Here is a 57671-nt window from a genome sequence, read left to right as displayed (position 1 = left end):
AAGTGTTGAGGCCTTGCACGTGGATGGATGCGCTGTAGACGACGGCGCTGAGATGCGAGTGGTTCTGGAAAATATGGACCCGCAATGCGCGCTAGCCGCTGGCATAGCGCAGGCCCCGTTCGATCCAATTACTCTTGTTTGCAAAAAAAGTGCTCAGGGCGGATGGCATATCGCCACCTTCCGGAGAAACAATGCAACTGGGCTCGGCGAGCAACTCGCTTGGCATCGCCAATAGCGTCAGCGGGGTGCTGGACACTCTCAAATCCTGTTATTCAGCGTCAAGCGCGGCCTGAAGCGTGTCAATGTCCATGCTCTCGTCAAACGCCACCGACCAAACAGCCACATTGCGCATATCGTCTGGCGAGGTGTCCACATAGCGCTCCACCGCGGATATGCCCGCGGACCAGACCGCAGGACAACGATGCTCCTTCAAAATAGAATCTACGCGCGGGCGTTGAGCAGCCGCAAGGATCAAATGGCCATTTTGAATTGTCAGTCGCTCTCCGGTCAAATCATCAATCATGCAATCCCCTTCATAGCCCAGCTCAGAAACGGGGCTACATATGACTTAGAGAGTGCTGGGAGGTCCATCTCAGCACTCATAGCAAAAGCATATACCAACGGTGCGTCAGGTGTATAAAATGGACTTACGAATCGCCCCGGACGCCCGTGGCTCTATGCTTCGCTCACAATGCCTTATCGATGTTGCGGAGCTTAATCTTGGGCTTGCGAATTCCCGAGTAAGCCGTGGCATCGGCTTTATACATTTTGGCCTTAGCTCGCAGCTCGTCCACCGACTCGATATCGATTTCCACCGTGCTCGCACATCCGTTCTCCATAGGTGTGAACGTGATGATGAATGGCTGGCGAGCGGTTTCCACTTTAGGAAGTATCGTCGAAAAAGTGGCTGTCACCACTTTCCTATCCTCGAATAATTCTATGGCTATTTTTTGCAACTTATCAACAGAGAGACCTTGTAAATTGCTGCCAAAACCCTTGAAACAAGCCGAACTCGTCGCAAAATCCAACGCAGCTCGAACTGTTCCTCCTGTAGGCGAATAGGAGCGATTAGTGCGTTTGTATTTGGGGGAGGCCATCTGGCTATTCTATGATAAAACCTCAATATTACAAGAATCGGCACGAGCGCCTCGATATTGAAGGAGCGGATACCGAATTCAATTCGTCCCGCTCCAACTCGCTGATGGCTCTTTCTAGGATCGGCGCGGCTCTGAGTGAGCATCGGTTGGCGTAATCACTCCAAGAGCAGCCAGCCTGCATGATGTCCCGAGGATCGAACTTCCTATGCGCTAGGAGGTGAGCGAGCACACCTTGATCGAGTTTATCTTCGACAGCGCTCAAAATCGCATTCTCGGAGATCAAAGCTCCGGCCTCTTCCAACGCCTTAAAGCATTCCAATTGCCCACGCCGGGCAGCTGTCTCAATCAAAGTCCACGGGCCATGACCTGATCCCCAGTGATAAAACATGGCGTCGGCAGCCAATCCAGAGTTTAAATGGCGACGCAGTGTGTGGGCATGGCCACGTTCTATGGCGTAGCTCGCCAAGCGAGCGAGCCGCTTGGCCTCGGTCTCCGAGCCCCCGCACTTGCCCCTGTAACTGTTGTTGACTTTTTTGCTGTTCTTCATATTTCCAGCATCTCAAAAATCCAATCGCACATCAAGTGCGAGTCAGATTAAAGGCGAAAATGGGATATGAGCCACTTGAAACGTGCGAGGCGTCACGTCACGCATGTGATCTGGACAAACAGAGGGGCTCCCTCAATTCTTATTTGAGAAAGTCATGGCGACGAAACCGACCATTCTCATAGGAGCAGGGTAGACAGCCCCACTAATCTTCCATTTTTATCAGAACTTGGCATTAGTGAGGTTGACGAACCAGAGCCGCGCATCCCCATCAATGGCTCCCTGATATCCCATTTTGACGAATAGGGAGGAAAAAAGGTAATCCCCATTGGAATAAAATGTAGCGTCTTCGCCTGTTGACCGCGGCAAAAGTTGCGCCGGAATTCGTGGCCCTGCTGTTCGGAGTTGCCGGGAAGAATACATTGAAGGAGACATAAGTCCGCGATAAGCGTTCATGGCGCCAATGGACAAATATCGGTCATCTGGCTTGATATCCACGCTGCAAATCACAACACCCTCAATTTTTTGCGATTTCTTCTCAGAGGTCCATATCATCGCAGTGAATTTGATGCACTCCAACGGACGCGCCTCCTTCGCTAATTGCGAATATCTGGTGCTGGAATGCTCGCTTGACGCTAGTGTTTCAGAATAGTCATCAACATGGATACTCACGCGTGGCCAGTAATTCCCATAGCTCTCCAACGGGTAGCGCTCAAACAGCTTGTAAAGCGGAGTGCTCTCGATCGACTTCCCTACCCAGCGAGGATCTTTCGGGCGAGGACCGTCAATGATAATTCTTGACCCACTGATTACCTTGGGAGTGCCTTCACCGGCAGCGATAGTGGGGGCTGCTGGCCGGCTAGTTGGGTTAGTGGCAGTTGCCGAAGTCGGCACAGTCCCATTAAGCATGGCGCCCACCGTGTTGATGGCCTGCTGAAGCTGGACATTCGAGCCGCCCGGCATTCCGGGGTTGGCGCATGCGGACAGCACAAATGGGACGAGCGCAATCAAAGGCGCGGATAAAATTTTACGCATCAGTATTTCCTATAAGTTAATTAAAACAGATGAATGCTGTGGCCGCAGCAGCGGCAACGATCACTGGGCGAGGCGTGTGCCTTGCCCAGCGTCCTAGTCCAGCGCCTGCTATCGAGCAAGGATCTCAATTCGATCGATCCAGGTTGTAATTTGCGCCTTCGGATAGCCAACCATGAGCTGGAAGCGGCGCTTGCGGAGCTGCGAGCGCTCAAACTCGTCATCCTTGACGACTATTCCCAGCGCAAAGGTGGGCGCGGCGCCGTCGGTTTTTGCGGGAATTTCATCCAAGCTCGCCGTCGCGCAAGCGTCTTTGAGTGACCCGATCCACACGTCGCCATTCAACTCAACGACAGCGCGGCCACTCTTGTCGGCAGCAATGGTCCATGCTAGCGAGCCGTTGTCATACAGGGCATTTTCTAGAAATGCCTCTCCAAGACCTGCAAGCTCTTTAAGCTCGCTCACGCGCGCCATGCTGATTTCGCGTTCAGCCTTCCATGCAGCGCGTGCGCTAAGCCTCACCGCAGCCAAGCTATCCTGATGCTCGGTGACATAGGCATCCGCTCTCGCGTGTCCCATTGAAAATATTCTTTTTTCAATCGGCATCCAGTAACGATTGAAGTCGCTCGCCAGCACCGGGCCGATCTCGTAGAAGGATGCGCCAAAGTCAGGCGTGGAATGCCATTTTCGTTCAAGGCGGGCAGAGCCTTCTCTGACAAGCTCGTCGCCTCGCCATTTCACGCTGATAGGTGTTCCAACCACAACCTCTTGAGAGAATGCAAAAAAGTAAATGCTAGTGCTATTTTCTTCGACGGCACAGGCCAAATCTGACAGCCGGAAAGTGCGATCAAAATGCGTCGAAATGTCAGCTTTAATACCCAGGATAGTTACACCGACATTGTCGACATGGGATACCAACCTTGCCTCGTCGCGCTCGAAATTGATCATCAAATCGAACCGAGAACAGGAATAGCCCCACTCCGCCCCGTTCACGTCGCCACTGGCGACGCCGGCCTTGTCTGCGTAAGTAGGCGGCGCGGCGGCGCGAACCGCAGCTTTTTGCCGGTTGAGGAATGCCAAATCCACGATCCAGAAAATAATCACCGCGGGAATCCCAAGCATCGGGTAGACCACCGACGCCATGATTGAGAGCACGAATTTGTGTTTGAATTTACTGAACCACACCGCTCTGGGATTCACACTTTCACCCCGCTTCAATGCCGCTTTGAGGGCGACGAGGCCGCGCCGGTAGTGTGCGACCAATTGCCAAATCCAGAAAACAAACACCGCAGCTAACACCGCAGGTTTGGGCGTGGTCACTACCGCTACCACCGAACACAAAACTTTGATCGCGAAATATATGATGCTAGCGAGCAAGCTTTTCGGGGAATTAGACATTCTTACACCTTTCAATTTGTTGCCTGTTCAAACCTAGGGGTTCCGGGACATTGCATGAGAGAAAAACATGCAGCGAACGAATAATAAACTATTTTAGTTGTGTTTCAACTTTTTAAGTCCTTCAAACAAATAAGCCTAGTAGCCACCATTCGGGTTGACCCATCACAAGGACGCCCCATGGAATCTCAACGACTCAAAAAAATTTCCCAAACAGTGGGCGCCGCCATCGCGAGCCACAGAGTCCGAGTCGGCCTCACGCAAGAGGATGTTGCCGAGCGCTTGGGAATCGGCAACGAGGCCATCTCGCGACTTGAGCGCGGCATCGTCTTGCCATCGATCCCGCGCCTGTCAGAGCTTGCGGAGCTCTTTGATTGCAGAATGGATGAATTGCTGCTGACATCCAGCGATCGCAAAACCGACCAGGCCGCGGCCATTGAAGCCCATCTCAGCGGCCTTTCCCCAGAGGACCGAGCATTCGTCGTCGATCAGGCGCGCGCCACTGCCGTCTACCTGCGGGAAAGGGCTAACAACTACTTTTGCTCAACCATTTCTTCCCCCGACACTCCCTCAACGGGACAGCACAAGAAAAATACAAAAAAATCTTGAAATAGAGAGCGCAAACTCCTGCGCCGGTGATTAAGCATTCCATTGCTCTCCGACAACCAGAAAAATAACGCAACGGCTGTCGAAAAGATTGAATCTATGCGACACCAGCAAACAGATTGGCAATATTGACGATATTGAAATTGACGCTGTTGAACTCAGATCGGCCTCAGAGCGAGATGCCATCCCAAGCGAGGGACTGCGAAATGGGATGTCTGCGGAGCGCGAGGCGTGGCGCAAGAGGAGCAACGAATGCTCGCGAGTTGAGTCCGGCGTAGATCTAGGCGGACGTAGATGGCAAACCAGCGAGCAAACGCGGAACCCGCGCATGCGGAGTCACCGCTGGCGACCGAACGTTGGCGCGCGCCCTACACGCCATCAGATAGAACTATGTCGGCAGTAAGAAAAAGTGGAATTGGAAGTGAAAATGGAAGGGAATAAAGAAGGATGTGGCCTTTAACGCCTGTCAAAGCCCACGTTAAGAGCGATCAAAGCCCAAGGCTGTCGAAACCCTCAGCAATAAAGGGCATATGACAAGATGGGCAGTTAAAGGCTGGGGCTTAGCGCTGGCAAGGTATTTTGGCTAAGGCGCATCAACTTGCGTATGAGACTAGGAGGCATTCCCGATGCGGTTTGAAATGCCCTGGTCATGTGGGCCAAATCAGAAAAACCTTCGTCAAAGGCAATCATCGTAAGGCTATCCAAGGATGAGAGGCGATGCGATGCGCGAACCAAGCGCGACGCTTGTCTAAGCGCTTCGGCCGTTATATTTGACTCCCTCAACCGGCGCTCCAAAGTCCGCTGATGACAACCAAGCTTGCGGGCAACACTTGCGATGGGAATGTGTCCCTCGCTTTCAAACACCAGAGCCACTTCTCCGACAGCGGACGCCTCCACACCCAGGATCTTGGCAGTGGTGGTCAAGCTGCGCCTCTCTGCTCCGCTCGGCAACTGCGCATTGCGTCGTGTGGTCGCCATCATGGTCTCCACAATCGCCAAGGTGCCTTGGCGACAGCTATCAGGATCGTCGCCATGAGCCATGAGCGATCCATCTGCGCCATTGGCATTGGCATTGTGCGAACTGTTGCGCGAGCCGCTATTGAGCCGGCGCACGTAGCCACTTGAGCCGAGGCTGGTTTGCACGCCGAGTTTCGCGGACTGGTTATAGGCGTTAAACGCGACAAGCACATCGGCTTCGCGCTGGAATGACGAGAGAAGCAGATAGCCTGGATTGATGTCGGTGGCGAGGAAGTCGTTGACCATGCGCTCGACGACACCGGCCCCGGCTCCCTCAGCCGTTCTTGCGCGGCCGGCGGCATGGTAGCGCTGATACGGCAGGTGGCCACTGATGGCGTGCGACACCGCGGAGACGAACCTGGACATCGGCGTCCAGCCAGCCTTGTCCTCGAGCGCATTTACGACAACGTGATAGGCAAGCGAGTTCGGCATTCCAGATTCCCAGTTTGATATTTTGACGATGCTTCGGCAAGCGCTGGATCTATGCAAAGCGAACAACGGTTTCCCGTAAACGAAAATGGCCGCGAAGGTCGCAGCCATGGAATCATGCTTACAACGGGGAAATCCCCTGAGTGCCTCAATCGACAAACGCCAGTTACGAATTGCCATACTACAACACGGCTGGCGAAAAATGGCGTTTATATAAACATTATTATGTTCTATATCTTAAAAAATCAATAGCCAATGCCTCCATGCATGCGCATCAATAAGCGGCTACGCAGCAGCCCATGAGCCATTCCTGCTCTTTTACGCCGACGCCAAGCATCTTGAATGTCGTGCTAGCTCTGACATCGCAGAATGCTTGGATAGATGGGCGCACTGGGCATCATCGAGGTGACGCCGTCGGCAAGCGATCCTATTTTTCTACGGAGCCCTTCTTCTCCGGCGCCATGTTCGCGTAACGCGCGGTCGTCTGCCCGTCCTTGTGCCCAACGACTGAACGCAGCTCCTCCTCCGTTTGAATGAAGCCAGCGTCGATCATATTGCCTTGCCGGATGCGCTCGATGGTCCGCTTCTGCAAGTTCGCCACACTGCGGGCGCCAATCATGTCTGCAATGGCCACTGGCGAAGAGGTGATGTCTTTGAGCACTCTGGAAATGAAAGAGCGACGAGTATCGTGCATGTGAATGCCATCAAGCTTCGCCCGCTCCAGCACCCGGCGAAATACCGTCTTGAAGCCCTCGATCTTGTAATGAAAGACTCGATCGTCCACTCGCGGAATAACCTTGAAGGCTGCCACCGCCTCCGGGAGCAAGATGACCAGGCGCTCCTCGTCAGCTTTCGTCTGATGCGCATCGAGATTGATGACGCCGCGCTCGATATCGATCTGCGACCATAGAAGGCCAAGGATCTCGGCCCTTCTCATGCCCGTGGATATGGCGACGGCAAAAATGAGCGGCATTTCCTTGTTCCGGCATTTGCGCAGCTCCGTAAGCAGCGCTTCCTCTTCCTCCGGCGAGATGATCCGCCGTCGGCGCCGCTCGCCGCCCTTCACCTTGGCCTTGTCTGCTTCTGCAAAGGGATTGTGGCCGTTGAGGCGCTTCCACGCTTTATTGTCTGTGAAGCGCAGCTTGTTCACGACGCCTTGCAGCGCGTAGATTTCGCGCTTGACCGTGCTCTTGGCCCGGCCCTGCCGCAATCGGACATTGATGTATTCGGTCGTATCCTGCTCGGTCAGGTCGTCAATGTAAAAATCCCCGATTTTCTGCTTGGCGAAGCCCTTGGCATGCTCTCGCAGGCTTGCAAGCGCCCCTGACGGAACGAAAAAACCGCTCTTGATGTGGGAGATCTCGATGTCGCGGCAGTTCTGCAAGCGCGCTCTGGCGGCCTTTGCTGTTTGCTGGACCTTGTCGACGCCGCAATCCAGCAGCGGATTGACGTAGGCGCGCAAGTAGCTGTCAATGGCGTGGCCAAGTGTGCAGCGCCCTTCCGTGATCAACTCCACGCCAGCGCGGTGGACCTCGCTGGCCATCATGGTCGCGCGGTCCCGTCCTTGGGCGATAAGGAGCCGGCCCTGCGGAGTCTTGGTATCGGCCAAAAATATCTTGGCGCGCTCAAGCTCGTCTTGTCCGAATGAGCGGTCGACAACGAAGTCGCCGCGCTCAACGCGCACTCTGTAACGTATGGATTTTGTTTTGTCTGCGTTTTTCCAGTCTATGACCCGGATGCCGCGAGGAATGGATGATGCCATGATTGGCCTTTGGCGTTGGTGGAATCGTTTGTCGAATTCCCCTATTTTTCACCATCATGCCGGCATTTGCCGTTGCTTTGAAACATGCCGGCGAACGCCAAGACCTTGATTTCAAAGCTAAAATTTGGTGGGAAGTGCAAGTTTCGAACTTGCGACCCCTGCAGTGTGAATGCAGTGCTCTACCCCTGAGCTAACCTCCCGAAGCGAGGCGAATTATCGCATAGGTGTTGCGGCATCTGCAAGGGCTGGCGGGAGGAAATTTGCCATGCCCCGCTTTTTTCTCAGGCTGCCGCTGGCGGGGCCGTGACGGCTGTCCAGATGCACTGGCCTTTGGCGGCCTTGTCGAGGCCGGCGATGGTGGCTGCGTGGGCGGCCAGTTCGTCGGCACTGGCGCTCTGGAAGATGACTTCGGCCAGGGGCACGATTTCCAGCGCGGCACCGTCGGCGGCCACTTCCACTTCCTCTTCCATGCTGAGGCTGTTTTGCCCGCGCGTCATGGCCAGGTAGACGTCGGCCAGCAATTCGGAGTCGAGCAGCGCGCCGTGCAGCTTGCGGTGGGCGTTCGAGACGCCGTAGCGGTCGCACAGGGCGTCGAGCGAGTTGCGCTTGCCCGGATGCATTTCCTTCGCCTGCACCAGGGTATCGATCACGCCGTGCACCTGCTCATGCACGGGCGGCAGGTTCAGGCGCTTGAATTCCGCATTGAGGAAGCCGATATCGAACGGGGCGTTGTGGATGATCAGCTCGGCGCCGGCGATAAATGCGCGGAATTCGTCGGCGATCTCCGCGAATTTCGGCTTATCGCTGAGGAATTCCGTCGTCAAGCCGTGGACGGCCAGCGCGCCCTCTTCCGAGTCGCGCTCGGGATTGATGTAATGGTGAAAATTGTTGCCCGTCAACATGCGGTTGTTCAGTTCGACCGCGCCGATCTCCAGGATGCGGTCGCCCGTGCGCGGGTTCAGGCCGGTGGTTTCAGTATCGAGAACAATTTGACGCATGGCGGATTCATTCGTAAAAGCAAAAAGCGAAGGGCACAGTATAGCAAACCTGTGTGCTGCAATCGTGCCCAGACATGTTCGAACGCCCAACAAAACCGTAGCGAGCGGCAGTGATTTGTGGCCAAGAAGCGCAAGCGTACTCTAGTACGGTGAGCATCACAGGCCGCAAAGCGCGACGCGCACCAGGTTTGGTTGGGCGTTCTTACGCGCGCACGGTTTCCACGCCCAGGTTGGCCAGCTGATCGGCCCGCTCGTTGCCCGGATGGCCATTGTGGCCCCGTACCCAGCGCCATTCCACTTCATGGACGGCCTGGGCCGCGTCGAGTGCCTGCCACAGGTCGACGTTTTTCACGGGCGCCTTGGCCGCCGTTTTCCAGCCGCGCGCCTTCCAGCCGTGTATCCATTCGCTGATGCCCTTCTGCACGTACTGGCTATCGGTATACATCACTACCTGGCACGGACGTTTGAGCGCCGTCAAGGCTTCGATCACGGCCTTCAATTCCATCCGGTTATTCGTCGTATTGAKTTCCCCGCCGTAAATTTCTTTCTTGGCGCCATCGGCCACCATCAGTGCGCCCCAGCCGCCTGTGCCGGGATTGCCCTTGCATGCGCCGTCGGCATAAATCTCAACCTTCGTTTCTACCTTATCCATCTTGCTGTTCCCGCCTTTTATTCGTGACCGGTGCGCCTGCGGGCGCCGTCGCCGGTTTTTTGGTCCACGCCGGACCGATCAAACGCATCCCTTTGACGCGCTTGATCGCCTGCACTATATACACTGCGCCCAGATATGGCCACCAGCGCGCACCGGCCTTGTCCATGAAGGCGTTGCGGCGCAGCCATTTTTCCGTCCGACAAGCGGGCGCGTAGCAGCCAAAATGGCTTTGACTGACGCCCATGTTGAGCAATTTTAACCAGTCTTTCATGCGCGGCATAGAGATCAGTTCGCCAGCCCGCGGCAGGTAATGGCGTCCCGTGACCCGCCCCACGCCCTGGCGCATGCCCCACAGGCTGGCCGGATTGAAGCCGCAGACGATCACGCGCCCTTCCGGGATCAGCACGCGCTCGACTTCGCGCAAGACCTGGTGCGGCTCGGCGGCAAATTCAAGCACATGCGGCAAGACCACGAGATCCAGGCTTTGCGAGTCGAACGGCAGCTCGTCGAAGGCCGACACCAGGGTCAAACGGCTTTCCTGCGGCGGACGCGACGGCAGGCGCGCATCGAGCAGCCATTTGTTCGGCATGCGGCTGGCGGCCAGCGCGTCGAGCTGGGGCAAGCCGATCTGCACGGCATTAAAACCGAAGATGTCGACGGTCAGGCTGTCGAGGCATTGCTGCTCCCAGGCGCGCACGTACAGACCGGCCGGCGTCTGCAGCCAGCCGTCAAGCGCTATAATGGATTTTTCGGATGCCGCACTGTCCATTCAGTTTTCTCTTTTATACATGACACACTCCCCTGAACACGCTTTATCGGTACTTGCCGTGCCCGCCTTTGCCGACAATTACCTGTGGCTGATCCATGACGGCCGCCACGCCGCCGTGGTCGACCCCGGCGACGCGATGGCCATCCTCGACGCGCTCAAAGCCCATCAGCTGACCTTGTCCGCCATTTTACTCACGCACCACCACGCCGACCACACGGGTGGCGTACCTGAATTGTTGCAGCATTTCGCCGTGCCCGTATTCGGCCCACGCAATGAGGCTATCACAGCCATCACGCAAGCGCTTGCCGAAGGCGATGTCGCCTGCGTGCCCGAACTTGGCTTGCAGATGACCGTCATCGACGTGCCCGGCCATACCAAAGGCCATATCGCCTACGTGCGCCAGCGCGACGAGCGCAGCGGCGCGCCGTGGCTGTTTTCCGGCGACACCCTGTTTGCCGGCGGCTGCGGCCGCCTGTTCGAAGGCACGCCGGGCCAGATGGCCGATTCGCTGGGCAAGCTGGCCGCCCTGCCCGACGATACCGAGGTATTTTGCGCGCATGAGTACACCTTGTCCAATCTGCGCTTCGCCAACGCCGTCGAGCCGGGCAATGCGGCCTTGCAGGAACGCATCGCCATCGACACGGAAAAACGCCAGCAAGGTTTAGCGACCGTACCGTCGACCATTGCCATTGAGAAAGCCACGAACCCCTTCCTGCGCTACCGCGAACCGGCCATCCTGAACAGCCTGAAGGTCGAGGGCAAGCTGGCCGCCGACGCCTCTCCCGTGGAAGCATTCGCGGCCTTGCGGATGTGGAAGAACAACTTCTGAGGACACCTGAGCAAGCCTGCTGCGCGTCGACATAGGCGGCCTGCGATGCTCGCCGCACTAGAAGTACGGTTGCGCTTCTCGACCACCTATTCCTTCCGCTCGCTACGGTTTTGTCAGGCGTTGCAGACTTCAATACAAAAATCCCGGCAGTGCCAAAAAGCATTGCCGGGATTTTTTTATGCGGTTATTTGATCAGGATCAGATTTCTTCGTACAGCGGCAAGGTCAAGAATTCGGCGAACGATTCCGACGTCGACATTTCCTCGAAGATCTGGCCGGCGCGCACATAGGTAGGGCCGTTGCCGCCCGGCGCATCGCGCTGCACCTTGGCCAGCTCTTCCGGAATCATGGCGCGCACCATCTCGGCCGTCACCTTGCGGCCGTCTTCCAGCACGCCCTTGCTGGAACGAATCCACTGCCACACTTGCGAGCGGCTGATCTCGGCCGTGGCCGCGTCTTCCATCAGGTTGTGGATGGGCACGCAACCGTTGCCGGCCAGCCAGCTGCCCAGGTAATGGATGCCCACGTTGATGTTGTAACGCAAGCCCGCTTCCGTGATCGGCGCTTCCGGCTGGAAATTCAGCAGATCCGACGCCTTCACATCGATGTCGGGACGCTGCTTGTCGATCTGGTTCGGCTTGTCGCCGAGCACTTTGGTGAACTCGCCCATGGCCAGCTCGACCAGGCCCGGGTGGGCGACCCAGCCGCCGTCGTAGCCGTCGGTGGCGTCGCGCGCCTTGTCGTTGCGCACGCCGCCCATGGCGATGTCGTTCTTTTCCGGATCGTTCTTGATCGGGATCAAAGCCGCCATGCCGCCGATGGCCGGCGCGCCCCGCTTATGGCAGGTTTTCAGCAGCAGCAAGGCGTAGGCGCGCATGAACGGCGCCGTCATCGTGACCTTGGCGCGGTCGGCCAGGCAGAAATCCTTGTCCAGCTTGAATTTCTTGATGCACGAGAAGATGTAATCCCAGCGGCCCGCGTTCAGGCCCGAGCTGTGCTCCTTCAGTTCGTACAGGATTTCATCCATTTCAAACGCGGCCAGGATGGTTTCGATCAGCACGGTCGCCTTGATCGTGCCTTGTGGCAAGCCCAACTCGTTCTGCGTCATGACGAAGATATCGTTCCACAGGCGCGCTTCCAGGTGCGATTCCATCTTCGGCAGGTAGAAATACGGGCCGGCGCCGCGCGCCAGCTGTTCCTTGGCGTTATGAAACATGAACAGGGCGAAATCGAAAATGCCGCCGGAGATGCGTTTGCCGTCGACCAGCACGTGCTTTTCATCAAGGTGCCAGCCGCGCGGACGCACGACGAGGGTGGCGATCTTGTCGTTCAGCTTGTACGACTTGCCATTTTGCTCCAGCGAAATCGTCTTGCGCACGGCGTCGTACATATTGATCTGGCCCGTGATCTGGTTATCCCAGTTCGGCGTGTTCGAATCCTCGAAGTCCGTCATGTAGCTGTCCGCGCCCGAGTTGAAGGCGTTGATGACCATCTTGCGCTCGACGGGACCGGTGATTTCCACGCGGCGGCATTCCAGCGCCTTCGGGATCGGCGCGATCTTCCAGTCGCCGTCGCGGATATGCGCGGTTTCTGGCAGGAAATCAGGACGCTCGCCCGCGTCAAGGCGCTTGGCCCGTTCCACGCGCACGGCCAGCAATTGCTGGCGGCGCGGCTCGAATTCACGCGTCAGCTTGGCCACCAGCGCCAGCGCCGCGGGCGTCAAGATCTGTTCGTAGCCGGGGGCGATTTCACCCGTGATTTGCATGCCTTCGGGAAGTGCGATCGTGTTCTGCGTCATGAAGTTCTCCGGTTTTTAATAAATATAAGCAAAAATAATCTGGTGATCCAAGTATAAGCGGAACGACTGCGCAGGCAAGCTGGGCAGAGGCGCAAAAACACTCTGCCGGGCCGCGCGTTTGTTCTATAGTATTGCACTATAAGGCATGGAAACGAGATTAAAAATCACTTCATCTATGCGTTTTTATCACAAGTGACGACATAGCGGGAGCATCACATGGGCCAGTTCAGACAAATATCAACCTTCGTGGAAGTGGTCGCCAGGGGCAGCCTGTCGGCGGCCGCCCGCGCGGAAGGGATCGCCCCGGCCATGATAGGCCGACGCCTCGACGCGCTGGAACAGCGCCTGGGCGTGAAATTGCTGCAGCGCACGACGCGCAAGCTGGCGCTGACGAATGAAGGCGCCGCCTTCCTCGAAGACTGCCAGCGCATCCTGGGCGAACTGGAAGAGGCGGAAGCGGCCGTGGCCGAGCGCAGCGTGAAGGCCAGCGGCCATTTGCTCATTTCCGCGCCGGCCGGCTTCGGACGCCAGCATGTGGCGCCCTTGATCCCCTCGTTCGTCGCCGAACACCGCGACGTGACCGTGTCGCTGAACCTGAACGACCGCCTCGTCGACCTGATCGGCGAAGGCATCGACGTGGCCATCCGCATCGCCAGCCTGTCCGACTCGTCCCTGGTGAGCACCAAGCTGGCCGACAACCAGCGCGTGCTGGTCGGCTCGCCCGCCTATCTGAAACGGGCGGGAACGCCGCGCACCCCGGCCGACCTGGCGAAACATAATTGCCTGGCCATCAGCAGCGAAGGCAGCCAGCGGGGCTGGACTTTCCGCGAAAATGGCAAGAACGTGATTTTGAAGGTGGCGGGCAACATGGTCTGCAACGACGGCGAAGTGCTGCACGACTGGGCGCTGGCCGGCAAGGGGCTGGCATGGCGTTCGATGTGGGAAGTCGGCGCGGAGATCGAATCGGGGCAGCTGGTGACGGTGCTCGACCAGTTTGCCGCGCCGGGCAACGACATTTATGCCGTGTTCGCCCAGCGCCGCCATTTACCGCTGCGCATACGGGCGTTCGTGGATTTTTTACGGCACAGTTATTCGCAGCCGGACTACTGGCGCGAACGCGCTATTTGAAGACGCGGGACCAAACCTGCCGCGCGGCGCTTGTCACGGGGCGATTGGGCGCCGTGACGCTCGCGGCCTAGACGTGGGTGCGTAGGCCGGCGTTGGTCGGCTTAGCGCAGCGTAAGCCAACAACTGCCAGCACGGTAGCGACAGAGAATGCGAGCATACATGTCGGCTTACGCGCAAGCGCTAAGCCGACCTACCAGACAGCCGCGGAAGCGAAGCCAAGCGACAATGCACGCGCCAAACATCCGCAAAAGCCCACAAAACCCCTGCCTGAAGGAAATTCAGGCGAAAAAAAATCCCCGGAGACCGAGGATTTCTTTATTTCGTTTGATCCAGCGTATTAGATTGGCTGAATGTTCGAAGCTTGCTTGCCTTTAGGGCCAGCGGTCACTTCAAAAGAAACGCGTTGGTTCTCTTGCAGGGACTTGAAGCCGTTCGACTGGATAGCCGAGAAGTGAGCGAACAGATCTTCGCCGCCTTCGTCAGGGGTAATAAAGCCGAAACCCTTCGAATCATTGAACCATTTTACGATGCCAGTTGCCATTACAATTTCCTATTTCAGTTAAGTTGGGCTTGCGCCCGTTATATCGTTTGAAGCAAGAAAGAAATGACAGACAAACTGCACTACTACCTCGAATCCAACGATGCCCAATTATACCAACAAAACTGAGAAAAACCATTCTTTCGCAAAATAAACTTGCGAACACTGCTTTAATAGCCAAATCCCCGTCTTGCGGCGCCCTGTACCAGCGGCATGGACACACTATATCCTAATCTGCGACGTGGATGCTTTGCGTTGCATCAAATGAATCATTGCAACCACAAGATCGAAAAATGGTCACTCAAGTGCTGAAATGGGTGGCGGCCGCATCGCGCTCCGCCCAGCGCAGCAGCGCCCCCACCTGCCCGCTCAGCGCCGGCCACTCGGCCAGCACCTGTCCGGGCGCGTTGAGCTGCAGGCGCACCAGCTGCTCGATGCGCCGGCATTCCTGCCCCAGCGCGGCAAAACCGAAGGTGGCGGCCGAGCCGGCTACCGCATGCAGGGCGCGGTGCAGCTGCGTCAGCGGTTCCAGGCGCGGCCCTTCGCTGTCGCAGCGCGCTTGCGCCTGCGCGATCGCCTGCATCAGGGCCGGCACGCCAGCCGCATATTTATCGTTCAGGGCGCGCAAACGGGCGCGAAAATCCGGGTCGATCAAGGTTGCCATCGCGATACTCGCCGTCTATGCGCTTACTTGGTGCCGAAGATGCGGTCGCCGGCGTCGCCCAGACCCGGCACGATGTAGGCGTGCTCGTCGAGGTGCGAATCGAGCGAGGCGCAGAACATCTTGACGTTTGGGTGCGCGTTCTGGAACACGGTCACGCCTTCCGGAGCGGCCACCAGGGCCAGGAAGATGATCTGCTCGTCCGTCACGCCGCGCTTCTTCAGCACGTCGACGGCGTACACGGCCGAATTGCCGGTCGCCACCATCGGGTCGCACAGAATGAAGGTGCGCTCGTTCAGGTCCGGCAGGCGCACCAGGTATTCCACGGGCATGTGGGTAGCCGGGTCGCGGTACACGCCGATATGGCCGACCCGGGCCGATGGCACCAGGTTCAGCAGGCCGTCGCTCATGCCGATGCCGGCGCGCAAAATCGGCACGATGGCCAGTTTCTTGCCGGCGATAACGGGCGCATCGATGGTCACCAGCGGCGTCCTGATTTCGCGCGTGGTCAGCGGCAGGTCGCGCGTGATTTCATAGCCCATCAGCAAGGTGATTTCCTTGAGCAATTCACGGAAGGTGCGCGTGGACGTGTCGTGCTCGCGCATGTGGCTCAGTTTGTGCTGGATCAAAGGGTGATCGGTAATGAACAAATTCGGGAAGCGCGGATCTTGTTTCATATTGTTTTTCTTTCTCTGCTCTGGCGCGGCGGCAAGCATGGCCGCAAGCGCGCTGTGTATCGATAAAATGATGGATTGCAGCATTATCCCAGCCCGCGGCCCGCCTGTGGCCGGAATTTTGAAATAATTGCGGACGGCGCCCGTCAATACTCGCGCAGGGCGCGCGCCAGGATGGCCGCGCAATCGGTGCCGGCCGGCAAGCGCCCATATGCGCCGCCCGGCGCCTGCACCAGCCGCGACTCCATGAAGGCCTGTGCGACAAACGGCGGCGCATGGCGCAGCAGCAGGCCGGCCTGCACGGCCAGCACGATGCGCTCGGAAAGTTGCCTCGCGCCAAATTCGTCCGTTTGCGGGCCGTCCAGGTCAGCCAGCAGGCGCGTGCGGTAGCCGGCAAAGGCGGCATCCGCGTCGCCGGCCAGCGCCAGTTCGGCCGCCAGGGCGTCGCGCGCGGCCGGCGACTTGCCGAAGGCGCGCAGGACATCGAGGCACATGACGTTGCCCGAGCCTTCCCAGATGGAATTGACGGGCAGTTCCCGGTACAGGCGCGCCAGCGGCGCGTCTTCCACGTAGCCGGTGCCGCCCAGCACTTCCATGGCCTCGGCGCCGAAGCCGGGGCCGCGCTTGCAGATCCAGTATTTGCCGGCCGGCGTGAGCACGCGCGCCAGCATCGCCTGCTGCGCATCGTCCTTTTCGTCGAAACAGCGGGCCAGGCGCAGCGCAAACGCCGTGGCGGCCTCCGATTCGAGCGCCAGGTCGGCCAGCACGTTCTGCATCAGCGGCTGCGCGACGAGCGGCTTGCCGAAGACGGCCCGCTGGCGCGCATGGTGCAGCGCCTGCGTCAGGGCGGCGCGCATGATGCCGGCGCTGCCCAGCACGCAATCGAGGCGCGTGTGGCTGGCCATTTCCAGGATGGTGGGAATGCCCCGCCCCGGCGGGCCCACCAGCCAGCCGTAGGCGTTGGCGAACTCCACTTCCGACGAGGCATTCGAGCGGTTGCCCAGCTTATCCTTCAGGCGCTGCACGCGGATGGCGTTGCGGCTGCCGTCGGGCAGGTAGCGGGGCAGGAAAAAGCACGACAAGCCGCCCTCGTCCGCCTGCGCCAGGATCAGGTGGGCGTCGCACTGCGGCGCCGAAAAGAACCATTTGTGGCCGACGATGCGCCAGGCGCCGCCGGCCTGCTCGCCGAACAGGGCTTGCGCCTCGGCCGGCGGCACGGGCGTGGCCCGCGTGGTATTGCTGCGCACGTCGGAGCCGCCCTGCTTTTCCGTCATGCCCATGCCGACCAGGGCGCCCCGCTTTTGCTCCACGGGCAGCGAACGGGGGTCGTAGTCGCGCGACAGGATCTTCGGCAGCCAGCGCGCGGCGATTTGCGGCAGATCAAGGGCCTGGCGCAGGGCCGGCACCGAGGCATACGTCATCGTCACGGGACATTGCGCGCCGTTTTCCACCTGCCCCACTAATAGATAGGCGGCCGCGCGCGCCACCTGGGCGCCGGGGCCGGGCGCGGCCCACGGCGAAGCGTGCGCGCCGGCGCCCACGAGGATGGCCATCAGTTCATGCCAGGCCGGGTGGAACAGCACCTCGTCGATGCGCCGGCCGGCGCGGTCGAACTGCTGCAATTCCGGACCGTGCCGGTTCGCCTCGCGCGCCAGCGCATACGTCCCGGCGCGGCCCAGCTTCTCGCCCAGCGCATCGAGTTCCTGCAGCGCCGCGCCGCCGCCCTCGCGCAGCAGGGCCTCGATCAGGGCCGGATCGCTGGCGAACAGATTGACGTTTTCGAACGGCGTCGCCTGGTTGAAAACTTCATGCGTGTCAAAGGCATTCATGGGTATCTCCATCGCGATTTGTTATCATGGCGCCTTGCCGCGGCAGGCGCACCGTCCTCATCGTCTGCCAGCCAGACTAGCGCAAACGCGCCAGCGGGGCAAGCGCGCCACCGCCGGGTGTTTGCGGACGGATTAAAAGCATGCTGATTTTTTTCATGAAAGACAGGAATATTTACAAAACCTGAAGCAATGTTGCTCTATTTCATGTATTGCTGTGCTTTTCAATGATACATTTCGTGTGGATCGCGTTCCCGTAGTCACTCTTGCCCGATACCCGGGCGCACTGCAATATGCATTATTTCCGTTGGCGCCATGCAATACGCGGGCGCCGGCACTGATAAAGGTTAAATCCAGCACGATGTTTTCCAGTACCCCATCCGCCGCCCACCGCGAGGCCCGCCACGAGTTGGACAACCTCATGGAAGAGGCTGGCGACGTCGTGTTCCGGCTCGATGCGGACGGCCTGATCCTGTTCGCCAGCAGACGCGCGGCCACCCTGTTCGGCGCGCCACTGGGCCTGTCCGGCCATTTGCTGCTGCCATTGGCGGCCGAAGCGTCGCGCGCGGCGCTGCAGGCGGCGCTGGAAGACGCGCTGGAAGAACCGGGGCGGCTGGAAGTGCGGCTGCAGACGCCGGACCAGGAGATCTGGTTCGAGCTGCGCCTGTCTTCCTATATGAACGCGGCCGGCGTGGCCGAATTGCTGGTGGTCGGGCGCGACACCTCGGCCCAGCACAATACGGAAGAACGCCTGCGCCACATGGCCACGCACGATGCGCTGACCGGCTTGCCGAACCGGCTGCTGCTGTCGGACCGCATCCGCATGGTGATCGCCCAGGCCGCCCGCTCGGGCCAGGGCTTTTCCGTGGCCACCATCGGCCTCGATGGCTTCAAAAAGGTCAACGACGGCCTGGGGCACCCGGTCGGCGACGCCGTGCTGCGCCTGGCCGCGGCGCGCCTGCGCAAGACCCTGCGCGACAGCGACACCCTGGCCCGCGTGGGCGGCGATGAATTTGTCGCCGTGCTGCCCGGCAGCGCCACCGACGCGCAGATCAAGCTGGTGACGGGGCGCCTGCTGGCCACCCTGCAGGCGCCGTTCGAAGTCGAGGGACATACGATCTACGTGGGGGCGTCCGTCGGCGTATCGATTTATCCGCTGCATGCGGAAGACGAAGTGCGCCTGGTGGCGCTGGCCGATGCGGCCATGTCGCGCGCCAAGGAGACGGGCAAGGCCCGCTGCCTCGTCTACAGCCCGCGCCTGAATGGCCCGTCGGAACACGACATTTCTCTGGAAGCGGCCATGTTCCACGCCGTGCGCGAAGGCGAATTCCTGCTCTTCTACCAGCCCATCGTCGACGCGCACACGCGCCAGATCCAGGGCTTTGAAACCCTGATGCGCTGGAAGCACCCTACCCTGGGCCTGGTGCCGCCCGTGCGCTTCATCCCGATCGCCGAGGCGAACGGCCTGATCAACCTGCTGGGCGCCTGGGCCCTGAAGGCGGCCTGCGTGCAGCTCAAGCAGTTCCAGGAAGTGGCCAGGCGGGCGCTGTACATTTCCGTCAACATCAGCCCGCGCCAGTTCCGCAACGATAAATTCCTCGACGTGCTCGACGACGCCATCGCCTTTTCGGGGCTTTCGGGCGAACACCTGGTGCTGGAGATCACGGAAGGCACGCTGATGATCGATCCCGTGCATGCGGAAACCATCCTGTGCAAGATGACGGAGCGCCGCGCGCGCATCGCCATCGACGATTTCGGCACCGGCTATTCCTCGCTGGCCTACCTGAAGCGCTTCCCCATTTCCGTGCTGAAGATCGACCGCACCTTCATCAAGGACTTGCCCGAATCGAGCAAGGACGCGGCCATCTGCAACACCATTCTCGACCTGGCCAAGCACTTGAACCTGTCGGTGGTGGCCGAAGGCGTGGAAACGGAGGAGCAGATGCACTTCATGGAGTCGCGCGGCTGCCAGTACGTGCAAGGCTACCTGACGGGCAAGCCGATGCCGGCCCACGCCGCGCTGTCGGCCTTGAGCGAAAAAACCTATGCGGCGCTGGTGCCCACGCCGCCTGCCAATGAACCGCGCGGAGGTGTGCAATGAATCCCGGTCATTTCACGGCGCCGACCCAGCTCGGCAAAAACACCCTTGACCTGCTGTGGGCGCGCACGCGCCAGCAGGGCGACATGCCCGGCTTCGCCAAAGCCATCAGCGCCATCCTGGGCGCCATGCGCGGCGAGGATGACCACGAATTCGACATCACGCAAACGGTGCTGTCCGACCCTGTCCTCACGCACAAGGTGCTCAGGCTGGCCAACAGCGGCATGTACTCGGCCTTCGGCCAGCGCGTCAACACGGTATCGAAAGCCGTGCTGGTGCTGGGCATCGACGCCATCGGCCACCTGGCGCTGGGACTGAAGCTGATCGAGGAGCTGTCGCAGGCGTCGCCCGACTCCGTCAGCGCCCACGTGGAAATGGAAAAGGCCGTGCTGGCCGGGATGGTGGCGCAGCAGGTGGCCACCAGCGCCGGCAGCCTGCAGGCCGAGCAGGCCGTCGTCTGCTCGATGCTGCACACCCTGGGACGCATGATGGTGACGTTCTACATGACGGACTTCTGGGCCCGCATGCAGGCGCACGCGGGGCCCGGCAACGAGGCGGCCGCCGCGCGCGAAATCCTCGGCCTGTCGCTGCCGGAAGTGGGCTATGCCACGGCCGCCCACTGGGGCTTGCCGCAGCACCTGATCAACGGCATGCGCCCGATGGACCCGTCGCCGGACAACGCGCCCGTCAGCGGCGCCGACTGGATGGCGGGCCTGTCGACCATGGCGGCGCGCTGCGCCGACTCGCTGTGGCACGACGACGCGGCCGGCGCGGCGCAGGTGCACGCGCTGATCGACGATTATGCGGGCACCCTGGGCATCGCGGCGACGGACCTGGTGGTGGCGGTGGACAAGGCCAAGGCCATGGCGGCGGCCGATCTGTCGATCGCGCCCCTGTCGAAACCGGCGGAACGGCGCGCGCGCCAGCTGGCGTCGACGCGCATGCGCGCCGAGGGCAACCGCGTGCTGATCGGCGGCCTGGCCGACCTGCGCGGCGCCATCGGCAGCGCCAGCCCCGGGCAAATGGTGTCGATGGCGCTCGAAACGCTGCACCAGGGCTTCGATTTTTCGCGCTCGGTGGCGTTCGTGCGCAATCACAAGGATCACCTGTATTCGGCCCGCGTCAGCATGGGCGAAGGCATGTCCGACCTGCAGGACCTGATGGTGTTTGGCGACGCGTATGAGCCGAACGTGTTCCACGCGGCCCTCAACAGCGACCGCGTGATCTTCATCGACAATGCGCGCGACCCGAAATTTGCCGCCAAGCTGCCGCAATGGTGGAAAGCGACGCTGTCGGAAGCGCGCAGCTTCGTCGTGCTGCCGCTGTCGGCCAACGGCCACCCCACGGGATTCTTGTACGGCGACTGGGACGACAGCTTCCCGCCGATTCAATTGAACCAGACGGAATTCAACCTGATCAACGATATCCGGGCGTTATTGGTGCAGTCGGTGGAGATGCGCCATCAGCTCGAGCTGGTGGCAAATAAGGTGGCGTGAGAACACCTGACCAAACCTGCTGCGCGTCGGGATAGGCGGCCTGCGATGCTCACCGTACTATCGTACGGTTGCGCTTCTTAGCCACCTCTCCCTTCCGCTCGCTATGGTTTTGTCAGGTGTCGCAAGTGTCGTTGTTAAACGAGAAAACGACCATCCAGGTCGCAGGTCGGATCAGGGCCGCAGGCCCGTGATCCGACAACATTCAGCTTATTTCAACTTAGGCGTCGATACCGACACATCGCCGCATTGCGCGCGGTGCATCAGGGCGTGGTCGATCAGCACCAGCGCCAGCATGGCTTCGGCGATCGGCGTGGCGCGGATGCCCACGCAGGGGTCGTGGCGGCCGAACGTTTCCACCATCACGGGATTGCCCTCCTTGTCAATCGAGCGGCGCGGCGTGCGGATCGACGACGTCGGCTTGATGGCGATCGAGACGCTGACATCCTGCCCCGTCGAGATGCCGCCCAGTACGCCGCCCGCGTTATTGCCGATAAAGCCTTCCGGCGTCAGTTCGTCGCCGTGCTCGGAACCCTTTTGCGCCACCGAATCGAAGCCGGCGCCGATTTCCACGCCCTTGACGGCATTGATGCCCATCATGGCGTAGGCGATGTCGGCGTCGAGCTTGTCGTAGATGGGCTGGCCCAGGCCGACAGGCACGTTTTGCGCGATCACGTCGATGCGCGCGCCGATGGAGTCGCCGTCGCGGCGCAATTGATCCATGGCCGCTTCCATGCGCGCGATCAGATCGGCGTCAGCGCTGGCGGCAAAGAAGGGGTTCGCATGCACGTGGTCCCAGGACTGGAACGGCACGGCAATGTCGCCCAGCTGGCTCATGCAGCCCTTGAACGTGGTGCCGTACTGCTGCAGCAGCCATTTCTTGGCAATCGCCGCCGCGCCCACCACGGGCGCCGTCAGGCGCGCCGAGGAGCGCCCGCCGCCGCGCGGGTCGCGCACGCCGTATTTGTGCCAGTAGGTGTAGTCGGCGTGGCCGGGGCGGAAGCTTTCCGCGATATTGCCGTAATCCTTGCTGCGCTGGTCTTCATTGCGGATCAGTAACGCGATGGGCGTGCCCGTCGTCACGCCCTGGTACACGCCGGAGAGGATTTCCACCGTATCCGATTCCTGGCGCTGCGTCACGTGGCGCGAGGTGCCCGGCTTGCGGCGGTCCAGCTCGGGCTGGATGTCGGCTTCGGACAGGGTCAATCCCGGCGGACAGCCGTCGATCACGCAGCCGATGGCCGGACCGTGCGATTCGCCGAAAGTGGTAACAGTAAACAGCTTGCCAAAAGAATTGCCGGACATAGTAGGAAGTGGTGAGGACTGGAAAACTCAATTCTACCAGCCTGCGGGGCATGCCATGCCGCTAATGCCGCAGCAAGGCCGATATTGCCCCGCTAAAATCGCCATTTTCAAATACCGTGTTTTTTTTCATATAAAAAACACCAAATATGAGTTGCAATCATGCAATTCAAGAAATATTGCCCTACGGAATAGGCTTAAAAAAACATTTTGCTTATTAAATAGCTATATACTTGGACGATGGACCATCAGAAAATGTGCGAGCCTCGGCAGCACCTGAGTGCTACATTTTCGATGCGACCTGAGTGCATCAGAAATGGCCAGGGCTAGGCGCACCGCCGAAGACAGTACGCAAGTACGGCGAGGCGGTGCAACAACGCCATGGACATTTCTGATGTGCTCACATCCCGTACTGAGTCATCCTGGAGAAGCTATACATGCCCGCACCGATCATCCCCCTTGACGCCAACAAGGACGATCACGACGACCTGGTATTCCTCGATGAACAACCAGCGGCGCCGACGACGGCCGCGGCGCGCAGCGTCTGGCGGGTGATGATCATCGACGACGATGAAGACGTCCACTCCACCACCACTTTCGCCCTGGGCAACCTGGAAATGCAGCACCGCCCGCTGGAATTCGTGCATGCGTATTCGGCCGGCCAGGCGCGCGAACTGCTCAAGCATGAAAGCGACATCGCCGTCATCCTGCTCGACGTGGTGATGGAGCAGGACGACGCGGGCCTGCACCTGGTGCGCTACATCCGCGAAACCCTGAAAATGACGGATGTGCGCATCATCCTGCGCACGGGCCAGCCCGGTTATGCGCCGGAAATCGACGCCATCCGCGATTTCGACATCAACGACTACAAGACCAAGTCCGAGTTGACGCGCATAAAGCTGTTTACCACGGTGACGGCGGCCATCCGCTCCTACGAACAGATACGCTCGATCAGCAGCAGCCGGCGCGGCCTGGACCAGATCGTCCACGCCAGCACCCAGCTGATGGCGCTGCACGGCGTGCAGAATTTCTCGGCCGGCGTGCTGGCGCAGATCGCCGACCTGCTGGGCATCCGCGCCGACGGCGTGCTGTGCGTGCAGGACTTGCAGGACAGCGGCGGCAAGGAGCTGCTCGTCGCGGCCTGCACCGGCAGCTTTTCCGGCCTGCCGCACAGCGCCCTGTGCGGCGTGCAGAACCCCCGCGTGATGGCCGCCATCGAGCATACGCTGGCGCAGCGGCGCAATGTGTATGCGCACGACTATGCCACGCTGTATTTCGCCGGCAAGGCCAGCCGCGACGCGGCCGCCTACCTGCTGCTGCCGCGCCCCCTCTCGGCCATCGATGAAAGCCTGCTGGAAGTGTTCTGCAGCAACGTCGCCGTGGGTCTCGACAACGTCGAGCTGGTGTCGCACCTGCATAATGCGGCCTTCTACGATCAATTGTCGAAGCTGCCCAACCGCACGCGCCTGGTGGAAATCCTCGACGCCACCCTGGCCGGTCCGGCGCGCGACGACGCCACCCTGTCGCTGGTCGACCTCGACCACTTTGCCGAAACCAACGACGCGCTGGGCCACCAGTTCGGCGACATGCTGCTCGTCGCCGTGGCGGGCCGCCTGCAAACCCAGCTCGGGCCGCAGCTGACGGTGGCGCGCCTGGGCGGCGACATCTTCTGCGTGCTGGGCGACTCCTCGCAAGTCAATCCGGCCAATATCCTGGCCCTGTTCCAGACCCCGTTCAGCATCGACGGGCAGGACGTGCAATTGTCCGCCACCCTGGGCCTGGTGCGCCTGGGCGAACACACGGGCACGGGCGCCGACGCGCTGAAAGACGCCGACATCGCCCTGAAACGGGCGAAAAGCCAGCAGCGGGCCGGCCACTTCTATTTCTCGCGCAGCATGGGCATCGAGATCCGCGAGCGCGTGCGCATGATGCACGCGCTGCGCACGGCCTTCAGCCAGGACCAGCTGTTTGTCGTCTATCAGCCGCAGATCGACCTGACCACGCGCCGCCCCGTGGGCGCCGAAGCGCTGCTGCGCTGGCAGACGCCGGACGGCAAATTCATCTCGCCCGACCGCTTCATCCCGATTGCCGAGTACTCGGGCATCATCATCGACCTGGGCGAATGGGTGCTGCGCACGGCTTGCCGTGAACTGGTGCTGCTGCGCGAACAGGGCCACCGCAACTTCGTCATGTCCGTCAACGTGTCGCAAGTGCAGTTCCGCCACCCGCTATTTTTGGAAATGCTGCGCGCGGCGCTGGAAGAGACGCAGGCGCCGCCCGAGTTCATCGAGCTGGAAATCACGGAATCGATGGCCATGGAAGAGCCCGATTTATTGATCAAGATGTTGTGGCAGATCAAGCAGACGGGCGTGAGCATCGCCATCGACGACTTCGGCACGGGCTTTTCGTCACTGTCCTACCTGCAGCGCCTGCAGGTTGACCGCCTGAAAATCGACCGCGCCTTCGTCACCGAGATCACCGGCTCCGCGCGCGGCAGCAGCATTGCCGAAATGGTCATCCAGCTGGGCCGCAACCTGGGCCTGGCCGTCATCGCCGAAGGCGTGGAAGACGAGCGCCAGGCGCAGATTTTGCAGGCGCTGGGCTGCCCCATGGCGCAAGGTTTCCTGTTCGCCCGCCCCATGACGGCCACGGCGCTGGGCACCTGGCTGAACAACGAGGCGCTGCAAGGGGCGGCGTAGGCGCCGCCTTGCTCCTTTGCAATACAAAACGCCGGCGGTTGCCGGCGTTGTTTTTACTGCATTATTGCATTTCAGTCTGTTGTTTCGGCCGGCCAGTCGCGGATGTAGGCCTTGAGCATCTGGTTTTCAAAGCTCTGCGCTTCGAGCACGGCGCGCGCCACGTCGTAGAAGGAAATGACGCCCAGCAAGGTCTTGGCATTCATGACAGGCAGGTAGCGCGCATGCTTTTCCAGCATGATGCGGCGCACTTCGTTTACTTCCGTATCGGGCGTGACGGTGATCGGGTGATCGTCCATGTGCTTGCGCACGGTGCCGCCGCCGATCTGGCCCGCGTTTTCATGCAAGGCGTTGAGCACCTCGCGGAAGGTCAGCATGCCGACCAGGTCGCCAAATTCCATGACCACCAGCGAACCGATGTCTTTTTCAGCCATGGTATTGGCCGCGTCAAGCAGGGGCTGGTCAGGCGTGACCGTGTAGAGGATGTTGCCCTTGACTTGGAGAATTTCAGATACTTTCATATTGGCCGTCCTGTCCGCGTGATTGGTATTTTAGTTATTCTAAGCCCTTACTGCGACTGTAGCCTATGCCTGCGGAAAAATCCAGCCTTGCGCGTAATCAAATCGAGGGGGATTGCAAGCAACAAGATGCACTATCAAGACGTCTGGCAAAAACGTAGCGAGCCGATGCGCGGCGTGGCCGGGATGCGCAGTGGTTTTGCTTGGACGTCGTCAGCCTCTGCGGCGGAACCAACCGGCAATGGAAAGACGCTGGCGCGCCGTCGGCAGCACTTCGTGCAGCATCTCGCCCGACAGGAACATGGCCATGCGCCCCGCTTGCGGCAAGATATCCACCTGACCGCCATCGGGGTGCAAGCGCAGCGCGCCGCCGTGCTCGGGCAGCCAGTCCTCGTTCAGGTAGAGCACGACGGACACCGTGCGCTTGTCGTCGTCGCGGAAACGGTCCAGATGAGCCCGGTAAAAGGCGCCCGGTGCGTACAGGGCGAAATGGCTTTCGTACTCGTCCAGCCCCAGGAACAATTCCCGGTTCAGGGTCTGGCGCAGCGCTTCCATGTGCTGCAGATAGCTGTCGCAGGCGCCGGACCTGCCCGTTTCCAGCCATGCGATATGGTCGCCGCGGATATCCGGCTGCAGCAGGGGTGCATGGCCGCTGCCCACGCCGGCGCCCTTCATCTTGCCGCTGAGCATGGATTGCACGCACTCGGCGGCCAGCTGGCGGCTCAGTTCGGGGGGAATGAAATGCTCCTGCATGACCCAGCCTGCGTGGCAGAGGCCGTCGACTATGGAAGGTCCGGGTACGGCAAGGTCGCCGTCGAACGGTAATGCGGGCATACGATTTTCCTGGTGGACATGCAATGAGAGTGCGCCTGAAGTCCAGGATTTCGCTGACGTGCCGCTGCCCGCCTCGCGGCGCACGCGCGAGGGCCGGTGCAGCGCGAAAATCGCTGACCCGATATCCTACCACCGCCGCGCCGCGCCAGTCACTTTTTTTCGACTTCAGGTTACCCTGGGCGCGCGCCGCCACGGCGCCATGCGCCCTGCACGCCCGCCCTTTTGTTCCTTCCTGAAAAAGGTTACGATCTTGCCACTATAAAACTTGGCGGAGACACCATGAGCGGCCCGAAATACCCCGGTTTTGACACCTTGTCCCTGCATGCGGGCGCCGCGCCCGACCCGGCCACGGGCGCGCGCGCCACGCCCATCCATTTCACATCCTCGTTCGCCTTCAAGAGTTCGGAGCACGCGGCCTCGCTATTTAATATGGAGCGGGCCGGCCATGTGTACTCGCGCATCTCGAATCCCACCAACGCCGTGCTCGAAGAGCGCATCGCCGCCCTCGAAGGCGGCGTGGCCGGCATCGCCACGGCCAGCGGCCAGGCCGCCATGCACCTGGGCCTGTCCACCATCGCCGGCGCCGGCTCGCACATCGTTGCCTCGCGCGCCCTGTACGGCGGCTCGCACAATCTGCTGGCATATACATTAAAACGCTTCGGCATCGACACCACCTTCGTCGACCCGCGCGACGTGGACGCCTGGCGCAGCGCCATCCGCCCGAACACGAAAGTGCTGTTCGGCGAAACCCTGGGCAATCCCGGCCTCGACGTGCTGAACATCCCCCAGATTGCCGCCCTGGCGCACGAGCACCAGCTGCCGTTGATGGTCGACTCGACGTTTACCACTCCCTATTTGCTGCGCCCCTTCGAGCATGGCGCCGACCTGGTGTTCCACTCGGCCACCAAGTTCCTGTGCGGGCACGGCACGGCCATCGGCGGCCTGCTGGTCGACGGCGGCATTTTTGATTGGCAGGCGGCCTACGACAAGACGGGCCGCTTTGCCGAACTGTGCGAACCGTATGAGGGCTTCCACGGCATGGTCTTCGCCGAGGAATCGACGGTGGCGCCGTTCGCCCTGCGCGCGCGGCGCGAAGGCTTGCGCGATTTCGGCGCCGTCATGAGCCCGCACAACGCCTTCGCCATCCTGCAAGGCATCGAAACCCTGGGCCTGCGCATGGACCGCCACGTGGCCAACACGCGCAAGGTGGTCGACTTCCTGCTGGCCAATCCGGCCGTGGCATCGGTGTCCTACCCGGAACTGCCGTCGCATCCCGACTATGAACTGGCCAAAACCCTGCTGCCGAAAGGCGCGGGCGCCGTCTTCACCTTCAATCTGCGCGGCGACCGCGCGGCGGGCCAGCGCTTCGTCGACAGCCTGAAAGTATTCTCGCACCTGGCCAACGTGGGCGACGCCAAGTCGCTCGTCATCCACCCCGCCTCCACCACGCATTTCCGCGTGCCCGACGAACAGCTGGAACAGGCCGGCATCACGCAGGGCACCATGCGCCTGTCGGTGGGCCTGGAAGACGCCGACGATTTGATCGAAGACCTGGCCCGTGGCCTGAAACTGTCGCAGAAAGGCGCCTGACATGCTGCTCACCATCGACAACACCGCGGCCTACTGCTACACGGGCGGCAAAGCGTTTGATCCCAATCAACCCACGGCCGTCTTCATCCACGGCGCGCAGAATGACCATAGCGTATGGGCCCTGCAGACGCGCTATTTCGCCCACCACGGCTGGAATGTGCTGGCCGTCGACTTGCCGGGCCACGGCCGCAGCGGCGGCGCGGCAAAGGATACTGTCGCAGAACTGGCGCGCTGGGTCCTGGCCGTGCTGGACACCGCCGGCGCGGCCAGGGCCATGCTCATCGGCCACAGCATGGGCTCACTGATCGCGCTGGAAGCGGCGCACCTGGCGCCGGATCGCGTCAGCCACCTGGCCATGCTGGGCGCCACCTATCCGATGAAAGTCTCGCCGGCCCTGCTGGAAACGTCGCTCAACGATGAACAGGCGGCCATCGACATGGTCAATATCTGGTCGCACTCGTCGATCGCGCAAAAGCCGTCGTTTCCCGGCCCCGGCTTTTACGCCATGGGCGGCGCGCGGCGCCTGAAGCAGCGCATCGCCGCCCTCAACCCCGATCACGTGTTTCATACGGATTTTTTTGCCTGCAATGCCTACGCGAACGGCGAAATCGCCGCCGCTTCGGTACACTGCCCGACTTTATTCATTTTCGGCGCGCGCGACATGATGACGCCGCCCAAGTCGACCCGGCTGCTGACAGCGGCCATCGCGCATGGCACGGTGGTGCAGGTCGACAGCGGACATGAATTGATGGCCGAGCAGCCGGACGCCGTGCTCGACGCGCTGTTTGCGTTTGCGCAAACGGCAGCGGCATGAACGCTTTTTTTAGGATAGATGCACATGTTGTTGAATACCCTGTTCGATGAATTGACCGGCCGCGGCAGCGGCACGGAGGCGGAGCGGCATGAACGCTACAACTGGCTGCAACAGCTGCGTTTCAATAACCCGCAGGCGGACGAAAACGGCCCCATGGCCGGCATCCCCGGCCACCACTGGTTCCGGCTGCCGCAGGCGCTGACAGTGGCGGGCCAGGCGAGCGACCTGCTGGTCGGCACCCTGAACGCCCAGTACCTGGTCTTCGCGGGCCGCCACGCGGCCGCGTTTGCGGCCGAACTGGGCCTGCAATACGATGCCAACAACCGCATCGACCGCCCCGGAGGCCTGGACGAACTGCTCGACGCCTATGAAGAGCAGGCGGACGGCAGCTGGAGCACCCTGCCGAACGAAGCGCCAGCGCCGCCGCTGGCGGGCTGGGACGATGTGTACTTCCGCGTGCGCGACCTGAGCGACGGCAAGGCCATCCAGAGCGTGACCACCATCGCCTACGAAAGCAGCCGCTTTCCAGGCTACACCCTGCTGGGCACGACCCTGGTGGGCGCCGGCGCCATCGCCCACGACGACGAGACGGCGGCATATTTGCAGCAAATCTTCGCCGACTGGGCCATCCAGCGCGAATGCGCCGATGTCTGTCTGCCAGCGCAGGAACCGTGGCCCCACGCGCCGCGCCAGACGCCGCCCGCGCCTTTCGCTACCCCCTTCGATTTTGCCCGCAACCTGGCCTATCTTGACGTCCTGCTGGCCGCCTACGGACGCGCGCAGGCACAGGCGGAAATCGATGGCGGCGATGACGCCTACTGGGCGTGCGCCGCCGCCAGCGTGGCTTACCAGATATTCTCGCTGCGCTACACGGCCGGCCTGCCCTTGCCTGACGTGGAGACGGCGCTGGAAGCGGCCGTCGCCGCCTGCGAAACGGCGCGCGCGGCCCTGGCCGCCGCCTACGATGACGATGCCTTGCCCGCCTTTGATTTCGAACAATTGACGGATTACGCGCGCAACCTGCAGTTGCTGGGCGCGGCCCTGCTGTTCGGCCGCCACGACCTGGCCAAGCGCCTGGCCGCCCTGCAGACGGCCTTCGATGGCGAAGACGGCGTGGTTGAGGCGCTGCTGTCGACCATCGATGCGCAGCGTCCCGCCGTCGACGAATGGTATTTCGCCGAACCCTATTCCGCCCTGTTCGAGTGCCTGGACGCGGACGACCCAGCGCAGCGACTCGAACACCTGCGGCACTACCTGGCCCGCTGGCATGGCGCGCTGGTGCACGAAGACTGGTTCAACGGCCATTTGCGCGCGCAAGGCCTGGGCGGCTATTACGGCCTGTGGGCCTTCGAGGCAGCCGCCGTGGCCAAGCACCTTGGCCTAGAGCGCAGCGCGCTGGCCCACTGGGTGATGCCGCCCACGCCCTGAATGCCCCGTTTACTTTTAGATAAATATCAATGATCAATACCGCAGCCCTGTTCAGTACCGCATTCTTACCCGGCCAGGACGGCTTCGACACCGAGACGATCACGGGCTTGGCTGAATGGCGGCTGGACGTGCCCGTGCTGTTCAAGCTGCTCATCGGCGCCGGCACGCAAGCCGTCGCCTGGCCCATCTACGGCGATGGCGAAGACTGCCCCTGCGTGCTGGCCGCGCCGATGGCGCAGGCGCAGGCGAGCTGGCAAGCATTATCCACGCTCATGGACCGGCCGCGCGACGCGGCCGCCATCGTCGCGCGCGGCGCCATCAGCAGCCTGCTGGCGGGCGGCCAGCCGTGGCTGATCCTCGATTGCGTGCAGCTGATCCCCCACGATATCGGCACGCCGGAATACGCGGCCGGACTCGACGCCCTGCGCGCCGAAGCGCACGCCCTGCATGCCGCCCTGCTGCGCGGCGACAAGGCAGCGCTGGCGCCCCTGCTGGCCGCCGGCGCCGCCTCGCCCGCCACCGGCTACTGGTCGGCCACGGTCGAGGCGCAGCTGGCCGATGTCGAGGAACTCGGCGCGGACGCACTGCCTTTCCTGCAAGGCCTGGAAGTGATGGGATGGGAGGAGGACGCGCTGTGCTATGCAGTCAGCGCCGCCGCTGAACCGGACGTCACCGGCCTGGTCACGCCCTATGGCCGCTGGATCGTGCCGCTGTCGCAGCGCTATGTGGAGCTGGGCGTTTACTACGCGGACGATGGATGGATCACCTTTGCCACGGCGGACGCCCCCGATGCACACGGCGTGCTGGACCTCAACGGCACGGTGGTGCTGCCGCCGTCCCCCGGCGCCCTGTACGTCATCAGCCCCCATCTGGTACAGCAAATCGCCCTGGACGGCGCCAGCCGCTTGCTGCGCCTGCCCGACGGCGCGCCGCTCATCGACAGGGTGGATAACATGTGCCAGCGCGACGACGGCTTGATCGACATCGAGCGCCAGACAGGCGAGACAAACGATGACGACAGGCGCAATGTGCATGGCGTGATCGACAAGATGGGCAAGGTTATCGTGCCGCCCGCTTACTGCTCCGTGCAGGATTTCGGCACGAAGAAAAAAATCGCCATCGTCAGCCAGCGCGTGGCCGGGCGCTTCCTGTTTGGGCTGATCAATAGCCAGGGCGAGCTGCTGGCGCCCTGCCAGTACGAAGCCATCGACTGCGCCACCACCTCGTCGCCGCCCAAATTGCGCAAGAACCTGATCTTCGCCATCGATGCGCAGGGCCTCGCGTGCATGCTGGCCCTGGACGGAAAACCGGCGTTTACGCCCTTGTATCCGCCCGCCCACCATCTGCGCGGCGTGGCCGTGCAAAGCGACTTTTTATACGTGGTCAACGATGGCATGGCCTGGAGCATGGATTTCGCGGGCCAGTTGCTGGAACAGTTCGACACGGTGGAAAACTTCAAGGCGGCCATCGCGGCCCAGTTGAGCGAGGCCATGGGGCTGGGCAAGCAAAAGCCCGAGAAACAGGCCGCCAAGCGCCGCAGCTTTACGCCGGCGCAGATCCTGGCACAGGCCGACCGCGAGCAGCTGCGCGCCCTGGCCGCGATGCTCTTGCTGGGCGATGCGGCACTGGCCGCGCGCTGCGTGGACATCACCCTGGAAGAGCTGGCGGAAGACGACCCGGAAGAGGAATACGAAGGCGATACGCCCGAGGCGGCCTGTTTCTTCCTGCTCTGGTCCACGGCCGCCGATGCGCTGGGCCACGGCACCACCCTGGACTGGAAAGCCGTCGATGAAGTGCCGCGCATCGCCCAGCATATCGGCCTGCCAGCACTGCGCGATTTTGCCTGGACGGAGCGCAAGGATGGCGACGCGATGGCCGACGGCCTGGCCGCCATCGCCGCCCACCTGGCGCCCCATCATCTGCGCCTGGTCAACATGCACGGTGGCGAAGACACGTATTATCTGGGCGTGGTGCGGGCGCAGGACGCAGCCGCGTTCAGCAAGGCGGCCTTGCAGGCGACCCTGCGGCCGGTGCTGCTGTGACGGCTTGCCAGCCCGTCTGCTGATATTGCACCCGGCCGGCAACATGGCGCGCCGTTGCCGGCCAGGGGCGTCCTTACTTGACGGAGCGATCGAACAGCGCCTTGTCAAAACGCAGGGTAATGACTTCGGTATCGTCCGGCTTGCCTGGCTTGCGGCCGTCTTCACCGGGGTAGTTCGTGTCAATTGCCACGACCAGCGTGTGGGCATCGAGGACTTCAACGCTCTCCACCGAGTCGAAAGGCATGCTGAACTTACCCACGGGCATATTGCTCGCCTGCCCGCCGATGCCTTTGGGGTCGGCGATGTTCAGCAAGTCCACCAGCAGCGTTTTCCTGAGGGCGCCATCAGCCTCTTTCTCCTTCAGGTCGACCAGGTACAGGCGCTTGATCACGGCCTTGGTGCCCCAGAAGCCGTCGCGCTCGATCAGCACGAACTTGCTGCCGCCGACATTGCTCATGTCGCCGATCACGACGCCATTATCCTTGGCCGCGCCATCCTTGCGGTACACGAGGTTCTTGCCCGTGTAGCGCATGGCGGCGGGGTCGAACTCGAAGATGTTCAGGTAGCGCTCGTCCGCGGCAACGGGCCGCAGCGATGGGTCGCTTGGCGCCGCTTCCGGCACCGCGTAGAGCAGGCTGCGGTCGGCGTTATAGGCCAGGCTTTCGAAGCCGCGGCTGCCTGACAGGGTGATGCTGGTGCCCTTGGCCAGCACTTCCGGATTGGCCGGGCTGCGCAGGAAGGGATGGGGAACAGGATCGCCCATGAGCGTGCCGTTTTTGTCGAAGTGCAAGATATACGGACCGAACTCCTCGCCCACGAAGTAAGTGCCATCGGCGGCGCGCGCGAGCGATTCAATGTCGAAGTCAAAACCGGTCAGCAGGCGGCCCGCGCGAATGCGCGCATCGACGGCGATACCGCTGTCGGAAAAGACCAGCCCGCCGGAGGTGTTGCTCGGGTAGTTGACATAGTCGGCCGTGATTTTCAGATCGACGCCCTTGCCGTCGTTTAAGAAACCCCTGGCGTCGTTGAAGGCCAGGAAGCTGTTGATCTTGATGCTGCCCGGCGTCTTGCTGGCGTCTGCATCCGTGCGGAAGTTGATGCTGACGTTATACAGGCCGAGCACGAAATCGGCCGAATTGCCCTTGGCGCCGTAGCCATTGTCGGCCATGGCAGTCCAGTTGCCGTCGTCATTCCTCAGCAGAGCGGAAAAGCCAGGAATCGGCACGCCATTGGCAAACGGCGGGCTGACGCCAAGCGCCGCGGCCGTGAACTGTCCGGAAATCGGCCCCGGCCAGCGCGCCGTGTCAGGCAACGCTGCCCAGCCGACAAGCTGGTGCGGCAGTCCCTCCCCCTCCTTGGGCACCGCGTCGGGAGCTGCAGAGGAACTGCCGCCGCAGGCAGCCAGCATGCCGCTGACCATCACGATGGCCAAGCCGCGGCACCAATTCAAACCGCTCAAATGACAACGCATATTTGCTTCCTCTACAAGATGAATGGAGAGGAAAGCTTACCGGCCTTCGGTGACCAGTCTATGACATGCGTCGCTATCGCGCGGGGCAGATGCAGGCAGCGCGCGCACCGCCCGGGCCCGTCAATTGCAGCGCACTTCCCCGAAATGCTGCGCCAGGCTCAGGCCCAGTCCCTGCTCCACGGCGTTTTCCACCTGCGCGGCCAGCGCGGCAGCCTCTTCCGCCGCCTTGATGTCGCGCTCGTTGGTGGAGCCGGCCGGATAGCCGGAGTTCACGCGCATGCCGCCGAAGACGAACAGGCGGTAGACGTCGGCCAGCGTAATGCGGTTGACGTTGCCCAGCAAGACCCAGTGGTCGGAACTGTCGGCCACGCGCTTGCCCCACTGCACGCGCACGGCGCCATCCACGTTGACTCGTCCCACCCAGCCCTGCTGCACCATCTTGTCGAGCAGGGTTTCCATTTCCTCGAAGCCCAGGCGCGTGCTGCGGCGGATCTCGGCCGCGCCCACCAGGGCCGAGTCGGCGCAGTGGCAGGCGCGGTGCAGCACTTTCAGGATGGCGACGGCGTCGACGAATTCGCTGCCGGGCGCCGCCTCGTACCACCAGCGCTCGTATTTCACGACGGGCAGCGCCGCCACCAGCAAGGCGCCCACCAGCGTGATCATCCAGCTCAGGTATATCCACACGAGGAAAAGCGGCAAGGCGGCCAGTGCGCCGTAGATGCGCGAATACGTGGGAAATTCCTGGATGAACTCGCCGAAGCCGCGTTTCGCCACCTCAAAGGCCAGCGCTGCCAGCAAGCCGCCCCAGGCCGCGTCGCGCCAGTCCACGTCGCGGTTCGGCACGGCGATGTACAGCAAGGTGAAGGCCAGCATGGTCAGGCCGACCGACACCAGCGTATAAAACACGGCGCCGAGGAAAGGCACGGCGCCCACCACGCCGCTGGTGGCCATGAAGACGCGCGACGTCACCGTCAGCGACACGCCCACCAGCAGCGGGCCCAGGGTGACGATGGCCCAGTAGACAAGCAAACGCTTGGTCCAGCGGCGTTCCTGGCGCACGCGCCAGATGCGGTTGAAGACGCGCTCGATCAAGCCCATCATGCCTACCGACGTGACGATCAGGGCGCCCGCGCCGATGGCCGACAAGCGCGTGGCCTTCGAGGCAAATGTCGTCAAATAACCGAGGATGGTGTTCGAGATGCCCTTGGGCATCACGCTTTGCACGAAATAGTCTTCCAGCGCGTGGCGGAAGGTATTAAACAGGGGGAAGGTGGTGAAAATGGCCAGCGCCAGCGTGAGCAGGGGCACCAGCGCGAACACGGTGGCGAACGTCAGGCTGCCGGCCACCTGCGGCAGGCTCTCCTCGCGCACGCGGCGGCGCGCGAACTGCAGCAGGTCGCGCGTTTCGGACCAGGTCAGGCCGCGCACGGCGGCCAGTCCCATGCTCAGGGCGCGCCACAGGTATTGAAAGATGGGGAATATATATTTTGAAAACATGTGCAAAATCAGAACGGCGCCATGACAGCAGTCGTATCAGGCTGTAAAGCGCCCTATAATACCAATGATGAAGCCAACCAATCTGATTATTCTCGTATTGTTTTATTCACGCCATGGCGCCACGCGCCAGTTGGCCGAGCTGATTGCCCAGGGAGTGGAAAGCGTGCCCGGTTGCGACGCCCGCCTGCGCACCGTGCCCGCCGTCTCCACGGTGGCCGAGGCCACGGCGCCCGAGGTGCCGCCGGACGGCGCGCCCTACGTGGAACTGGACGACCTGCAGGAATGCGCAGGCCTGGCCCTGGGCTCGCCCACGCGCTTCGGCAACATGGCCGCCGCCATGAAGTACTTCTGGGACGGCACGGCCAGCGACTGGCTGGCCGGCAGCCTGTCCGGCAAGCCCGCCTGCGTGTTCACGTCCACGGGCAGCCTGCACGGCGGCCAGGAATCGACCTTGCTGTCGATGATGATCCCCCTCTTCCACCACGGCATGCTGGTCATGGGCCTGCCCTACACGCACCCGGAACTGATGACCACCTCCACCGGCGGCTCGCCCTACGGCGCCACGCACTGGTCGGGCATCGCCGGCGACAAGGCCGTCAGCGACGATGAAAAGCGCCTGGCCGTGGCCCTGGGCCGGCGCCTGGCGGAAAACGCCGTGAAACTGGCGGGCGCATGATGCACGGCGTTCTGCACAAGTATTTTCACTGGGGCGCCATCGCCAGCCTCGCCACCCTGATCGTCTGGTGCCTGGCGTGGGAAACCGTCGTCGCGCCCCTGCATCCGGGCGGCTCCTGGGTGGCCCTGAAAGCGGCGCCCCTGCTCATCCCCCTGTATGGCGTCATCAAGCGCGACGTGTATACCCTGCAATGGTCGTCGATGGTGATCCTGCTGTATTTTACCGAGGGCGTGGTGCGCGGCTACAGCGACACGAACCCTGCCTCGGCCCTGATGGCCTGGGGCGAGGCGGCCATCGTCTGCCTGTATTTTGTCTGTGCCGTGCTGTATCTGCGCCCGTATAAAAAGGCAGCCAGGCGCATGGCCAGGGAACTGCTGGAAAAAGTGAATAAAGTGAGCATCAAGAAATGAGTCTACAGCCCATGCATGACCAAGCCGACTTCCTCGCCGCCTGCCGCGCCCTGCTGGGCGGCAGCTACGTCCTCACCGAGCATGCCGACATGGCACCCTTCCTCACCGACTGGCGCGACCGGTTTACGGGCAAGGCGCTGGCCGTGCTGCGTCCCGCCAGCGTGGACGAAGTGGCCGGCGTGCTGCGCGCCTGCGCGCAATGGAAGATTCCCGTCGTGCCGCAGGGCGGCAATACGGGCCTGGTGCTGGGCAGCATTCCCGACGCGGCCGGCACGGCCGTCGTGCTGTCGCTGGCGCGCCTGAACGCCATCCGCGCGCTCGACCCCGTCAACCGCACCATCACGGTCGACGCCGGCTGCATCCTGCAAACCATCCAGGAAGCGGCGGCCGCCGCCGGCTGTTTGTTCCCCTTGTCGCTGGCGGCCGAAGGCAGCTGCACCATCGGGGGCAACCTGGCCACCAACGCGGGCGGCACGGCCGTCTTGCGCTACGGCAATACGCGCGAGCTGTGCCTGGGCCTGGAAGTGGTCACGCCGCAGGGCGAGATCTGGAGCGGCTTGCGCGGTTTGCGCAAGGACAATACCGGCTACGACTTGCGCGACCTCTACATCGGCGCTGAAGGCACCCTGGGGGTCATTACCGGCGCGGTCATGAAACTGTATCCGCAGCCGAAGGCCTGCATCACGGCGCTGGCCGCCATGGACTCGCCCGCCCACGCCCTGCGCTTGTTAAGCCTGATGCAAGACCATTGCGGCGCCAGCCTGACGGGATTTGAACTGATGTCGCAGTATTGTTTGCAACTGGTAGCCGAGCAGTTCCCCCAGCTGCCGCGCCCTTTCGCGCAGCAGCACGGCCAGTATGTGCTGCTCGAGCTGTCCAGCAGCCAGTCCGAGGCGCACGCCGTGGAACTGCTGGAAGCGAGCATCGGCGCGGCCCTGGAAGAAGAGTTGATCGCCGACGCCGTCGTCGCCAGCTCCGTGGCGCAGTCCGAAGGCCTGTGGCAGCTGCGCGAACATATTCCGCTGGCGCAGGCGCAGGCGGGCAAGAACATCAAGCACGATATCTCGCTGCCGATTTCCCGCATCGCCGACTTCATCGCCGTCGCGGATGCGGCCCTTGAGTCAGCCTTCCCCGGCTGCCAGCTCGTGTGCTTCGGCCACCTGGGCGACGGCAACCTGCATTACAACGTGGCGCCGCCAGCCGGCATGACGGACACGGTATTCCTGTCCAACCAGGACGCCATCAACCGCATCGTGCATGACCGGGTGGACAGCTTTGGCGGCTCGATTTCGGCAGAACACGGCATCGGCGCCCTGAAAAAGGCCGATCTCGCCCACTACAAGTCGCCGCTGGAACTGCGGCTGATGCGCGCCGTGAAGCAGGCGCTGGACCCGCAAAACATCATGAATCCGGGGAAAATCCTGTGAAAGCGCCGTCCATCCTGCTCTGCGCCATGGCCTTGCTGGCCGGCTCCGCCAGCGCGCAGGGCGTCTACAAATGCGTGAAGGACGGCCAGACCAGCTACAGCGAAACGCCGTGCACGGACGGGCAGCTGCAGATCATCGAAGTGCCGCCGCCACCGGCCGCCGTCGACAAGGGCGCGGCCACGCGCCAGGAGCGGGTGGCCAGCCAGCTGGAATCGGCGCGCAGGCAGCGCGAGCAGCTGGAAGACCAGGCGCGCGAGCGGGCCGCCAGGCAGAAGGAAATATATGACAAGCACTGCGCCCAGCTGCGCCTTGAGCAGAAATGGGCGGCGCAGGACGCCGTCGGCGCCGGTGATAAAACCCGCAATGCGGCGCAGCTGAAGGCGCGGCGCGCCGGCGAGCGCCTGGCCGTCGAATGCCTGAATTGAGCGTGCCAGAGGCAAAGCGGACGTCGCAAGGCCTGCTGTCGCGCTGGCTGCTGCTGGGCGAATGGCGCGCGCATCCCGTGCGCGCCGTCGTCGCCATCCTGGCCATCGCCGTCGGCGTGTCGCTGGGCTTTGCCATCCATTTGATCAACGCGGCCGCCTTCAATGAATTTTCCACGGCCGTGAAAAGCCTGTCCGGCCAGGCCGACGTGCAGGTGGCAGGGCGCGAAGCGCTGTTCGACGAAGCCGTCTATCCGTGGCTGGCGCAGCGCGACGGCGTGGCCGTGGCCTCGCCCGTGCTGGAACTGCAGGCGGGCGTGACCGGCAAAAGCAGCAACGATGGCGCCCCGCTGCACATCCTGGCGCTCGACGTCTTCCGCGCCGGCTTCATCTCGCCCGACCTGATCGGCGCGCCGGCCGAGGGCCAGCCCTTCGACACCCTGTCCGACGACGCCATCTTCCTGTCGCCGGCCGCCTTGCGCTGGCTCAATCTGGCGCAGGGCGACAATCTGTCCCTGCAAGCGGGGGCGGGCAGCGTCTCCCTGCGCGTGGCCGGTTCGCTGCAGCGCGCGCGCGCCGGCCAGCGCATCGCCGTGATGGATATCGGCGCGGCGCAGTGGCGCTTCAACAAGCTGGGCAAGCTGTCGCGCATCGACTTGAAACTGCGCCAGGGCGTCAACCGCGACGCCTTCCAGGCCGCATTGGCGAAGGAACTGGAAGCGCGGTACCCGGGACGCTTCCAGGTGGGCCAGCCCAACGACGACAAGCAGAATAGCCGCAACAATAACCTCAGCCGCGCCTACCGGGTCAACCTGACGGTGCTGGCCCTCGTCGCCCTGTTTACGGGCGCCTTTCTGGTCTTTTCCACGCAGGCGCTGTCCGTCATCCGTCGCCGCAGCCAGTTCGCGCTGCTGCGCGTGCTGGGCATGGAGCGGGGAACCTTGCTAGGCCAGGTGCTGCTCGAGGGCGCCAGCCTGGGCGTCGTCGGCGCTGGCCTGGGCATCGCGGCAGGCTATGCCATGGCCGCCGTGGCCCTGCGCTTTTTCGGCGGCGACCTGGGCGCCGGCTATTTCGCGGGCGTGCAGCCGCAGGTGCAGTTCACGCCCGTCGCCGCCTTCGTCTACTTTGCCCTGGGCCTGGGCGTGGCCTTGCTGGGCTGCGCTGCGCCCGCGCTGGAAGCGGCCCGCGCCGCCCCCGCCATCGCCCTGAAATCAGGCAGCGAGGAAGTGGTGACGACGCGCCTGGCGAAAACCTGGCCCGCACTGGCTTGCCTGCTGCTGGCCGGCGCATTGACCCTGCTGCCGCCCGTGTTCGAGCTGCCCCTGTTCGGCTACCTGTCCATCGCGCTGCTGCTGATCGGGGCCATCGCCCTGATGCCGCAGCTGGCGGCCGTCGTCTTCCGCGCCCTGCAAGCCGCCTGGCTGCGCACGCAAGCGAGCCAGCACGCGCCCGTGCGCAGCCTGACCCTGGCGCGCCTGGCGAACGCCTCGGGCCAGGCCGGCATCGCGCTGGGCGGCGTGCTGTCAAGCTTTAGCCTGATGGTGGCCATGGCCATCATGGTGTCGAGTTTCCGCGTCTCCGTCGACGACTGGCTGCTGCAGATTTTGCCGGCCGACGTGTATGCGCGCACCTCGGCCAGCAGCACGGCGGCCCTGAATCCGCGCGAACAGGATGCCATCCGCGCCCTGCCCGGCCTGGCCAGGGTGGATTTCCAGCGCGTGCGCAGCCTGTCCCTGGCCGCCGAGCGCCCGAACGTGATCCTGCTGGCACGCCCCATCAATCTGCGGGACCCGGGCAAGAGCATGGTGCTGGTGGGCGACACCCTGCCCGTGCCGGCTGGCCAGAGGCCCGTGTGGCTGTCCGAAGCGGCGGCCGACCTGTACCGCCACCGGCCGGGCGAGCGCATCGCATTGCCGCTGGCGGGCGGCCTGCACACGTTCTTCATCGCCGGCGTCTGGCGCGACTATGCGCGCTCCTCCGGCGCCATCCAGATGCCGCTGGACGACTACCGCGCGCTGACGGGCGACATGGACGTGAGCGACGCGGCCCTGTGGCTGGCCAAGGATGCCACGGGCGAGCAGCTGCAGCAGCGCCTGAAAGCGCTGCCCTTCGGCGCCAGCCTGGAAGTGTCGAACCCGTCGGCCATCCGCGCCCTGAGCCTGCAGATCTTCGACCGAAGCTTCGCCGTCACCTATCTGCTTGAAGCCATCGCCATCGTCATCGGTCTGTTCGGCGTGGCCGCCACGTTCTCGGCGCAAACGCTGGCGCGCGCCCGAGAATTCGGCATGCTGCGCCATGTGGGCGTGACGCGCGGGCAGATTTTAGCCATCCTGGCGCTGGAAGGGGGCGCGCTGACGGCGCTGGGCATCGCCACCGGTTTTGTCCTGGGCCTGTTGATCAGCTTTGTGCTGGTGTTCATCGTCAATCCGCAATCGTTCCACTGGACCATGCAGCTGCACCTGCCCTGGCCGTTGATCGCCACCGTGGCCGCGGCCCTGCTGGCGGCCGCCGCCCTCACTGCCCTCATCGCGGGGCGCCAGGCGCTGTCCGCTGGCCCCATCCGCGCCGTCAGGGAGGACTGGTAATGCGCCGTTTGACTTGTTTATTGTTGTTCTGCAGCGCCGCCGCCGTCGCCGCGCCGCCCGCCTTCGCCCCCGTCACGCCGCTGGCGGCCGGCCAGACCCTGCGCATGCCGCACGATTTCGGCGCCCACCCTGCCTACAAGACGGAGTGGTGGTACGCCACGGGCTGGGTCAAGACCGCCGGCGGCGAGCAGCTGGGCTACCAGGTGACCTTCTTTCGCAGCGCCACCGCTGCCGATGCGATGAATCCCAGCGCCTTCGCGCCGAAACAGCTGATCATCGGCCATGCCGCCCTGTCCGACCCGAAAGTGGGCAAGCTGCTGCACGACGAGAAAAGCGCGCGCGAAGGTTTCGGCCTGGCCTACGCCAGGGTGGGCGACACGGACGTGAAACTCGACGGCTGGCGCATGCAGCGGCAAAAGGACGGCAGCTACCGGGTCAGCCTGGCCGCGCGCGATTTTTCACTGCAGCTGACCCTCGCGCCCACGCAGGCCGTGCTGCTGCAAGGCGTTGGCGGCTACTCGCGCAAGGGCGCCCGGCCCGCGCAATCGAGCTACTACTACAGCGAGCCGCAGCTGCGTACCACGGGCACGATCGCCCGCGCGGGCGGCAAGGCAGAAGCCGTGACGGGCGCCACCTGGCTCGATCACGAGTGGTCGAGCCAGGTGCTTGATGCGGATGCCAGCGGCTGGAACTGGATAGGCGCCAACCTCGACGACGGCGGCGCCCTGATGGCCTTCCAGATCCGCAGCAAGACAGGTGCTAAACTATGGGCGCACGCGACATGGCGCGATGCGTCCGGCAAGATGACGCAGTACGCGCCCGGCGATGTCGATTTCACGCCCACGCAGCTGTGGCGCTCGCCGCGCACGCAGGCCGAATACCCGGTCGCCACCGAGATCCGCACCGGCGCCATGCGCTGGCAGATCAAGCCCTTGCAGGCAGACCAGGAACTCGATTCGCGCCGCTCGACGGGCGCCGTCTACTGGGAGGGCGCCGTGACGGTGGCGCGCGACGGCCAGCCCGTGGGGCGCGCCTACCTGGAAATGACGGGCTACGTGCAGCCGATGAAGTTATAAGCAATTGTGAACATGTAAGACCGGATACAGTACCTACCAAGCGAAAACCAATGACAACCAGTACAGATACAGGCAATACCAGCAGCACAGCGACAAGCGCAGCCCCTTCCCCCGACACCGGCGCCAGCCGTGAACTGAAAAAAGGCAGCCTGGCGGCCTTCAAGGGCTTGCTGCCCTTTCTGACGCCGTACCGCAAGCAGTTCTTCCTGGCCGGTATCGCGCTGGTGGTGGCCGCCGCCTCCACCCTGGCCATCCCCGCCGCCTTCAAGCAGATGATCGACCTCGGTTTCGGCGGCGCGGCCGGCTCGAAAAGCATCCAGCATGTCGACCTGGTGTTCCTCGCCCTGTTCGGCGTGGCGTCCATCCTGGCCTTGGCCACGGCGGCGCGCTTTTATACCGTGTCGTGGCTGGGCGAACGGGTCACGGCCGACATCCGCAGCGCCGTGTACCGCCACGTCGTCACGCAAAGCCCCCAATTCTTTGAAACCACGCAGACGGGCGAAGTCCTGTCGCGCATCACCACCGACACGACCCTGATACAGGCCGTCGTCGGCACCAGCATCTCCATGGCGCTGCGCAACGTGCTGCTGTTCCTCGGCGGCCTGGTGATGCTCTTCGTCACCAGCGCCAAGCTGGCCGGCATCATCATCGGCCTGTTGATCCTCGTCGTCGTGCCCATCATCGTCTTTGGCCGCAAGGTGCGCAAGCTGTCGCGCGATTCGCAGGACCGCATCGCCGACGCCTCGGCCATGGCCGGCGAAATCCTCAACGCCATGCCCACCGTGCAGGCGTTTACGCACGAGAAGATCGAATCGAAGCGCTTTGGCGACTCGGTCGAAGGCGCTTTCATGACGGCCATGCGCCGCATCCGCGCGCGCGCCCTGCTCACCGTGATCGCGATTTTGCTGGTCTTCGGCACCATCGTCTTCGTCCTGTGGCTGGGCGCGCGCGCCGTGCTGGAAGGCGCGATGACGGGCGGCGACCTGGGCCAGTTCATCCTGTACGCCTCCATCGTGGCCGGCGCCATCGGTGCGTTGTCCGAAGTCATGGGCGAAGCGCAGCGCGCCGCCGGCGCCACCGAGCGCCTGCTGGAATTGATGGCCGTCAAATCGGAAATCGAGTCGCCGGCCACGCCCCTGCCGCTGCCCGCGCGCGCCGCGAATGGCGCCGCCTTGACATTGACCGACGTCATGTTTTCGTATCCGTCGCGCCCCGACACCCACGCGCTCGACCACGTCAGCCTCGACATCCGCGCCGGCGAAACGGTGGCCGTCGTCGGCCCTTCCGGCGCCGGCAAGACCACCCTCTTCCAGCTGTTTTTGCGTTTTTATGACCCGCAAAGCGGCAGCATCCGCCTCGACGGCGTCGACATCAAGCAGCTCGACCTGCACACCCTGCGCGATGCCATCGGCATCGTGCCGCAGGATACGGTAATCTTCTCGGCCGATGCCATGGAAAACATCCGCTACGGCCGCGCCGGCGCCAGCGACGAGGAAGTCATCGCGGCCGCAAAAATGGCGGCCGCCCACGAATTCATCGAGCGCCTGCCGAACGGCTACAAATCCTTCCTCGGCGAACGGGGCGTGCGCCTGTCCGGCGGCCAGCGCCAGCGCATCGCCATCGCCCGCGCCCTGCTGAAAAACCCGCCGCTGCTGCTGCTCGACGAAGCGACCAGCGCGCTGGACGCGGAATCGGAACGCCTGGTGCAAAAGGCGCTGGAAGCGGCCATGCTGGGCCGCACCACCGTCATCATCGCGCACCGCCTGGCCACCGTGCAGCGGGCCGACCGCATCGTCGTCATGGAAGACGGCAGGATCGTCGAAACGGGCACGCATGCGTCGCTGGTCGCGCTCGGGGGCATCTATGCCAATCTTGCCGCACTGCAATTCCATCACGTACAGCTCAATCCAGCGGAATAATCATGAACGCACTTTTCCACGCCAACCTGGGCATCACCGATTTCTGGACCTTTTTACTGGGGACCATCTTCATCGTCATCCTGCCCGGCCCCAATTCCATGTACGTGCTGTCGGTCGCCGCCCAGCGCGGCGTGCGGCCCGCCTACCAGGGCGCCTTCGGCATCTTCGCCGGCGACCTGATACTGATGGTGCTGTCGGCCTGCGGCGTGGCCTCGCTGCTGAAAGCCAGCCCGGCCCTGTTCTATGTCGTGAAATACATCGGCGCGGCCTACCTGGGCTGGATCGGCCTGCAGATGCTGATAGGCTGCTGGCGCAAGCTGCGCGCGCCCGCTCCCGCCGAAGGCGAGGCGGCGGCCGCGGCTGCCCCCGTCAAGGAAAGCGAGCCGTTCCGCAAGGCCCTGATCATCAGCCTGATGAATCCGAAGGCCATCCTGTTCTTCATCTCGTTTTTCATCCAGTTCGTCGATCCGGCCTTCCCGAACCCCGTGCTGTCCTTCATCGGGCTGGGCCTGATCTGCCAGGTGATCAGTTTTACCTATCTGACGGCCATCATCTTTGTCGGCGCCCGCCTGGCCGAGACCTTCCGCCGCCGTCGCCGCCTGTCGGCAGGCATGGGCGGCGGCGTGGGCGCCATGTTCATCGGCTTTGGCGCGAAACTGGCCACGGCCACACTGTAACTGTACCGGAGATGCGCCGTGACCGCCTTGACCGAGATTGAACTGCGACAGCGTTGCCACACCGTCCTGCCGGGCCACCGCCAGCCCGCCCCAAGCGCCACCTTCGCCGCCATGGCCGCCTGGTGCGAGACGAACGGCATCGCGCACGACACCTACGGCGAAGGCGCGCTGATCGAACAGTTCGAGGACAAGATCGCCGGCCTGCTCGGCTTCGAGGCGGCCGTGTTCTGCATCACGGGCACCATGGCGCAGGTGACGGCCCTGCGCCTGGCCTGCCAGGACCGGGGGTCTTCCCTGGTGGCGCTGCACCCGACGTCGCACATCCTGCGCCACGAGCGGGGCAACCATGAATTGCTCGACCACTTCAAGGGCCTGATGCTGGGCGACCCGCACCGTCCGTGGACGGTAGACGACCTGCGCGCCGTGCCCGATGCGCTGGGCGCCGCGCAGGTCGAGCTGCCGATGCGTGAAATCGGCGGCCAGTGTCCGTCGTGGGAGGAGTTGAGCGACATCAAGCGGCACTGCCGCGAGCGCAATATCCATCTGCATATGGATGGCGCGCGCCTGTGGGAAGCGCAGGCCGGTTTCAAGCAGCCCCTGTCCGCCATCTGCGACGGCTTTGACTCCGTCTACGTGTCGCTGTACAAAGGCATCGGCGGCCTCGGCGGCGCCATGCTGGCCGGCAGCCGCCCGTTTGTCGAGCGGGCGCGCGAATGGTTCCGCCGCCAGGGCGGCAACATCGTCCACCGCACGCCCTACGTGGTGGCCGCCGCCATGCAGTTCGATGCGCGCCTGGCCGCCATGCCCCGCTATTTCGCGCGCACGCAATGGCTGTACGCGCTGCTGCGCGACTTTCCGGCCATCGCCGTCAATCCCGCCCAGCCGCAGGCCAACATGCTGCACCTGCACCTGCCCGTGCCGCGCGAGCGGGCCATCGCCATCCGCAACCAGGCGGCCGAAGACCACGGCATCTGGCTGTTCGGCCGCGCCAGCCACGCGGCACTCCCCGGGCACAGCGTGGTGGAATGGTATGTGGGAGACAACCTGCTGGAACTGCCGGACGACAGCGTGCGGCATGCCTTGCGCCTGCTGGACCAGGCCATGCGCGCCAGCGCATAATCGCGCAGGCCCGCGCAGGTCGGGTTGGCGCACGGCGCGCAAGCCGACACCGCCACCATCGTGACCAAAAAAAAGCGCCCGGAGGCGCTTTTTTCATTCATGGCCGCCGGGTCGGCCGCCACTACCTGCTTAGAACTTGTAGTTATAAGCGAGACCGATCAACTGCATGCGGGTCTTGAACAGGCCCTTGGTGGTTTCACCGTTGCCGGTGCAGCCAGTCTTGACAGGCGAGCAGTCGTTTGTGTAGTTGACGTCAGCATCCTTGAAGTCGATATAGCTGTAGGCCAGGTCGATCGAGGAATTGGCGTTCAGCTTCCAGTTCGCGCCGATCGAATACTGCATGCGGTCGCTGTCCGGCAAGGCCGGGTGGCGCAGTTCCGCGCTGCGCACTGGCGCCTGGTCGTGGGCGATACCGGCGCGCAGCATCAGGCTGTCGCTGTACTTGTAGTTGGTGCCCAGCGAGACGCGATAGGTGTCTTTCCAGTTCTGGCGGATGCGCTCGGCGCCTTCGGCCGTCGGCGGGAACTGGATGTCCAGGTTCTGCAGGCGCGAAGTACGGGTCCAGGTGACGTCGCCCATCAGGGCCCACTTGTCATCCATCTGGTGGAAGGCGTTGACCGACAGGGTTTCCGGCGTGCGCAGTTCCACCAGCGCCTCGGAATTGACCTTGTTCGATGCCTTGGCGATGAAGGCGTTCACGGCCGGGTTGCTCGTCACTTGCGAGAAATCCCAGATGGTGCTGCCCTTGAGCTTGTGCGAGATCGACGAACGGTAGGCGATGCCGAAACGCGTGCCTTCGTTCAGCTGGTACAGGTAGCCCAAATTGAAGCCGAAGCCCCAGTCATGGCCATCCATCGATGCGTGACCATCATTGATCGGGCCCTGCAGCGCGGCACCGGCAGCTTGTGCGGCTGCCAGGCCCTGGGTCTTGGCGATATTGGCCAGGAAGGCCTGCGATGCGGTCGGCGCAAATTTGCCCAGGAAAGCGACCGAACCAGGCACGTCCACGCCCTGGCCCAGTTCCGCCTTCATGTATTCAGCCGTCACGCCGAAACCGAACGAGTGATGCTGGTCCAGCTTGAACGACACGGAAGGATTCAGGGCGATGGCTTCGAGCTTGATATTGGTGATCGCATAGCGGCCATACCAGTCATTGCCGTAGTCGAGCTTGGCGCCATACGGCACGAACAGGCCCGCGCCGACCGTCCATTGATCGTTGATTTTCTTGCTGGCGTACAGGGCAGGCGCGAATACGGCGTCCGGCGCATAGTCCTTGGTGGCGCTGAACGGCTTGTGATTGTCAGGGACGGGGGCGAAGAAGGACTTCGAACCCGAATCCGTATAGGTCGAATGCGGCACCACCAGGGTGCCGCCGCCGACGAACTGCGTGCCTTCCAGGCGCGACAGGCCGGCCGGGTTGTAGAAAATGGTGGAAGCGTCGGCCGCTTCGGCGCCGCTGGCGTCAGCCGTGCCCTGGGCGGACACGCTTTGCGAGCCGAAACGGTAGCCCGATGCCTGGGCGGTGGAAGCGATGCCGGCGCATGCGACGGCGATGAGGAGGGGCAGATATTTATGTTTCAAGTTAGTCTCTCTTTATTATATGGATGGTCTTCGTCACATTGTCCCGGGCGGCTCAACCTCACCCGTCCTGCACTGTTCTTGCCGCCGTGAACTCCAATCCACTGACGGCATGTGCGAAGCATATAATATTTTCGAAAAAAAAGCGAACGATCGCTCTTTTTACGAAACAGTGTTGTTTTCCTCACCTTGCACGACGCTGTACGGCGGCAATACCGGCGCCGGCAGCGGGATCAAAAACCGCTTGCGCATCAGCGCCAGCATCTGCTCGGCCGGCACGGGGCGCGAGATGAAATAGCCCTGCACTTCATTGCACTGCAGGCCGCGCAGGATATCGAGCTGTTCGCGCGTTTCCACCCCTTCGGCCACCACGCTCATGCCCAGCGCATGCGCCATCGACAGGATGGCGCGCACGAAGACCTCGCCCTGCTCCGAGCGGCCCAGTTCCATGGTGAAGGCGCGGTCGATCTTCAGGCCGTCCATGGCAAACTTCTGCAGCTGCGACAGCGAGGAATAGCCGGTGCCGAAATCGTCGACCAGCAGGCGCACGCCCAGCGCGCGGATGGCCGACAGCTGCTCCACGGCGCGGTTCTGCTCATCCATCATGGCCGATTCCGTGATCTCCACCTCGATCATGCGCGCGTCGATGCGGTGGCGCGCCAGCGCGGACGCCAGCACCTGGTGCACGTCGCCGCGGCCGAACTGGCGCGCCGAGACGTTGATGGACACGGGCACCAGCTCCTGTCCTGCCGCCTGCCAGTGCGCCATCTGCAGGCACACTTTTTCGATGACCACCTCGCCCAGCTGCGAAATGAGGCCGCTGCTCTCGGCCACGGGAATGAATTCCAGCGGCGGCACCATGCCGTGCAGCGGATGGCGCCAGCGCACCAGCGCCTCCATGCTGCACAACTGCCCGCTCAGGGCGTCGACCCTCGGCTGGTAGACGACGAGGAACTGGTCCTGCTCCAGCGCCGCCACCAGGCTTTGCTCCAGTTCGCGGCGGTTGCGTATGGTTTCGAACAATTCGGGCTGGAAGAAGCGATGGTGGCCCTTGCCCGCCACTTTCACGGCATACATGGCGATATCGGCGTTCTTCAGCAGCACGTCCGTCTCGGCACCGTCGCGCGGATACAGGCTGATGCCGATGGAGGCGCCCATCTTGTGGCGTTCGCTGCCCAGGTAGAACGGCTCGTCGAAGGCGATGGCGATGCGCTGGGCCACCTGCTCGGCGCGGCTGTCGTCCTCCACCGGGTCGAGCACGACGACGAATTCGTCGCCGCCCAGGCGCACCACGTGGTCGCCCGGCCGCAGCACGGCCTTCAGGCGCAAGGAGGCGGCGCGCAGCACCTTGTCGCCCTCGGCGTGCCCCTGCGTGTCGTTGATATCCTTGAAGCCGTCGAGGTCGATGAACAGCAGCGCCAGCATGTGGCCCGTGATGGCGGCGCGCGCCAGCGCCCCGGGCAGGAATTGCTGCAGCCAGTAGCGGTTGGGCAAGCCCGTCAAGCCGTCTTCGTTGGCCAGGCGGCGCAGGTCGCGCTCGTGCTCCTTGGCCGTGCTGATATCCTGCAGGGTGACGGCCAGGCGGTCGCCGCTGCGCACGAGCCGGCGGCGTATCCAGCGCAGCTTGAATGGGTTGCCATCCGGCAATTCAATCTCTTCCTCGGAAAAGCCCGACTGCATGGCGGCCCGGTAATTGTGCATCAGGTCGCGGAAATACGGTTCGTGCGCGCGCGACTGCAGGCGCATGCCCAGCAGCTGCTCGCGGCGCACGCCGAAATAGCCGGCGCCCGGCTCGTTGCAGTCGACGATCTCGAAGTCGGCAATGGCGCCGTCGCCGTCGCGCAGGGCGGCAATGATGTAAAAGCCGTCGCTCGTGCCCTCGGTAGCCATGCGGTAGGCGTTGCGCACGCCTTCGGACTGGTGGTGGCGCCAGGCCAGGCGCAGCGACAGCACGGTGGCGACGACGGTAAAGGCCAGCAGCAGCAGGGTCACGGCCAGGGCGATGCCCGTGTAGATGGTGCGCGTTTCCTCGTAGGGGTGCAGCATTTCGCTGTCGGCCAGGCCCACGACGGCCGTGAATGGATAGGCTTTCAGCGCCTGCCAGCCCACGTAGCGGTTTTGCTTGTCGGAAAAAGCGAAGCGGCCGCCCGACTCCATGGCGCCGCCGTCCGTTTCCAGGAAGCTCGTATCGAGGAAGGGCGCGCCGCCATGCGCCCCATGCACGGGCAGCACGCGCGAGCCCAGGCGCATGCTGAACAGCTCGCCCTCTTCGCCCACCATGGCGGACATGCCCAGCTTGCCGAAATTGACGCTGTCATAGAACTCGGAGAAATAGCTGGAATGGATGGAAATGAGCAGCACGCCGTCAAAATTGCCATCCTCGTCTTCCAGCCGGCGCGTGAAGTGCACGAGGGTGTCGGCGGGGCCGGCGGCGGACGGGAGCGCGTTCGCCCGTCCCAGGGCGATGCGCAAGGCGCTGGAATTGCTGCGCCAGTGGCGCAAGAGGAAATCGCTGCGCTCGTTCGTGCGCAGCCGCGTCAGAGGCGCCGTAGCCGTCACGGGGTGGCCCTTGCGGTCGAGGATGGCAACGATGGCAAATTGCGGCAAGGCATACATGCCCTGCGTCTTCAGTTGATCCAGGCGCAGGTGGCCGCGCGAGTTTTCCCATTCATACTTGAGCTGCAGGGTCAGCTGGTCCATCTGCTCCAGGGTGCGCAGCAGATACTGGCTGTAGGCTTTCGACTGCGAGGCCACGCTGTCGAGCGCCTGCTGCTGCGCCACCTTTTTTTCCGCCTCCAGCTGCAGCAGGGTGGCCGTCCACAGCACGGCGCACAGGGCCAGGCACAGCATGGGCCAGGCGAGGATCAGGCGCAAGTTAGCCTTGAGAAAGTCGGCCCTGCTCATTTCCACCACGGCGGCGTTATTATTATTTACAAATTGTCGCAAAAACATGGTGCCAGCATCTGCCGTTTCTATATTTCTTTAGGGACACACAAATTACCACAGAGTCATGTTTACAGGGGATATGAGCGTGTAATTATGTGCGTATCCCGCATCCCGCCTGTCGCGCCTGCGTTACAATCACCATCCTTACCGTTGGAGAAATACATGCAGCAATATCAAGATTTGATCAAGACCGTGCTCGAAACGGGCAGCTGGCAGGACAACCGCACGGGCATCCGCACCCTGAGCGTGCCGGGCGCCATGATGCGTTTCGACTTGGCTAACGGCAATTTCCCTGCCGTGACGACCAAGAAACTGGCTTTCAAATCCGTGATCGGCGAATTGTGCGCCTTCCTGCGCGCCTCGCGCAATGCGGCCGAATTCCGCGCGCTGGGCTGCAAGGTGTGGGATCAGAACGCCAATGAAAATGCGCAATGGCTGGCCAACCCCTACCGCGAGGGCGAGGACGACCTCGGTCCCGTGTACGGCGTGCAGTGGCGACTATGGCCCGCATATAAATTGCTGGACGCGGCCAAGCCGGCGCAAATTGCCGACGCACAAGCCAACGGTTACACACTGGTCGCCCCCATCGTCGAAGACGGCGTGCAAAAAGTCTTGCTGTACAAGGCCGTCGACCAGTTGCGAGAATGCCTGGACACCATCATGACGAACCCGGGCAGCCGGCGCATCCTGTTCCACGGCTGGAATCCGGCCGTGCTGGACGCCGTCGCCCTGCCCGCCTGTCACTTGCTGTACCAGTTCATCCCGAACGCCAGCACGCGCGAAATTTCACTGTGCTTATATGTGCGCAGCAACGATATCGGCCTGGGCACGCCGTTCAATATCGCCGAAGGCGCCGCCCTGCTGCATCTGGTGGCGCGCCTGACCGGCTACACGCCGCGCTGGTTCACGTATTTCATCGGCGACGCGCACATCTATGAAAACCACCTCGACATGGTGGAAGAGCAACTCAAGCGCACGCCGTTCCCGGCGCCGCGTTTCGTCATTTCCGAACGCGTGCCCGACTACGCCAAGACGGGCAAGTACGAGCCGGAATGGCTGGAAAAGATCGAACCGTCGGATTTCTCGCTGGAAGGCTATGAACACCACGCGCCCATCAAGGCCGCGATGGCCGTCTGATGGCGGTCTCGCCGCTGGCCGCGCTGCACCGCAAGCTGTTTGACGAAACGGACGGCGTCAAGTTTTCCAAACTGAAAGACCGGCTGCTGAAAAAGCATGCTGCCGACGAGCGGCAAGCCGTGCTCGACATCCTGATCGCCTACGCAAGGGAAGGCCAGCTGCTGCACTGGCGCGCCTTCCTGATGAGCGATATCGTGCATCTGGTGGAAGGCAGCCAGCATGCGGCATTTTTTGCATGGGCACTGGGGCAGCCGGAACTGGCCTACCGGGCCGTCGACGGCTTGCTGAAAAGTATCGGCGTGGAAGCGTATGCGCCGCTGGTGGCGCTGGCGGCGTCCGGCGCCACGCGCCTGGACGTGCGCGCCAGGGCGATCAAGAGCCTGGCCGTGTTCAGCCGCCAGCCGTTTGACCAGGGCTTGCCGTCCGATCCCGGCCACTGGAAGGCGGAACAGCTGCGACTAAGCGCCGTGCTGGCCTGGCAAGCGGACGGCTATCCTGACGGTGCAGGCTACAAGGCGCCCGCCACGCATGAGACGCTGACCCAGCCGCTGTCGCGCCTGGAAATAGCAGCCGCCTTCCTGGAGCGCAACCTGGCGCTGCGGCGCCAGCGCGAACAGGACCTGGCGCAACCGTCGAACTGGCTGACGGTCGCCAGCGCCAAGGACATGGCCGGGATCGACGCGCAATGGGTCTTGCCGGAGATCTACCGCCGCTTCCTGGAATGGTATTCGCCGCTGCGCGTACATGTCGACGGCAAACGCTTCCCCCGGGGCCTGCACCTGTACGGCGCGGCCGAGCTGGTGAAGGCCCAGCACGGCTACTCCGTCCATGCCGTGAGCCTGCGCACAATCGCGGCCTGGCCGCCGAAGCTGGTGGTCATTGCCGATGCGGGCGGCGATCCGTACTGCGTGCACCTGGAAGAAAGAAGCATCGACGGCGACTTGCCCGTGTACCGCGCCGAACATGGCACGGGCGGATGGCGCTTCGAGCTCCATACGGACGATTTCATCGGCTTCCTGCACGAGATCGCGCTGGCGGCCTAGCCCGCGTCGCCTGCCGGTCCTCCCGGGCCGGGACCGCCCGTGCCGCCTGGCCCCCGCCCGCCCGGCGGACCGAAGCGCGGTTCGCGCTCGCCCTCTTTCGCCGCCGACGCGGCGCCGCCCAGGCGGTACGACAGCCCCACATAAATCATGCGTCCATCGAAGCGCCGCGTGCTCGTCTCGCGCAGGGAAGCGCTGTTGATGACGGTTTCCATCTTGTTGCTGCTGAACACATCGGTCACATTCATGACCAGGCTCAATTGCGGCGTCACCGTGTGGCGTAGACTGAGGTTCAGGGTATTGTTCGGCGAACGGTAGCCCTGTCCCGACAGCATCTTGCCTTGCATTTGCAAGGCCAGTTGCAGCTGGTTGGCCGGATCGATCTGGTAATTGAGGCGCGCGCGGCCGCTCAGGGCGTTGGCCGTGCGCGTGCTGCGGTTGCCCAGGTCGTCGGAACTGGTCTGCTGGCTGCGCGCCAGGTTGCCGCTCGTGTTCAGGGTCAGCGAAGGCGTGAGCTTGCCGCTGACGCTGAACTCCAGGCCGCTCGAATGGCTGCCCTCGCCGTTTTCGCGCGTCGTCAGCAGCACGTTATCGCTGATAAAGTAGCGGTAATCGACGATAGCGTCCGTGTCGCGGCGGTGGTAGGCGCGCAAGCTGCTTTCCAGGCCGGCGATCTTCGTTTCATAGCCGACCTCGAACGAATCCGTCTGCGTGGGTTTCAGCTTCGGATTGCCGGCCGACACATTAAATTCGTCGCGGTAAACCACATACGGGTTCAAATCGCCCGCGTTCGGGCGGCGGATGCGGTGCGCATAGCTGAAGCGCAGATTGCTCTCGTCGCTGACCTTGTACGTGGCGAACAGGCTGGGAATGTAGTTGACGTAATTGTTGCCGGCCTCGACGCCGCTGGTGATCTGGCGCACGGTCAAGTCCGTGTATTCGGCGCGCACGCCGGCCAGCGCGCCCCAGCGCTCGCTCAGGCGCATCTGGTAGGAGCCGTACAGGGCCACGGTGCGCTCATCCATCTCGAAACGGTTGCTGCGCATGCGGTTGACGGTTTCAAGCAGGCCGCCCGGCTTGATGTCCGCGTACAGGGTGTCGAAACTGCTCTGGTTGTCGGCCACCTTGTAGCCGAGCTTGGCCGTGCCGCCCGCCAGCGGGCGCTCGTAGTCGCCGCTGAAGTCGACGATGCGGTTGCCCGTCTCGCTGTGCTGGCGCGCGCGGCTGTCGTAGGCGTTCACGGGCGCGACCGCGTAGGTATTGGCGTAATCGCTGTCGCTCTCGTTGGTCGAGGACGACACGCGCAGGTCGATCTTGAGGGTTTCGCCCGGCAATTCTCCCTTGTGGTCGTAGCGCGCGCCCCAGCTGTAGTTGCGGCTGTCGCCATTGCGCACGGTGCTGCGCACATAGTCGGCTATGGTGCTGCCCGTGCTGTCACCGTTGATATAGCGGTCGAGCGAGCGCTGGTCGTTGCTGCGCCCGTTATACGAGACGCTGGCGGCCAGGGTGTCATTGGCGTTCAGGTTGTAATTGACGGTGCCGTGCAAACCCAGCGAGTCGTTCAAGCCGTTGCTGGTGGAATGCTGGCTGCTGGGGGCGAAAGCACCGGTGCCGCGTTCCAGGCGCTCACGGCTGACCTCGCCCACGGAATTGCGCCCGTCGTGGCGCACATTGATGCCGCCCTGGTAGCCCCACGGCCCTTCATTGTACGAGCCGGAGACGGAGCTGTTGTAGCGCCCGGCAATGCCCGCATTCGCATTCACGGTGGCAAAGCCGCCCGGCTTGCGGTTGCGCCGCATCACCAGGTTCAGGATAGGCCCGCCGCCCGCCTCGTTGCCGAACTGGGCGCCGGGATTGTTGATCACTTCCACCGATTCGATATCGTCGGCCGCCATGGCGTTCAGGGTGGCGCCGCGCGCATCGCCCTGCAGCATGGCCGAGGGCTTGCCATCGATCAATATCTGCACATTGCTGCTGCCGCGCAGGGACACGGAACCGTCTGGATCGACGGCAACGGATGGCACATTGTTCAAGGCGTCGGCTGCCGTGCCGTTGCTGCTGCCGACATCGGACTTGACGTCGTAGACTTGCCGGTCGATGCGGCCCGTGGGACGTTCGGCCGTCACGCTGACGGACGGCGGCGCGTCCACGGCGGGCGCCTTGGCAGGCGGCTTGACGACGGTATCACCGGTAATGGTTTGCGCCTGGACAGCGGCGCCGGAGACGAGCAGGCTGCCGCCCGCCAGGCAATGGAAAAAAAGTTTATGCATTTGGCTAAAGATAATCGAGACGCTACGGATGAGGCACTACGCCGCAGCGTGAGAGCACATGCCAAGCATGCCACGATTGCAAGGAGCAAAGCAAATGCGAACCATTGTTATTTACTTCAATTTACAAATCTCCGGCGCTTGTGGCATTCCAGCCTCATGCCATGCAGCTTGCGCTGCCCGGGATATCTCCGCAGCCCGTAAGTGTCGCAAGCACCGTGTTGCCATGGCCGGCACCCGCGTCGCGCACGTATTTGGGGGCCTGGCGCAGATGGGGGCAAGCCGGTCCGCTGCCCGGACATGGCGCGAATCCAATCGCATTGCTGCCGCTTCGCCGGCCGCGCAACGAGCCGTTTCTCGAACATGGCGAAGTAGCGTCAAGTGTTCGCCGGCCTCAAAAACGGTACGCCAGGCTCGCCAGCAAGGTCGGAGTATGGGTCGACGATTCTGTCTGCGACGCCCCTCCGCGGGTACGCCAGGCCAGCGTCACGCCTCCAGTCCATGCGGCGCCTGCGTACCGAACGCCGACGCCAGTGCCGGCCAGCGTGCGCCGGTTGCTCGTGCTCGCCCAGGCGTCCTTGCTGATGTCAATTCGCCCCATATCGTAGAAGACGAACGGCACCGCCGCCCCGCTTGTGTAGCGTACCTCGGCCTGTGCCAGCCAGCCGCTGTCACCGTACGCTTCACCGTTCGGATACGCGCGCACACCGTTCACGCCACCAATGCCCAGCTTCTCAGACGGGTCGAGGTTGTTCCCCGCGCGCTGCACCGAGAGGCGACCATAGAGGTCAATCTTGCTATTGAGGGACTGAAGACGCGCCAGATCGATGTTCAGCTTGGAGAAACCGCCGGCCGTGCGGGCGCTTGCACTGTCCATGGCCTCGCTTGCCTTATCCAGTCCGAGGCGCCCATGCACCCACGAGACGACGCCGTAGGTGATGCCGGCGTAAATGAATTGGTCGCGCACGTCAAACGAGACACTGACCGGCACGACTGTACTTCGCTTGTCACTGGACGACGACGTCGCCCCTTGGCGGTCCTGCAGCGACTTGCGGTCGACGCTTGCCGAGACAATCAGATTGCGCGACTGCGAGCGGATGATGGGATAGCTCATCCCGACGCTCGCCACGTCCGCCGTGCCGCGGGCACCGAGGGCCGCGAAGCTGCCGGCAAGTTCGTAGTACGAATGCGTGTAACTGGCGCGTCCGCGCAAGCCGCTGTAGCCGAGCGGTGCCGCATACGCCACCGATCCGAACCACATTTGGGCATCCGTATATAGCGCCTGCAGGGAAAGCTGATCACCGAGCATGAACGGACTGTCGGCATCCAGGCTCGCGTGGAGACGCATGCGGCCAGTCGCCCGCGTACCAAAATTGTCTAGCCCCGCTTCCCCCTTATAGCGATGGTCCCTTTGCACATCGACGATCAAGTCGCCGGTGCCGACCTCCTTTCCAGGGCGCATCAGCGGCGCCGTGACAATGCCTGGCTGATCGTTCAATAGCAGGGTCGTGCGCTCCAGCATATGCGCCTCGATCAAGGTGCCCTTCGGCAGTGCCGACAGGAAGCCTTGCGCCCCTGACGTCAATGCTCCATCACCTGTCGCCTGCACAAGACCATAGCGACCTTCGAGGATCTCGATGCGCAGTTCGCCAGCGGACAGGTCCTGTTGTGGCAGGTAAGCTCGCGCGAATGGATAGCCGGCCTGCTGGTAACGGGAGGTAATGTGGGTGGCGAGCGCGGACAGGCCGGCGAAGTCATATGTCTTGCCAGTGACAGGGCCAAGGCCGGCGAGCAGCTCCGTACTCGGGATCTGTGTGTTGCCGTTTATCGTCACGCGCTGCAGCGTTATTTGCATGCCACCGGAAACCTGTTGCGCCGGTTGAGGCGCAGGCAGCACGCGCAGCGTGGGTGCCGCGCGGCTGGTCGGCTGCGGCAGCGTACGCGCATTTTCCTGCAGCAGTGTGCCCGCGTCAGGCACTTGCTGGGCAAGCGCGGGCATGCAGGTCGTGACGAACAGCGTCATCGGCAAAAGAGTGGATGAATGCTTCATGGCGTACTCATGATCAGGGTGTGTCAAAGACTGTTCGGCGCCGGGGAGTTGTCGGTATCGCTGCTTGCGCTGGCAGGCATGCGGATGCCGCCAGATACGACCATCACATCGAGATACTTGACATCACGGTTGGCACCTGCACCTTGGCTCGACGATTGGCGACGCTGCGGGGTGCTGGCCGGTGCTGCATTGGCACCGGCCTCCCCGCCCATAGCAGTCTGCGCTGTGCCTGACTGCGGCGCGGTCACGCTTTCAGCCACGGCGACATAAGCCAGCCCGCCTACCGCGGGCGCGACAAACGACGACGCAATACCTACCGCCTGCGGCGTGATCGTCGCCGCTGCGGCAGTAGCAGATGAGTTTTCCCGGGCCGGTGCCGTCAATATGCTGCCTGTGCTTGAGCTTGACGCAGGCATGACGTAGTTGCCGGCATCGGCACCGATCAACGTGAGACCAGTGACGCTGACCGGAATGGCAATACCGGGGGCTGACTGTGCGAATTTCGCCGTGGCCGACGTGGCATCGAGGTTAATGATATCGTTGGCGACGAGCCCTGCAAGCGTTCCTGGCGTTGAAATCGTCGCCGCCGTCGTGCCATCAGCCGTTTTATCGGCAACGGCGAGACCGCTCACGCTAACAGGCTTCGGCGTGATGGCCGCCGTCACGCTGGCGGGCGCATTCACGCTGTAGTTCGCCGCCAGGCCTGTGCCGTCGCCCAGCTGGCCGCCGCTCACGGCCACGGTCTTGCCGTTGCCGGCATTCTTGTCACTGAATGCGCCGCTCAATGCGCCCAGCGTCACGGTTT

Annotated in this window: 47 protein-coding genes and 1 tRNA gene (1 of these 48 running past the window's edge); 22 read left to right on the top strand and 26 right to left on the bottom strand. The window is 62.9% G+C overall.

What is annotated here, in order from left to right; genetic code table 11:
- A protein-coding gene (locus CBW50_RS16145; protein WP_086146504.1) for a hypothetical protein crosses the window boundary here: on the top strand, positions 1 to 235 show its 3' portion. 536 nt of this gene lie to the left of the window's left edge; the window shows 235 of its 771 coding nt (coding positions 537-771); its start codon lies beyond the left edge, outside the window; it ends in the stop codon at positions 233 to 235.
- A gap of 33 nt (positions 236 to 268) precedes the next feature.
- Here CBW50_RS16145 and CBW50_RS16140 read toward each other — a convergent pair whose 3' ends face one another.
- From CBW50_RS16140 to CBW50_RS16120, 5 genes are all read right to left on the bottom strand, one after another.
- Complete coding sequence (locus CBW50_RS16140; RefSeq protein WP_086146503.1) at positions 269 to 523, bottom strand: hypothetical protein; 255 nt, start codon at positions 521 to 523, stop codon at positions 269 to 271.
- 163 nt (positions 524 to 686) lie between these two features.
- Positions 687 to 1097 carry a hypothetical protein gene (locus CBW50_RS16135; RefSeq protein WP_139842535.1) on the bottom strand — a complete coding sequence of 137 codons (411 nt, stop codon included), beginning with the start codon at positions 1095 to 1097 and terminating at the stop codon, positions 687 to 689.
- Between the two features lie 28 nt (positions 1098 to 1125).
- On the bottom strand, positions 1126 to 1644 hold the full coding sequence (locus CBW50_RS16130) for a hypothetical protein (protein ID WP_086146501.1): 519 nt from the start codon (positions 1642 to 1644) through the stop codon (positions 1126 to 1128).
- Between the two features lie 219 nt (positions 1645 to 1863).
- The gene (locus tag CBW50_RS16125) at positions 1864 to 2676 is read right to left on the bottom strand and encodes a hypothetical protein (protein WP_086146500.1); all 813 of its coding nucleotides are present in this window, start codon (positions 2674 to 2676) and stop codon (positions 1864 to 1866) included.
- A gap of 108 nt (positions 2677 to 2784) precedes the next feature.
- Positions 2785 to 3993, bottom strand: coding sequence for a hypothetical protein (locus tag CBW50_RS16120; protein WP_172404785.1), 1209 nt, complete (start codon positions 3991 to 3993; stop codon positions 2785 to 2787).
- 255 nt (positions 3994 to 4248) lie between these two features.
- On the opposite strand from CBW50_RS16120, the gene CBW50_RS16115 reads away from it, so the two are divergent.
- Positions 4249 to 4677 (top strand): helix-turn-helix domain-containing protein, encoded by a 429-nt coding sequence (locus tag CBW50_RS16115; protein WP_086146498.1) that lies wholly within the window; start codon positions 4249 to 4251, stop codon positions 4675 to 4677.
- Between the two features lie 543 nt (positions 4678 to 5220).
- On the opposite strand, the gene CBW50_RS16110 is transcribed toward CBW50_RS16115, so the two are convergent.
- From CBW50_RS16110 to CBW50_RS16085, 6 genes are all read right to left on the bottom strand, one after another.
- Positions 5221 to 6231 carry a helix-turn-helix domain-containing protein gene (locus CBW50_RS16110; protein WP_172404784.1) on the bottom strand — a complete coding sequence of 337 codons (1011 nt, stop codon included), beginning with the start codon at positions 6229 to 6231 and terminating at the stop codon, positions 5221 to 5223.
- Between the two features lie 316 nt (positions 6232 to 6547).
- Positions 6548 to 7882, bottom strand: coding sequence for a site-specific integrase (locus CBW50_RS16105; RefSeq protein ID WP_226935950.1), 1335 nt, complete (start codon positions 7880 to 7882; stop codon positions 6548 to 6550).
- A gap of 125 nt (positions 7883 to 8007) precedes the next feature.
- Positions 8008 to 8082: transfer RNA gene (locus tag CBW50_RS16100), tRNA-Val, on the bottom strand.
- Between the two features lie 81 nt (positions 8083 to 8163).
- A complete protein-coding gene (dnaQ, locus tag CBW50_RS16095) occupies positions 8164 to 8880 on the bottom strand; it encodes a DNA polymerase III subunit epsilon (protein WP_086146495.1) in 717 nt (238 codons plus the stop codon).
- 202 nt (positions 8881 to 9082) lie between these two features.
- Positions 9083 to 9532, bottom strand: a complete 450-nt coding sequence (gene rnhA / locus CBW50_RS16090; protein ID WP_086146494.1) for a ribonuclease HI — start codon at positions 9530 to 9532, stop codon at positions 9083 to 9085.
- On the bottom strand, positions 9525 to 10301 hold the full coding sequence (locus tag CBW50_RS16085; protein ID WP_086146493.1) for a class I SAM-dependent methyltransferase: 777 nt from the start codon (positions 10299 to 10301) through the stop codon (positions 9525 to 9527). The genes rnhA and CBW50_RS16085 overlap by 8 nt, the downstream gene beginning before the upstream one ends.
- A gap of 19 nt (positions 10302 to 10320) precedes the next feature.
- On the opposite strand from CBW50_RS16085, the gene gloB reads away from it, so the two are divergent.
- Complete coding sequence (gene gloB, locus CBW50_RS16080) at positions 10321 to 11130, top strand: hydroxyacylglutathione hydrolase (RefSeq protein WP_086146492.1); 810 nt, start codon at positions 10321 to 10323, stop codon at positions 11128 to 11130.
- Positions 11131 to 11328: 198 nt separating this feature from the next.
- Here the strand turns inward: gloB and aceB are convergent, their stop codons facing one another.
- Positions 11329 to 12927 carry a malate synthase A gene (gene aceB / locus CBW50_RS16075; RefSeq protein WP_086146491.1) on the bottom strand — a complete coding sequence of 533 codons (1599 nt, stop codon included), beginning with the start codon at positions 12925 to 12927 and terminating at the stop codon, positions 11329 to 11331.
- A 216-nt stretch (positions 12928 to 13143) separates the two neighbouring features.
- On the opposite strand from aceB, the gene CBW50_RS16070 reads away from it, so the two are divergent.
- Complete coding sequence (locus CBW50_RS16070; RefSeq protein ID WP_086146490.1) at positions 13144 to 14055, top strand: LysR family transcriptional regulator; 912 nt, start codon at positions 13144 to 13146, stop codon at positions 14053 to 14055.
- A gap of 337 nt (positions 14056 to 14392) precedes the next feature.
- Here the strand turns inward: CBW50_RS16070 and CBW50_RS16065 are convergent, their stop codons facing one another.
- From CBW50_RS16065 to CBW50_RS16050, 4 genes are all read right to left on the bottom strand, one after another.
- Positions 14393 to 14596, bottom strand: coding sequence for a cold-shock protein (locus CBW50_RS16065; RefSeq protein ID WP_010398811.1), 204 nt, complete (start codon positions 14594 to 14596; stop codon positions 14393 to 14395).
- A 298-nt stretch (positions 14597 to 14894) separates the two neighbouring features.
- A complete protein-coding gene (locus CBW50_RS16060; RefSeq protein WP_086146489.1) occupies positions 14895 to 15257 on the bottom strand; it encodes an Hpt domain-containing protein in 363 nt (120 codons plus the stop codon).
- Positions 15258 to 15280: 23 nt separating this feature from the next.
- A complete protein-coding gene (gene upp, locus CBW50_RS16055; protein ID WP_086146546.1) occupies positions 15281 to 15931 on the bottom strand; it encodes a uracil phosphoribosyltransferase in 651 nt (216 codons plus the stop codon).
- A gap of 143 nt (positions 15932 to 16074) precedes the next feature.
- Entirely contained in the window at positions 16075 to 17757 is a 1683-nt protein-coding gene (locus CBW50_RS16050) for an isovaleryl-CoA dehydrogenase (protein ID WP_086146488.1), read from the bottom strand.
- Between the two features lie 358 nt (positions 17758 to 18115).
- Here CBW50_RS16050 and CBW50_RS16045 point away from each other — a divergent pair, with 358 nt between their 5' ends.
- On the top strand, positions 18116 to 19855 hold the full coding sequence (locus CBW50_RS16045) for an EAL domain-containing protein (protein WP_086146487.1): 1740 nt from the start codon (positions 18116 to 18118) through the stop codon (positions 19853 to 19855).
- Entirely contained in the window at positions 19852 to 21348 is a 1497-nt protein-coding gene (locus tag CBW50_RS16040) for an HDOD domain-containing protein (protein ID WP_086146486.1), read from the top strand. Before CBW50_RS16045 ends, CBW50_RS16040 begins: the two co-directional genes overlap by 4 nt.
- Positions 21349 to 21555: 207 nt before the next feature.
- Here the strand turns inward: CBW50_RS16040 and aroC are convergent, their stop codons facing one another.
- Positions 21556 to 22650 (bottom strand): chorismate synthase, encoded by a 1095-nt coding sequence (gene aroC, locus CBW50_RS16035; protein WP_086146485.1) that lies wholly within the window; start codon positions 22648 to 22650, stop codon positions 21556 to 21558.
- A 434-nt stretch (positions 22651 to 23084) separates the two neighbouring features.
- Here aroC and CBW50_RS16030 point away from each other — a divergent pair, with 434 nt between their 5' ends.
- Positions 23085 to 25346 carry an EAL domain-containing protein gene (locus CBW50_RS16030; protein ID WP_086146484.1) on the top strand — a complete coding sequence of 754 codons (2262 nt, stop codon included), beginning with the start codon at positions 23085 to 23087 and terminating at the stop codon, positions 25344 to 25346.
- A 71-nt stretch (positions 25347 to 25417) separates the two neighbouring features.
- Here CBW50_RS16030 and CBW50_RS16025 read toward each other — a convergent pair whose 3' ends face one another.
- Both CBW50_RS16025 and CBW50_RS16020 read right to left on the bottom strand, forming a co-directional pair.
- Positions 25418 to 25864: a CBS domain-containing protein gene (locus CBW50_RS16025; RefSeq protein WP_010398828.1), complete on the bottom strand. Its 447-nt coding sequence runs from the start codon at positions 25862 to 25864 to the stop codon at positions 25418 to 25420.
- Positions 25865 to 26074: 210 nt separating this feature from the next.
- Positions 26075 to 26695 carry a 2OG-Fe(II) oxygenase gene (locus tag CBW50_RS16020; protein WP_086146483.1) on the bottom strand — a complete coding sequence of 207 codons (621 nt, stop codon included), beginning with the start codon at positions 26693 to 26695 and terminating at the stop codon, positions 26075 to 26077.
- Positions 26696 to 26974: 279 nt separating this feature from the next.
- On the opposite strand from CBW50_RS16020, the gene CBW50_RS16015 reads away from it, so the two are divergent.
- Genes CBW50_RS16015 through CBW50_RS16000 form a run of 4 tightly spaced genes read left to right on the top strand, consistent with a single transcriptional unit; the run spans position 26975 to position 32569 of the window.
- The gene (locus CBW50_RS16015; RefSeq protein ID WP_086146482.1) at positions 26975 to 28285 is read left to right on the top strand and encodes an O-acetylhomoserine aminocarboxypropyltransferase; all 1311 of its coding nucleotides are present in this window, start codon (positions 26975 to 26977) and stop codon (positions 28283 to 28285) included.
- A 1-nt stretch (position 28286) separates the two neighbouring features.
- Positions 28287 to 29099: an alpha/beta hydrolase gene (locus tag CBW50_RS16010; protein ID WP_086146481.1), complete on the top strand. Its 813-nt coding sequence runs from the start codon at positions 28287 to 28289 to the stop codon at positions 29097 to 29099.
- Positions 29100 to 29123: 24 nt separating this feature from the next.
- Positions 29124 to 30527: a PoNe immunity protein domain-containing protein gene (locus CBW50_RS16005; protein WP_172404783.1), complete on the top strand. Its 1404-nt coding sequence runs from the start codon at positions 29124 to 29126 to the stop codon at positions 30525 to 30527.
- Between the two features lie 29 nt (positions 30528 to 30556).
- Positions 30557 to 32569, top strand: a complete 2013-nt coding sequence (locus tag CBW50_RS16000; RefSeq protein ID WP_086146479.1) for a WG repeat-containing protein — start codon at positions 30557 to 30559, stop codon at positions 32567 to 32569.
- Positions 32570 to 32642: 73 nt separating this feature from the next.
- Here the strand turns inward: CBW50_RS16000 and CBW50_RS15995 are convergent, their stop codons facing one another.
- Positions 32643 to 34028, bottom strand: coding sequence for an esterase-like activity of phytase family protein (locus CBW50_RS15995; RefSeq protein ID WP_253251949.1), 1386 nt, complete (start codon positions 34026 to 34028; stop codon positions 32643 to 32645).
- Positions 34029 to 34160: 132 nt separating this feature from the next.
- Entirely contained in the window at positions 34161 to 35537 is a 1377-nt protein-coding gene (locus tag CBW50_RS15990; RefSeq protein WP_226935948.1) for a YihY family inner membrane protein, read from the bottom strand.
- Between the two features lie 67 nt (positions 35538 to 35604).
- On the opposite strand from CBW50_RS15990, the gene wrbA reads away from it, so the two are divergent.
- From wrbA to CBW50_RS15945, 9 genes are read left to right on the top strand one after another with little or no spacing between them, the layout of a single operon-like run.
- A complete protein-coding gene (gene wrbA, locus CBW50_RS15985) occupies positions 35605 to 36213 on the top strand; it encodes an NAD(P)H:quinone oxidoreductase (RefSeq protein WP_086146544.1) in 609 nt (202 codons plus the stop codon).
- On the top strand, positions 36210 to 36623 hold the full coding sequence (locus CBW50_RS15980; RefSeq protein ID WP_086146477.1) for a DUF2069 domain-containing protein: 414 nt from the start codon (positions 36210 to 36212) through the stop codon (positions 36621 to 36623). The genes wrbA and CBW50_RS15980 overlap by 4 nt, the downstream gene beginning before the upstream one ends.
- A gap of 11 nt (positions 36624 to 36634) precedes the next feature.
- Positions 36635 to 38050: an FAD-binding oxidoreductase gene (locus tag CBW50_RS15975; protein ID WP_226935946.1), complete on the top strand. Its 1416-nt coding sequence runs from the start codon at positions 36635 to 36637 to the stop codon at positions 38048 to 38050.
- A complete protein-coding gene (locus tag CBW50_RS15970; protein ID WP_086146475.1) occupies positions 38047 to 38475 on the top strand; it encodes a DUF4124 domain-containing protein in 429 nt (142 codons plus the stop codon). Before CBW50_RS15975 ends, CBW50_RS15970 begins: the two co-directional genes overlap by 4 nt.
- The gene (locus tag CBW50_RS15965) at positions 38463 to 41057 is read left to right on the top strand and encodes an FtsX-like permease family protein (RefSeq protein WP_086146474.1); all 2595 of its coding nucleotides are present in this window, start codon (positions 38463 to 38465) and stop codon (positions 41055 to 41057) included. The genes CBW50_RS15970 and CBW50_RS15965 overlap by 13 nt, the downstream gene beginning before the upstream one ends.
- Entirely contained in the window at positions 41057 to 42133 is a 1077-nt protein-coding gene (locus tag CBW50_RS15960) for a lipocalin-like domain-containing protein (protein ID WP_086146473.1), read from the top strand. Before CBW50_RS15965 ends, CBW50_RS15960 begins: the two co-directional genes overlap by 1 nt.
- Before the next feature lie 50 nt (positions 42134 to 42183).
- On the top strand, positions 42184 to 44052 hold the full coding sequence (locus CBW50_RS15955; protein ID WP_086146472.1) for an ABC transporter transmembrane domain-containing protein: 1869 nt from the start codon (positions 42184 to 42186) through the stop codon (positions 44050 to 44052).
- Positions 44053 to 44054: 2 nt separating this feature from the next.
- Complete coding sequence (leuE, locus tag CBW50_RS15950) at positions 44055 to 44729, top strand: leucine efflux protein LeuE (RefSeq protein WP_086146471.1); 675 nt, start codon at positions 44055 to 44057, stop codon at positions 44727 to 44729.
- Between the two features lie 27 nt (positions 44730 to 44756).
- Entirely contained in the window at positions 44757 to 45848 is a 1092-nt protein-coding gene (locus tag CBW50_RS15945) for a low specificity L-threonine aldolase (RefSeq protein WP_086146543.1), read from the top strand.
- A gap of 129 nt (positions 45849 to 45977) precedes the next feature.
- Here the strand turns inward: CBW50_RS15945 and CBW50_RS15940 are convergent, their stop codons facing one another.
- Positions 45978 to 47429: an OmpP1/FadL family transporter gene (locus CBW50_RS15940; protein ID WP_086146470.1), complete on the bottom strand. Its 1452-nt coding sequence runs from the start codon at positions 47427 to 47429 to the stop codon at positions 45978 to 45980.
- 159 nt (positions 47430 to 47588) lie between these two features.
- Positions 47589 to 50378: an EAL domain-containing protein gene (locus tag CBW50_RS15935; protein ID WP_226935944.1), complete on the bottom strand. Its 2790-nt coding sequence runs from the start codon at positions 50376 to 50378 to the stop codon at positions 47589 to 47591.
- 156 nt (positions 50379 to 50534) lie between these two features.
- On the opposite strand from CBW50_RS15935, the gene CBW50_RS15930 reads away from it, so the two are divergent.
- Both CBW50_RS15930 and CBW50_RS15925 read left to right on the top strand, forming a co-directional pair.
- Complete coding sequence (locus CBW50_RS15930) at positions 50535 to 51509, top strand: thymidylate synthase (RefSeq protein WP_086146469.1); 975 nt, start codon at positions 50535 to 50537, stop codon at positions 51507 to 51509.
- Entirely contained in the window at positions 51509 to 52552 is a 1044-nt protein-coding gene (locus CBW50_RS15925; RefSeq protein ID WP_086146468.1) for an SMI1/KNR4 family protein, read from the top strand. The genes CBW50_RS15930 and CBW50_RS15925 overlap by 1 nt, the downstream gene beginning before the upstream one ends.
- Here CBW50_RS15925 and CBW50_RS15920 read toward each other — a convergent pair.
- From CBW50_RS15920 to CBW50_RS29390, 3 genes are all read right to left on the bottom strand, one after another.
- A complete protein-coding gene (locus CBW50_RS15920) occupies positions 52549 to 54819 on the bottom strand; it encodes an outer membrane beta-barrel family protein (protein ID WP_086146467.1) in 2271 nt (756 codons plus the stop codon). The genes CBW50_RS15925 and CBW50_RS15920 overlap by 4 nt on opposite strands.
- Positions 54820 to 55210: 391 nt before the next feature.
- The gene (locus CBW50_RS15915; protein WP_086146466.1) at positions 55211 to 56866 is read right to left on the bottom strand and encodes a ShlB/FhaC/HecB family hemolysin secretion/activation protein; all 1656 of its coding nucleotides are present in this window, start codon (positions 56864 to 56866) and stop codon (positions 55211 to 55213) included.
- A gap of 23 nt (positions 56867 to 56889) precedes the next feature.
- Positions 56890 to 57671, bottom strand: a 782-nt coding sequence (locus tag CBW50_RS29390; RefSeq protein ID WP_253251948.1) for a YDG domain-containing protein, incomplete at its 5' end; no start/stop codon positions are given.

Origin of the sequence: Janthinobacterium sp. GW458P (genome assembly GCF_002127585.1) — a bacterium.
Classification (GTDB): Bacteria; Pseudomonadota; Gammaproteobacteria; order Burkholderiales; family Burkholderiaceae_D; genus Janthinobacterium.
The sequence above is the reverse complement of the archived record's forward strand: the minus strand, read 5'-3'. Positions and strand labels throughout refer to the sequence as shown.

Bases quoted from the DNA above. Each gene is read 5' to 3' on its own strand.
- CBW50_RS16065 (WP_010398811.1), bottom strand. From the start codon at position 14,596: ATGGCAACTGGCATCGTAAAATGGTTCAATGATTCGAAGGGTTTCGGC.
- CBW50_RS15935 (WP_226935944.1), bottom strand. From the start codon at position 50,378: ATGTTTTTGCGACAATTTGTAAATAATAATAACGCCGCCGTGGTGGAA.
- CBW50_RS15925 (WP_086146468.1), top strand. From the start codon at position 51,509: ATGGCGGTCTCGCCGCTGGCCGCGCTGCACCGCAAGCTGTTTGACGAA.
- CBW50_RS16115 (WP_086146498.1), top strand. From the start codon at position 4,249: ATGGAATCTCAACGACTCAAAAAAATTTCCCAAACAGTGGGCGCCGCC.
- CBW50_RS15975 (WP_226935946.1), top strand. From the start codon at position 36,635: ATGCATGACCAAGCCGACTTCCTCGCCGCCTGCCGCGCCCTGCTGGGC.
- dnaQ (WP_086146495.1), bottom strand. From the start codon at position 8,880: ATGCGTCAAATTGTTCTCGATACTGAAACCACCGGCCTGAACCCGCGC.
- CBW50_RS16060 (WP_086146489.1), bottom strand. From the start codon at position 15,257: ATGGCAACCTTGATCGACCCGGATTTTCGCGCCCGTTTGCGCGCCCTG.
- CBW50_RS15920 (WP_086146467.1), bottom strand. From the start codon at position 54,819: ATGCATAAACTTTTTTTCCATTGCCTGGCGGGCGGCAGCCTGCTCGTC.
- aceB (WP_086146491.1), bottom strand. From the start codon at position 12,927: ATGACGCAGAACACGATCGCACTTCCCGAAGGCATGCAAATCACGGGT.
- CBW50_RS16020 (WP_086146483.1), bottom strand. From the start codon at position 26,695: ATGCCCGCATTACCGTTCGACGGCGACCTTGCCGTACCCGGACCTTCC.
- CBW50_RS16040 (WP_086146486.1), top strand. From the start codon at position 19,852: ATGAATCCCGGTCATTTCACGGCGCCGACCCAGCTCGGCAAAAACACC.
- CBW50_RS15930 (WP_086146469.1), top strand. From the start codon at position 50,535: ATGCAGCAATATCAAGATTTGATCAAGACCGTGCTCGAAACGGGCAGC.
- gloB (WP_086146492.1), top strand. From the start codon at position 10,321: ATGACACACTCCCCTGAACACGCTTTATCGGTACTTGCCGTGCCCGCC.
- CBW50_RS16130 (WP_086146501.1), bottom strand. From the start codon at position 1,644: ATGAAGAACAGCAAAAAAGTCAACAACAGTTACAGGGGCAAGTGCGGG.
- CBW50_RS16025 (WP_010398828.1), bottom strand. From the start codon at position 25,864: ATGAAAGTATCTGAAATTCTCCAAGTCAAGGGCAACATCCTCTACACG.
- leuE (WP_086146471.1), top strand. From the start codon at position 44,055: ATGAACGCACTTTTCCACGCCAACCTGGGCATCACCGATTTCTGGACC.
- CBW50_RS15960 (WP_086146473.1), top strand. From the start codon at position 41,057: ATGCGCCGTTTGACTTGTTTATTGTTGTTCTGCAGCGCCGCCGCCGTC.
- upp (WP_086146546.1), bottom strand. From the start codon at position 15,931: ATGAAACAAGATCCGCGCTTCCCGAATTTGTTCATTACCGATCACCCT.
- CBW50_RS15980 (WP_086146477.1), top strand. From the start codon at position 36,210: ATGATGCACGGCGTTCTGCACAAGTATTTTCACTGGGGCGCCATCGCC.
- CBW50_RS16015 (WP_086146482.1), top strand. From the start codon at position 26,975: ATGAGCGGCCCGAAATACCCCGGTTTTGACACCTTGTCCCTGCATGCG.
- aroC (WP_086146485.1), bottom strand. From the start codon at position 22,650: ATGTCCGGCAATTCTTTTGGCAAGCTGTTTACTGTTACCACTTTCGGC.
- CBW50_RS16110 (WP_172404784.1), bottom strand. From the start codon at position 6,231: ATGGCTGCGACCTTCGCGGCCATTTTCGTTTACGGGAAACCGTTGTTC.
- CBW50_RS16135 (WP_139842535.1), bottom strand. From the start codon at position 1,097: ATGGCCTCCCCCAAATACAAACGCACTAATCGCTCCTATTCGCCTACA.
- CBW50_RS16000 (WP_086146479.1), top strand. From the start codon at position 30,557: ATGATCAATACCGCAGCCCTGTTCAGTACCGCATTCTTACCCGGCCAG.
- CBW50_RS16140 (WP_086146503.1), bottom strand. From the start codon at position 523: ATGATTGATGATTTGACCGGAGAGCGACTGACAATTCAAAATGGCCAT.
- CBW50_RS16125 (WP_086146500.1), bottom strand. From the start codon at position 2,676: ATGCGTAAAATTTTATCCGCGCCTTTGATTGCGCTCGTCCCATTTGTG.
- CBW50_RS16105 (WP_226935950.1), bottom strand. From the start codon at position 7,882: ATGGCATCATCCATTCCTCGCGGCATCCGGGTCATAGACTGGAAAAAC.
- CBW50_RS16045 (WP_086146487.1), top strand. From the start codon at position 18,116: ATGTTTTCCAGTACCCCATCCGCCGCCCACCGCGAGGCCCGCCACGAG.
- CBW50_RS15965 (WP_086146474.1), top strand. From the start codon at position 38,463: ATGCCTGAATTGAGCGTGCCAGAGGCAAAGCGGACGTCGCAAGGCCTG.
- CBW50_RS16070 (WP_086146490.1), top strand. From the start codon at position 13,144: ATGGGCCAGTTCAGACAAATATCAACCTTCGTGGAAGTGGTCGCCAGG.
- CBW50_RS16085 (WP_086146493.1), bottom strand. From the start codon at position 10,301: ATGGACAGTGCGGCATCCGAAAAATCCATTATAGCGCTTGACGGCTGG.
- CBW50_RS16030 (WP_086146484.1), top strand. From the start codon at position 23,085: ATGCCCGCACCGATCATCCCCCTTGACGCCAACAAGGACGATCACGAC.
- CBW50_RS16005 (WP_172404783.1), top strand. From the start codon at position 29,124: ATGTTGTTGAATACCCTGTTCGATGAATTGACCGGCCGCGGCAGCGGC.
- CBW50_RS15990 (WP_226935948.1), bottom strand. From the start codon at position 35,537: ATGTTTTCAAAATATATATTCCCCATCTTTCAATACCTGTGGCGCGCC.
- CBW50_RS16010 (WP_086146481.1), top strand. From the start codon at position 28,287: ATGCTGCTCACCATCGACAACACCGCGGCCTACTGCTACACGGGCGGC.
- CBW50_RS16050 (WP_086146488.1), bottom strand. From the start codon at position 17,757: ATGAATGCCTTTGACACGCATGAAGTTTTCAACCAGGCGACGCCGTTC.
- CBW50_RS15955 (WP_086146472.1), top strand. From the start codon at position 42,184: ATGACAACCAGTACAGATACAGGCAATACCAGCAGCACAGCGACAAGC.
- wrbA (WP_086146544.1), top strand. From the start codon at position 35,605: ATGAAGCCAACCAATCTGATTATTCTCGTATTGTTTTATTCACGCCAT.
- CBW50_RS15915 (WP_086146466.1), bottom strand. From the start codon at position 56,866: ATGAAGCATTCATCCACTCTTTTGCCGATGACGCTGTTCGTCACGACC.